This window comes from Serratia sp. CY38905, assembly GCF_052168875.1.
GTDB lineage: Bacteria > Pseudomonadota > Gammaproteobacteria > Enterobacterales > Enterobacteriaceae > Serratia > Serratia sarumanii.
This window is the reverse complement of the sequence record NZ_JBJNLV010000001.1, coordinates 1-53622: the sequence shown is the minus strand read 5'-3', so window position 1 is coordinate 53622 and position 53622 is coordinate 1. Positions and strand designations below refer to the sequence as shown.

The following is a 53622-nucleotide window of genomic DNA, read 5'->3' as shown; positions in this document are numbered from 1 at the left end:
GACCTACGACGAGCTGGAACCGTTCTTCGACAAGGCGGAGAAAGTGTTCGGCACCTCCGGCACCGCCTGGACCATCAAAGGGCAGAAAGTGGCGCAGAAGGGCGGCAACCGCTTTGCGCCGGATCGCTCCGACGATTTCCCGCTGCCGGCGCAGAAAAATACCTACTCCGCCCAACTGTTCGAGAAGGCGGCGCTGGAGGTGGGTTACCACCCTTACAACCTGCCGTCCGCCAACACCTCGGATTCTTACACCAACCCGTACGGCGCGCAGATGGGCCCGTGCAACTTCTGCGGTTTCTGCAGCGGCTACGCCTGCTACATGTATTCCAAGGCCTCGCCGAACGTCAACATCTTGCCGGCGCTGCGCATGGAGAAACGCTTCGAGCTGCGCACCAACGCCAACGTGCTGAAGGTCAACCTGACCGACGACAAGTCCCGCGCCACCGGCGTGAACTACGTCGATGCGCAGGGGCGCGAGATTGAACAGCCGGCCGATCTGGTGATCCTGGGCGCGTTCCAGTTCCACAACGTGCACCTGATGCTGCTGTCCGGCATCGGCAAGCCTTACGATCCGGTGACCGGCGAGGGTGTGGTCGGGCGTAACTTCGCCTACCAGAACATGACCACCATCAAGGCGTTCTTCGATAAAGACGTGTTCACCAACCCGTTTATCGGCGCAGGCGGCAACGGCGTGGGCGTGGACGACTTCAACGCCGACAACTTCGACCACGCCAAAGAAGGCTTCGTCGGCGGTTCGCCGTTCTGGGTCAACCAGGCGGGCACCAAGCCGATCTCCGGTCTGCCGACGCCTCCGGGCACCCCGGCCTGGGGCAGCAAATGGAAAGCGGCGGTGGCGGATGCTTACACTCACCACGTTTCGATGGACGCCCACGGCGCGCACCAGTCGTACCACAACAACTATCTGGATCTCGATCCCAACTACAAGAACGTCTTTGGCCAGCCGCTGCTGCGCATGACGTTCGACTGGCAGGAGAACGACATCAAGATGGCGCAGTTCATGTACGACAAGATGGCGCCGATCGCCAAGGCGATGAACCCGAAACTGATTGCCGGCAGCCCGAAAAACGCCAACAGCCACTTCGACACCACCAGCTACCAGACTACCCACATGAACGGCGGCGCGGTGATGGGGGAAGATCCGAAGACCAGCGCGGTCAACCGCTATCTGCAGAGCTGGGACGTGCACAACGTGTTCTCGATCGGCGCATCGGCCTTCCCGCAGGGGCTGGGCTACAACCCGACCGGCACCGTGGCGGCGCTGGCTTACTGGTCTGCCCGCGCCATTCGCGAGCAGTATCTGAAAAACCCAGGCCCATTGGTGCAGGCATAAGGACGGCGAACGATGAAAGCATTTGTACCGGCACTGGTTCTCAGTGCAGTGAGTTTTTCCGTTTGGGCGCAGGACGCCACCGTCAGCAGCGAGCTGATCAAGCGCGGTGAATACCTGGCGCGCGCCGGCGACTGCGTGGCCTGCCACACCGACGGCAAGAGCGGCAAAACCTTCGCCGGCGGCCTGGCGATGGAGACGCCGATCGGCACCATCTACTCCACCAACATCACGCCGGACAAGAAAACCGGCATCGGCGATTACAGCTTCGAGGATTTCGACAACGCGGTGCGTAAGGGCGTAGCCAAAAACGGCAGCACCCTGTATCCGGCGATGCCGTACCCGTCGTTCGCGCTGGTGAAAGAAGACGACATGCGCGCCATGTATGCCTATTTCATGCACGGCGTGCAGCCGGTGGAGCAGGCCAACAAGGATTCCGACATCCCGTGGCCGCTGTCGATGCGCTGGCCGCTGAGCATCTGGCGCGGCATGTTCGCGCCGTCGCCGGCGGACTTCGTCGCCGACGCCAAGGCCGACCCGATCATCGAGCGCGGCCGTTATCTGGTGGAGGGCCTGGGCCACTGCGGCGCCTGCCATACCCCGCGCAGCATCACCATGCAGGAAAAAGCGCTGAGCAACAGCGAAAGCGACGATTACCTGTCCGGCAGCAACGCGCCGATCGACGGCTGGGTGGCTTCCAGCCTGCGCGGTGATAACAAGGACGGCCTGGGCAGCTGGAGCGAAGCCGAGCTGACCGAGTTCCTGAAAACCGGCCGTAACGACAAGGCGATCGTATTCGGCGGCATGAGCGACGTGGTGGAGCACAGCCTGCAATACCTGAGCGATGACGATCTGACCGCTATCGCACGCTACCTGAAATCGCTGCCGCCGAAAGACGGCAAGCAGCAGGCGGCGCCGGTCGAAGACAGCGTGGCCAAGGATCTGTGGCGCGGCGACGACAGCAAGCCCGGCGCGGCGCTGTATGTCGATAACTGCGCGGCCTGCCACCGCACCGACGGGGTGGGCTACAAGCGCGCCTTCCCATCGCTGAAGGGCAATCCGGTGGTGCAGACCGAGGACGCGACCTCGCTGATCCACATCGTGCTGACCGGCAACACCACGCCGGCGGTGCAGGGGGCGGTGTCCAACATCACCATGCCGCCGTTCGGCTGGCGTCTGAACGATCAGCAGGTAGCGGACGTGGTGAACTTCATCCGCACCAGCTGGGGCAACAGCGCCAAACCGGTGAGCGCCTCCGACGTGGCCGACGTGCGTAAAGACCGCTCGATGATCCGCGACGAGAAGGAGATGGGCAGCGCCGAGGTGCCGGACCATCCGGACGCGAAGAAGTAAACCGTTTAAGGGCTCCGCAAGGGGCCCTTAGTTTTTACTGGGTGCGCCGGTTTTTTCAGCATTTTCTGTTCGCAAATCGTTCGTTCGGCCGATAAAACATAGACCCGCAACGGATTTTTCATTATCCTTTGCCGTCCTTTCATCAGGCGCAAGTATGAAATATCGCTTTAATTCACTGATTATTATTAAAAAATTCGCGGAGAAGGATATCCCGTTAGGCGCAATCGTTGGCGCCGCAGATTAAGGTAGACTGTCTCATGAGTACGATTTCTCCCGATTCAGGCACGCTGACGGCCGCTCAGCCCGCCAAATGGAACAAAACCGACACCGTCTGGATGTTCGGTCTCTATGCCACCGCGGTGGGCGCCGGCACGCTGTTCTTGCCGATCAACGCCGGCCTGAACGGCCCGCTGGTGCTGCTGTTGATGGCGCTGTTCGCTTTCCCGCTGACCTATTTGCCGCACCGCGCGCTCAGCCGCTTCGTGCTCTCCGGCTCCAGCCGCGACGGCAATATTCACGATGTGGTGGTCGAACACTTCGGCGTACTGGCCGGCAAAATCATCATGATGCTGTATCTGATGGCGTTTTTCCCGATCGTGCTGGTGTACAGCATTTCGATCACCAATGCGCTGGACAGCTTCCTGATCCACCAGTTCCACGTGGCGCCGCTGCCGCGCATCTGGCTAAGCCTGGCGGTGGTGGTGGTGCTCAATCTGGTGCTGCTGCGCGGCAAAGACAGCATCGTGGCGGCGATGGGCATGCTGGTGTTCCCGCTGTTGGTGTTCCTGATGGGCATTTCGCTGTACCTGATGCCGAGCTGGAATACCGCCAATTTCGTTCACGGCCTGGCCGCCACCCGCTTCGACACGCCGGGGCTGTGGCATTCGCTGTGGCTGGCGGTGCCGGTGATGGTGTTTTCCTTCAGCCATGCGCCGATCATCTCTTCCTTCGCCTCGACCCAGAAGAGCCTGTATGGCGATAAGGCGGAACGCCGCTGCGCGCGCATCATGCGCTACAGCTATGTGCTGATCTGCGTCACCGTGCTGTTCTTCGTGTTCAGCTGCGTGCTGAGTTTGTCCCATGAAGACATGCAGCAGGCGAAAGATCAGAACATCACTGTGCTGACCACCCTGGCCAACAAGTTTTCCAACCCGCTGATCGCCTATCTCGGCCCGGTGATGGCGATGCTGGCAATGGCGAAATCCTATCTCGGCACCTCGCTGGGGGTCACGGAGGGGGCGACCAGCCTGATCGACGGCGTCACGCGCGCGGTCGGCAAACCGCTCAGCTCGCGCATGACGCACCGCATCTCGGCGGTTTCGCTGTTCCTGCTCACCTGGGCGGCGACGGTGTGGAACCCCAGCGCGCTGCACATCATCGAAACCATCAGCGGCCCGCTGATTGCGGCTATCCTGTTTATCCTGCCGATGTACGCGGTGCGCGCGGTGCCGGCGATGCGCAAATACCGCGCGGCGAGCAACGTCTTCGTGCTGGTGATGGGCCTGATCGCGCTGTCGGCGCTGATTTACGGCCTGGTGTGATCCCCTGGGCGCGCCACCTTCGGCGCGCCTCTCAATCCTGCGTTACACATCCCTTTGCAATTAATCGTCGGGTTGCCGGGCGTTATCTTTGATAATGCAAGCCATTCTCATTAGTATTTCCTGATTGCGTTCATGACTAAGGAGTCTTTCGTGCACCGTCGAATCACTTTGCCGGCGCTGATTTGCGCCGCCTTACTCGCCTCTCCGGCGATGGCCACCACCTATCCGCTGACCCTGACCGACACCTCCGGCCAGACGCTCACCCTCCAGCAAGAACCGAAACGTATCGTGGTGCAGGACGGGCGCGACATTCTCACGCTGGCGCTGCTCGATCGCGCCAACCCGTTCGGCCGGCTGGTGGCCTGGAATAACCTGCTGAAGAAAAGCGACGCGGCGACCTGGGATATCTTGCAGAGCAAATGGCCGGCGGCGAAAAACATCATCGATATGGGATTCAGCGACAAAGGTGAAGTGAATCTGGAGAGCGTGATCGCCAAGCGGCCCGATCTGATGATCGCCCAGCTGCGTTCCAAACCTTCGCTGAGCCAAACCGGCGTGCTGGATAAGCTCAAGGCGCTGAACGTGCCGGTGCTGTTTATCGACACCATGCTCAAGCCGGTGGAAAACACGCCGAAAAGCGTGACGCTGCTGGGGGAAACCCTCAACCGGGAAAGTGAAGCCAAGCAATATACCGATTATTATCAGCAGCATTATCAGGCCATTCTGGCCAAGACGCAGGCGGTGGAACCCAAGCCGCTGGTGTTCTTTGAAGCCAAGGCCGGCCTGAACGGGCTGGAGTCCTGCTGCTTCACCCATGCGCACGTCGGCTGGGGCGCGTTGGTGGAAGCGGTCGGCGCGCGCAACATCGGCTCTGCGCTGTTGCCGGGCGCGACCGGCGACGTGGCGCTGGAAAAGGTGATCGCCATGAAACCGGATGCCTACATCGTTTCCGGCTCGCAGTGGGCCAGCAAGACCAACGCCGCGGTGCCGTTCGGCTATGGCGTCACGCAGCAGCAGGTGGATGAGGCTTTCAATCGCATGAAACAGCGCCCGGGCTTCGCGCAGGTGTCGGCGGTGAAAGAAGGGCGGTTCTACGGCATCTACCATAACTTCTACAACCATCCGTACAACATTGTCGGGTTGGAGTATCTGGCGAAGTTTATCTATCCGGCGCAGTTCCCGGATCTGGATCCGGCCAAGACCTACAGCGAGATCCTCAGCCGCTTTACCGAAGTGCCGGAAGGCAAGGGCATTTTGGGCGCGCAGGCGCCGACGGGGAAATAACGGCAACGGGCGCGACGACGCGCCCGTTTTTGATCTTTAAGCGGCGGCCGGCGTATAGGTGGAGATGATCTCCAGCACGCCGTTGATGATGAACTGCACGCCCATGCACACCAGCAGGAAGCCCATCAGGCGCGAGATCGCCTCGATGCCGCTTTTCCCCACCAAGCGCATGATGGCGCCGGAACTGAGCAGGCAGCCCCACAGGATCACCGCGACCGTCAGGAAGATGGCGACCGGCGCCACCGTCAGCACCCAGGGTTCAAAACCCAGCGTGTTATCTTTGACGCTCGAGGCTGAGCTGATGATCATCGCGATGGTGCCCGGCCCGGCGGTGCTCGGCATGGCGAGCGGCACGAAGGCGATGTTGGCCGAGGTCTTATGGCGCAGCTCGTGCGACTTGCTCTCCACCTCCGGCGCCTCATCGGCGCTTTGTTGCGGGAACAACATGCGGAAACCGATGAAGGCGACGATCAGGCCGCCGGCGATGCGCAGGCCGGGGATCGAAATACCGAAGGTGTTCATCACCACCTGCCCGGCGTAAAACGCCACCGTCATGATGCAGAACACATAAACCGAGGCCATCAGCGACTGCTGATTACGCTCTTCGCGCGTCATATTGCCGGACAACCCGAGCAGCAACGCCACCGTGGTCAGCGGGTTGGCCAGCGGCAACAGCAGCACCAAACCCAGTCCGATGGCCTGGAATAACTGCAAAATACCCGTCATAAAAGAGACTCCCTGTGCAACGTTCAAGCCGCCACGCGGCGGCCCATGAGCTGAACAGCCTAGCCTGCCGTGCGCCTGGCGGCAATGGGGACAGCTCGTAACGTTCATTAACCGACGGCCGGCGTTTCATCACTGCCGTTGCACTCGCCGGCGAGCTTCGGTCCATCCTCGCACCCCAGTGGCGCTTCATTGACCGCAATCGCCCGCGGCACCGAACGCGAGCCAAAATGCACCCGCCCATACAGCGTCGTTAATACTGGGCACATATTATTAATTATTTTTAACTGTTTTTACCGTTTAACCGCTTAAGAGATTAAACACTTCTATACTGGTAAGGCTTTGTGGCATTTCTTCATAATCGAAAAGCTTAAAAGGAGTTTTACTATGGAAGTGGCAAAAGAATGGGTAGCGGCGAAAAAAATCTCCTGGGGCAGCGTCATCGGTGGTGTGATCACCGTATTGGCTGTTTCACTGTTGCTGTCGACGTTGGGCACCAGTTTGGGGTTTTCCATCGTGGATCCGACATCAGACGATCCGATCAACGGAGCCGGTACCACCGTAGTGATTTGGTCCGCTGTTTCAATCATCATTAGCTTGGCTGCCGGCGCTTTTATTGCCGGACGTTTGGCTGCTAATGACGGCCTTATTCATGGCTTCCTGGTATGGGCTACGTCACTGATTGTGGCGGCGGTGCTGGGTGGAATGCTGGTCGGGTCTGCAGTGAAGGCCACCGGTAATGCGCTGGGTGCTATCGCTTCGACCTCTGGCAGTTTGCTTTCCGGCGCCGGTTCCGCGATTGGCAATGGGGCAACCGGGTTGGCAGACGTGGGCGGTAAGGTGTTTGACAAGTTGGGTATCGACACCACGTTGGAACCTGAACAGCTGCATGGTGATGTGGTTACGGCGCTCAAAAAAAGTGGTATTCCGTCATTGCAGCCTGAATTCATGCAGCAACAGTTGAATGCGGCCAAGACTGATTTGGCAGACGCAGTAAAAGCCCTGGCACTTCAGCCTGACAATAGCGATGCGATTATTAAGCAACTGGTCGACAAGCTTAAAAAACATGGTGAGGCCATCTCGCAAGATGTGGATCAAGACACACTGAAAAAAGCTCTGGTTGAAAATACCAATATGACGCCGCAGGAAGTGGACCAGACGGTGAAGAATTTGGTCGACGCCAAAAATAAAACTGCGCAGCTGGTTAATCAGCGTTTGGATGAAGCCGAAGCAAAAATCAATCAGGCAAAACAGGAGTATGCTGAGCTGAAACAGAAGGCGCGCGAACAGGCTGCCGCGGCTGCGGACGAATTGTCTCGGGCTGCCCTGTGGTCATTCTTTGCGTTGTTGATTGGCGCAGTGGTCAGTGCATTAGCAGGCTTGTGGGGCGTTAACACCAATGCCCGACGTGTAACCGTATCATCTCCGCAGGCGTAATCTCCAGGCTCGTTTGCGCGTCTCGATGATATAGGGATGAGAGCCTGAAATACCGACGACGATGAAATGACAGCCAGGAAAGACTGGCGCTTACCCCGGCCATGTGCCGGGGTTTTTATTGTTTGCGGCGTGATTAATGACCACCTTAATCGCTGTGTAGGGTATTAGGCATCAATTGCCACGATCCCTGGGGACAGGTGGATAACATAGATGCGCTGTAAATAATAATGAGTGTGATTATGAAACAAGAACTGCATATTTTGCTGGGGAAAGCCGTTGCCTTTCTGCTCTACTGCGCTTTTTTGGCGGTCTTGGTCGGCCTGGTATTTATCGACGTACACTGGCTGCATAATTTCGTGCATGAAACCTCGCTGACCGAAGCGGCGCAGGAGCTGTTGCTGCTCGCCATCTCCGGCGGTTTCTTCGCCGTGGCCCGGCGGCAGGCTGAACGCCGCTCCGCCTGGATGCTGGTCGGCGGTTTCTTTCTCTGCATGCTGATCCGCGAGATGGATTTCGCCTTCGATGCGCTGTGGCACGGCGCCTGGGTGTGGTTCGCGCTGGCGGTAGCCTTGGCCTGCCTGGTGCATGCAGCGCGGCACATCGCGGCGGCGGTGCGCGGCCTGGCCTATTTCGTGACGCATCCCGCCTACGGCATGATGTGCGCCGGCCTGCTGTGCATTTTGGTGTTTTCACGCCTGTTCGGCATGAGCGCGCTGTGGCAAACGCTGATGCTGGACGGCTACAACCGGGTGGTGAAAAACATGGTGGAAGAGGGTTGCGAACTGCTGGGCTACGGCCTGTGCCTGCTGGCCACCCTCAGCTACATGAAAACCGTTTTTGCGCCGGCTGACGCGAAAGCGTGAGGGCGGCGCTTTATTTATCCGGAACAATTTTAGTGATACTATTCGCTTAGCCGAATGTGGCTGAGAAGGTATGCGTTCCATTCTGTATACCCAGTGAGGTTTCAATCTGGCAATTGTGGGCGAGATCTGAAACCTGGCTGACCAAACCCAAAATCCAATTTTCGTACTGCATGTGATCTGTCGTGTAAGCAATGCTCGGCAGTTCACGTGATTCCATTCTGTTTCAAATCCCCCCATCAACTCACTGTGGTGCTTGAAAAAGCCCTTGGCTAGTGATTCAATCCGTTTCATGTGATTTCAATCCAAGCCACTAAAATTGTGTACATACCTGTGTACATAATTGGAGATGTACACAGTGCTCACCGATGCCAAACTCCGCAAGCTTAATGGAAAACCCATCCCAAAACTGATCGAGATGCCTGACGGCGGCGGTCTGTCTATCCGTATAACCCCACTTGGGCTGATTGTCTTCCAGTACCGATACCGGTACGCAGGTAAGGCACGCCGCATGACGCTTGGAAGTTACGACGAAATTTCGCTCAAAGAAGCGCGCGATATGGTTCAAGAGGCCAAGCGCGTCTTGGCCGAAGGGAAAGACCCCATCACAGTTAAATCCATGACGCTGGAGGAGATCGCCGGCGCAGCTTCTGTGAAAGACTGTCTATCTCATTGGACGGCCAGCGCTCAGGCTCAGCGCCTTGTGAAATTGAAGTATTGGGAGAGGGCTTTTGAGCGGCATGTAATCCCATATGTAGGCGATATGATTGTCGATGAAATGCAGATATCCCACTGGCAGCCAATTTTCAAAAGGATGAGAACGAATGGGGCGGAAACCTTTGCTGGGATCATGCTTTCAAAGCTAAAGCAGGTGTTTTCGTATTGCCTGAGAACGGAGAAGATTCGCGTTAATCCGATCGCCGCATTGAGAATTAGCGACGTTGGAAAACCTGTTGGCGTGGTTAAACGGTATTTCAGTGATGATGAAATAGGAGTTTTTTGGTTGGCTCTTGAAGGTTCCCGGATTGTTCACCAGAACAAGATATTCATCAAATTGTTGCTGCTTACAGGGTGTCGGGGAGTTGAACTAAGGAAGGCAAAGAAGGGTGAGTTTGATGTGAAAAACAGAACGTGGCGCGTTCCTGCGGAAAATTCAAAAACACGCCAGCCGTTTGTGAGAGGACTATCAGGGGATGCCGCAAAGCTAATTGAGGAGGCTATGTCGCTATACCCGAACATATCGCAATTGTTCCCGCCGGCGATTGTGCAGGGCGATCGCCCTATGTCAGCAGGTGTTCTATTGAACATGGCGGAACAGCTTAGGAATGAGATGGGAGTTCATGACTGGGCAATGCATGATCTACGCCGCACCGCAAAAACTAAAATGAGCGAATTAGGGATTGAGCCCCACGTATCCGAAAAGGTGCTGGGGCATAAACTCGGTGGAGTTCTGGCGGTATATGACCAGCATTCATATCTCAAAGAGCAGCAAAATGCGCTGGATATTTGGGCCGCTCATGTAGCGTCCTGCGTTTCATCAATGAGGCCTTGAGCGCGGAAAAATCGTATCACGTCGCAATATCTATACTGCTCGCCGCCATGGATTGGATTCGTGCCAGGCGCTGGTTTAGGGAACGGTGTACCAGCCTTTTCCCACTGCTTTTTCCTGCGCCAAAAGGTGGTTCGTGATATACCGCCCAACTGCTGCTGTATACCTTCGCGGGTGATCAATACAGGCTGAATTGGCAGGTTGTTTTTAGTCATGGATTATCTCTCTGTAAAACGCCCATTCAGCATGCCGATCGTGTAGTTGAATCGCGGCAAGGAAATGCCGAGCAGTTCGACCTGTGCGAAATGCTTCATGATGATAGGGCGGGATAGGGTGTCGAAAGGGGTTTTCGGGTGTTGCTTAATCGCGGCGTGGAGTTCGTCGTTACAGCGTTTCGCTACTGATCTTAGAGCGTTTTGCTGAACGCTGCCGGCAGCAATTGCAGGCTGTTTACTGGGCATTGATTCCCCCAATGATCCCAGCCTGGCGCATCGCCACGGCTGAATAGTTCGATTCGTGACACGTCGCCGTATAGCAGCTCAAGGCGCCGGCGGACTTCCCAGGGTTTCGCGCTGTGCTCGCCGAGACAGCTGAACACAACCTGTTTTACTGAGGCGCTGGCGCGCTCGATGCCCTGGCCGCGTACGGCGATCAACACGTCTTCGGAGTTGGCGCGGGTGTAATTGCCGCCATTCATTCGGGTTTCGGCATTGAGCATGTCGAGCAGATCGGAGAAGTCGAAGATGGTTTGCTGCAGCAGCGCCTTGTTGAAGCGCAGTTCGGCTTGCTGGTTCAGCTTCACCCAGGTGAACGCTTTCATCGTTCTGACGCTGAATCCCCAGGATTCGGCCAGTTCGATCGCCTCCTGGCTGTGGTTGCCGGTGTACCACATTGCGAGCACGCTATCAGGAGCAGCAATAGCCCATACCGGCAGACGCTTCAGGTCTGCCATGCTCATCGTGCTGTAGTGATTGCCGGCGGCGCCATTGCTGATCGTGTTGCCGTAACTCCACGGCGGATCTGCATAGATGAGTTGATAGGTCATTGAGCGTTACCCCAGCAGCGCGCGGCCGCGTTGACGCAAAACTCTATGCGGACATTAACCCACACGACATCCACAGCCCGCGCCTCATCGAACGCCTGGCGCCACTTCTCTGCAGCATCTGCGAAATGGGCGCGTCGTTCTGCCTCGGCCGCCTGATGGGCCAATGATTTGTATTTGAATGACATGGCTATCCCCGGGAACAGTAGGCGCGCTGGTGGGTTACGGGGGCAAGCAACTGGTTAAACAGCTGCATGAGTTGGATTCTGCGAACAACCTCCGGAGGCTCACTGAGTAAATAGCTGTCGGTAAGTTTTGCGATGGCCCCTCTTGGTTTTTTCCTTGCATAACGCTGGTACAGCGGATCAACAGACAAGACCTTCAGAGCGCGGACGTTCGCTTTCACATAGGTGATTTCGCATTGAACATATGGGGAGCTTGTGAGAGAAAACCGCAGATTTGAAATCCTTTCCGGGGTAATTCCCTCATCAGGAAATTTCTTCTGCAGCATAGAGATATGCTCATCACGGATATAGAAACCGCCGTCTGCGATGAGGAACAGAATCAGATCGTAATTAGTCATAGTTAAATCCTGATTTGGTTGTTGTAGCGCTCATGGCTCATGACTTCCCATGAGTTGCCGTTGTCTTTTGACAGCAATCGCCAGCAGCGGGCCACTGGCAGCGTTAAATGCTTATGTTGGTATGTCCGGTTGGGTTTCTTTTTGCCCTCCCTGTAGGCGCATAGAACCCCCTCAGCTTTGATGCTGATTCGTTGCGGAATTCGTGGTTTCATATTTTCGGTGGGTTATTTGGTGATTGGCGCCCAGCATGCGGATCGGATGCCAGGGCGGCGGACTTTCTCAACGGCGTTTTCTTTTTCCAGCTTGATCAAGCGCTGGCGGATAGCTTTACCGGTCATGCCATTGTAGCCGGCACAGCGGAGGAGGCTTGCGACAGAATCCGGCGTGGAGCCGGCAATGCTGAGCCGCGAGATGATTTCGTTATCGTCGGGTATCAATACCATGAGTTTTCATCTATTAGTTTATGTAAGTCCCTATGTAGGGGCTTATCAACATCCATACTTTGAGGAAGGTAACCATGCGTGGAACAGTCATTGCAGCAAAAGAAATTGATTTTCAAGGAGAACGATGCTGCTATCTGGTTAAGTTTGGAGAGCATGAGTATGCAGTTTTAACTTCACCTAATGATTTAGTTCTGCAGGCTGGTGATGAACTACATAACGAAAAAGGTTATTGGTATTCAGAAGCTTTCGCAGGCTTACAGGTTGGAAATTTCAACTTGAAAGATAAGAAGAATGCAGAGGCTGAATACGATGAACTAATTTAGCTATTATCTTGTGCTTTGAGTTAGCAACCCGGCCTTTTTCAGTGTTTTCTTCAGTTGTTCGCGCAATTGCTGATTTCCTTGATACTTCACAGCGGTATCGCGGAGGCTATTTACCAGCTCTCGGAAAACGTGCGGTGGCAACGTGTAGCGCTGGCTTACAGGTTGAGCCAGCATTGAAGCGCGGGTGTGCGGATGGTCAGGTTGAACGTGAATGCTTAATGCATAGCTGAGTTGCCTCGTTGTTGCTAAGTACCGCCATAGGCAAATGCCGCCTCTTGCAACATATCCAGCAGATCGCGATAAACATGCGTTGGCAGGCTCGGCTTATCCACCACTGCTGGCGCTGGCGTGGCGGTGTAGAACTGCTCGCCAAGCTCGCCGGTGCGCGGATAAAAAAGCACGGCGCCGATAGTCAAGATAGTGGCGCTTGGCTTCTTACCCAACGTTTCAAGGTCAAGCATTAGGTGGTTCCTATTCTCCAGATAATAAAAACCCGCATATAGCGGGTGATATTAAAAATAAAATCTATAAAAATAATTAGAAGTTGCTTTCACATGATGGACAAATGGCACACCCACAGTACTCTTCAAAAACTGATTTAATAGTATCAGTCATTTCTATACGGTCTTCAAAAGGAACGTCATTTGGGCTTTTAGTAAAAATTGAGTTTGCATATTTATAGGCTGCATCGATATCTTTGCCACCTTCGAACACTGCATCTTTATGTATTTTACAGTTTGTAAAAACACCTGTTCGCATTAAGATACCCATCGCCCATAACTCTTGCTCATCATGCAGGTTATTTATTGACATATTATCACCACCACAGTTAACCATAACAGGTCTTGAAGTATAACAACCGTGGGGATTATACAATATTACTTTAAACTTAACGTGTGATCTGTGATGGCTATGTTGCTCTCGGGCTTAGCCATGCTGAATACCTCTCACTTGCCCCATATAGCGGATCATCTCCGCACCAACCCACATGCCAACCTGAACGCTCACGCCATTACCGATCTGCTTGTAAGCGGCAGTGTCGGATACGGGGAAATCGAACCAATCAGGAACGCCCTGCAGGCGTGCATACTCTCGTTTCGAATATGGCCGCACACCCAATGGGAAGCGCTTATCGACTACGAGACGCGTGCTCTTGTCTTTGGCGTAGTGGGCGACGCATGTTGGCGCCAGATCACCCGCTGCCGGGTCACTGATAATTGGCAGATCGCGATAGGCGCCGTTCATGCGTTTAGCGATAGCCGAAGGCAGCGTGACTTGCGGGTCATCTTCCAGAATCGCTGACAGCGGGATACGCGATGAATTCTCCGGTGGGCGCACGGCGAAGATGCGACGGGTGCCGATGATGATCAGGCGGCTTCGCTTCTGTGGTAACCACGTCTCCGACTTGATCGGGCAGAACACCTGAATGAAGTAGTCCGGCATGCGCGTCATCGCTTCCATCACGACAGGAAATGCGCGCATCCCTGGCACGTTCTCGATCACGTAAAATTCGGGCTTTGCCAGCGCGAAGTGACGGAGAGCATGCAGGAACAAATCATCACCGGTGCGCACGCCATGGATATCTCCGATCGTCGAGTATTTCGTGCATGGGTACGTGAAAACCATGCCGTCGCAGGTATCCTGCTCGAAAACAAGCTCTTGGCTTATGTCGCATTGCTTCACATGGTCGCCAAGGTTGTGCCGGTAGGTTTTGCAGGCGTCGGTATCCAGTTCAAACGCCTGGTTAACCTTGATACCGGCATCCATTAGGCCGATATCCATCAGGCCGGCGCCGCAGAAGTATGAATTGACGGTCACGTTCATTGCCCCACCTCCCTAGCGCTGCCAATAGGCCATGTAGCGAACTCGCCCTGCGGCAACTCTTCAGTCACATCCCTCTCAGCCCATGCCAGAAACTTCTCACGGCTTACTGACGGGTAATGTCTGCCGAACGAAACTGATGGGCTGTCGTATTGCACGGTGGTAGCGCCGATATGCAGGATCGTTCTGTCGTTAACCAACCCCATAGCGTTGCGTGGTCGCTTGCCACGATAGGTTCTACCGCTCTGAAGTTTCAGTTCATTTGCTGGCATCACGCACCTCCACGCGACGAAACTCAATAACCCACACCCAGGGGTTGGCGCCCCAGCTTTCTTCGCCGTAGATGGATTGCCAGAGAGTGCGAAAACCCATGTAGTGTTTCTCGCCAATAATGCATAACTCTGTTGGCGCGCCTTCAGCTTTGGCGTCCTCTTCGCTGATATCGTTCAGCCGCTCAACGCGCACGGCGGTGATTTCCAGCGTGATTCTGCTGGCCCAGCGCGGCATGTGGATTGATGGGCGCCAGCCATAACGAGTATTCTCATCAGAATCGACATACTCAGGCTTCGCGCCGCCATCAGCCGCATATTCACAGTACGCAGGAGATTGGAACTTATCTGGATTAGCACCGAGATACTCACTCAACTCATCCTCGGGAATTAGTGGGCCTTGAAACGTCTCGCGCACCCACAGCCGATCGCCTACCTGGCCGAATGGGCATAGGAATGGCTTTGATCTGGACTTGTTGATGCCGCAGGCGTCAGATTGCGACCAGAAGTATTTCCCGGTATCACGGTTGTTAAGTGATTCTGTGATAAAACGCAGGCCAAACCCTGATGATTCAGGCTGAACCTTCATAACCCGCCGCGTCTGGGTCTTGCGGCCGTCGAGAATGGCGCGAACCATCTCGCCGTTGAAAATCACTGGGCGCTCTTTCATTTGGCCTCCCGCAGCTCGGTGGCGAATGATTCCAAGCATCGGATCTGGTTTCGAATGAGCGCAGATGTCATACCAAAGGCGTGAGTATCAGGATGCATGTCGGCGATCTCTCTTTTCTTTCTACCGATAAGCAGCTCAATAGCCTCAACCTTTGCCCGCATTTCGATAGCTGCAAGTGCTGCGTCAGTGGCTGGGGTTTGCGGGTCATGTTCAGCAATAAATGAATCAAGCAAACCAATAGGCCATGACGCCTGTTGCTCGTTTATCAATTTTCTGTTCGAATCCTTCAGCGCCTGATTCTCCACAGCCAGCGCATCAGCGGTTTGATTGGCTGCAATAGCAGCGCCTACCTCTTCAACAATGTCTTCAAGGTATGCGTGCCAGTTGCTCCACTCTGGAAGCTCTCCGGTCACGGTCTTGTATATTGAGGCCAGCGCATTTCGTGCAGCATCGCGCTCCACAGCCAGCGCATCGTGCTCAGCCTTCAAAACTTCATAGTCGGAGAATTTAACGAACTCACCGTGCTCGTTTTCGCGGGCAAACGGCTCAAAGCGAGCCGCATGCATGACGTAATCAGGGTTATATCTCTGAACCATCGGGATTCTCCTTGCCGCTGGTGGAGCGGTATTCATCGAGAATGGCGAGCACATCAAGCTGAGTTCCAGCTGGAAGGATGTAGGCGGTCTGGCCGTCGATTTCACGGACTTCAGCCTGTGCTAAGAGCGTGACGAGCTTGCGGGATTTTGGAGCACTGAATTTCGGCGCGATGAAGGATTTAGTGACCTTATTCTTGCCTGCGGCTTTGGCCTTCTCAACGTCGCCAGCCAGCACTTTTCCGGCTTGATCGCCATGCTCTTTAACGCGCTCAACAGCAGCATCTACGGCAACGGCGCCATCTTTGACCAGCGTCTGAACATCGTGATTTGCTTGGGTGAGGGCAAGCAACTTATCGACCGTAGCGCGGCTTTTGCCGACCAGCGCGGCGATCTCATCCGGTGACAGATTGAAGCCTGCGAGCTCTTTTACCACTTGTGATTGCTCGTATGGGGTAAGAGCCAGCTGACTATTGCTGTTCATGATGCGCGCTATGCGCTCCACGTCGCTACCAGTGAAAGGCAGGATGGCTATCCACTCAACGGGCTTTCCCGCGTCACGGCAACGTAAATATGCGCGGTGCCGGCGGTGGCCCTCAACAACCCACACGCCGCCTTCATCGCGTGGACGAACCTCAAGCGGAGGAACCGGTTTCCCTGATGACAGATGATTGAACAGGTCATCATCAGCGGCCTGTGTGCGCTCATCGTCTACGCGCTTGTTGAAGCCCTCTTGGACATGAATATCAGCCAGCTTGATGAACATCCCGGAGTCAGTCCGCTTAAGCGTTCCGTTGTTCTTCATCTGCTTGAATGAGTTCGCCATGCATTAACTCCAGACCGCGCCGGCAGTCAGCAGGCACAGGGTAAAAATGAGTAGGTAGAAAAGGTGTTTGCCGTGGTGGCGCTTAGGGGCGAAATCGCCCCCGGTCAGATCGTATTTGTGCTGTATGCGGGCGTTGAGGCTTACCATGTTGGCCTCCGCTGCTGAGTGTGCAGGCGGCGCTGCAGTGTTCTGATGTTCTGGCGGACGACGTACACCGGCGCGCAGGTATCGGCGCAGACGAGGATTCGGACGGCCTTATATCTGCCGTCTTCGTAGCGCTGAATGCTCACTGCTTTTTTCTCTACGTCGCGCGTCTGGCCGCAGTGTTCACAGCGTTGAGTAGTGGTTTGCATAACATGTCCTCTCAATGAAATTCACATGGGTAAAGGCGCTGCCTGAGTTGATGCACGCGCTCGGTTTCCCTACGGTTCCAGCACACTGGAGCAGCGGGCAGCGCCTTTACTGATGTGAAAAAAAGAGCCCCGGCTAGCGGGGCAAAGGATGTGACAAGGGAAGTGGTACTGAGCAGGCTTGTGATTTCTCACGCACCTGGTGGCGCACCGCTCCGGGGATTTATACTGTGTAGATATAAATTAGGAACCGAAACGATACGCCACCAGATAGGTGAGACGCCGGCGTTAACCGGCGAGATAAAAACCGAAACCAGACCAGCAGGCGGCGCATAAGACAAACACGCCAAGCCAGACGATTTGATTGAATGTCATGATTGCCTCGGTGGCGCCCCGTAGGGCGCGATACGTGTTAGAACGTTAAGTTGCGAATCAGAGGCGCTGCAGTTGAACCGCCGCTCATCTGCACGCGAACACGGCTTACTGACGGCTTGGCGCGTTCTTCGCCGGTGTAGCTATTGAATGTGCATGGCCCCAGCACCAGGCGGGGAACTCCGCGAAGAATTACGGTTTCACCGGTTTTTGGGTGCTTGCGATATGCCTTGCGGCGTTGTGCTGCGTTCATCGTGTAACCCTCTGCTGTTAGTCGGCCATCTGACGAGCAAACCAGCGTTGCGCGCCTGCTGCTGTTTTAAAATCCCGGCTCTTGGTGAACGTCATCGCGGTAAACGTGCCGTCCCCGTTTGGGAAAACGCCGGTCTTTACTGTTTCGTTGTTGCCCATATCGTGAGTAGTGTTCATCGCAAATCCTCAGTGGTTTTATGCCTGTCCGCCGGATGCTCTCGACGGCAGGGTAAATCCACTTCTTCCCTAAAGAACGTTACCGGTCGATCCCTCTCGGGGCCGGGGAGTGATTGCATCGCTCACCCCTGGGCGTCTTACCTGTGTGGCTTCCTGCCGGTGACGTTGATGCTGTCGATGAGCTGATTATTAGCTATCGGTTAATTTTGGTCAATAACCAATGGTTAATTTAGTTGTGATAAAACGATAACCAAATGAACCAAAAGAAAATTTAGTTGTGATTTATTTCTCGTGAGGGGGCGTTTTTGAAAGGTTTGGTGGTGAAAGGCACAAAAAAACCCGGCGCGTGGCCGGGTTTGATAGTTACTTGCGGGCTATTACCAGATGGTTGATGTCCAGAAGAGGCGGCCTATGACTTCAATTTTGTCCAGATCTACCTCTTCGGCAGGGTGCTCCGCATCGTTAAAGCTTCTGATGCTTATGCGGTTAGGGCCGACACGGTAAAGTATTTTCAACCGCTTCCAGCCGTCCTGGTTTATTGCGTAGATCTTACCATCCACTATTTGCTTATCGTCAGTGTTTACCGCGACGGTGGAACCGTCTGGAATGTTTGGCTCCATGCTGTTACCGCGCGCAGGGAAGCAGAGCACTCCGGTACCATCTGTTCTTGCGCCTATCCGGCGCAGCGTGGCTTTGGAGAATCTCAATTTAAACCCGTTATAGTCTTCTTCGTTATAACTTCCGTCCCCAGCGGCGAGTTCAATATCTCGCAAAAACGGCACTTCCACCTCATCCGTAGGGAGAGGGGTACTACTATCCCAGGCGTCAACGCTTTCCCATTCTTCCTCGGGTGGAATGTTTGCTTCAGGGTCGGCTTTGCCTTGGGCAGTCTCTTTCATCTCCCCGCGTCCATATTCAAGCCACTCCGGGCGAACATGAAGCCAACGGCTCAAGGCAAGAATGTTTACGGAGTCAGGAATTGCGGCAGCATTCATCCACTTCCAGATCCCCGGCTCAGTTATGGAAATCCCCTGTTTAGCTAGGGCGTCTTTCATTCGTTTTGGAAGCCCACGTCCACCTACGCCAGCTTCAAGACAAGCAGCGCGCAAGCGTTCTGTGAATTTCTCTTTCAGTTCATCTTTTTTAACCATGCGTTAAGTATCCAAAGAATTGACATAACTGTCAGTTAAGATATATTCTTAACTCGTAGTTAATTTGGTTAATAAAGGACTCCTATGAACCCAGTACAAATTGCAGTAGATGCGGTTGGTGGGCAAACGGCGGCAGCGAAAATCTGCGGTTTATCGGTGGTTGCCGTCCACAAGTGGTACGCCAAAGGCCGATTGCCGCGAACCGAATACACAAAAAAAACGGATTACGCCCAGCGACTTGCTGCGGCATCCAAAGGCAAATTCAGCGCCGAATGGTTGCTTCACGAAGCCAACCCAGACAGCTGAAACACCATTGCTCACGGGCAATTCAACAAACATCTGTAAGACATGGAAATTGTAAATGGAATCAACCGCAACAACACGCAACGAAGCGCAGGCGATTCAGAGCGACATCATGAGCCGCATTGCAGCAATCGGAGTGACAAGCCTGGCGGGCGCGATCGGCGTTGATAAATCGCAGGTGAGCCGCTGGCAGAGCAAAGGGGGGCTGGTGGAGAAAGCGAGCCTGTTGCTGGCCGCTACCGGCTTTAAGCGTTCGGAAACAATGCTGACGTTCAGGGGCGAAGAAGTCGCTGATCTGGCGCGCGGACTAATGGCGATGCTGGAGCACATCCGGGAACCAAAGACGGAATAGGGGGCTTTATGGCCTGGGGCAAGAAGAAAGCCGAGCAGTTGCAGCTGGTCGGCAATCACTTTTCTAACTGGGAGTTCTGCAATGAACAGCCTGATTGTTATCGATATGTCGGTATCTCGTCAAGGGTTGAAAAATGTCCAGCTCGCAAAGTACTGAGCTCGATCGGTATTACACGGACTGGCGGGGCGTACAGGTTCACGTCATCCGTTGGGATCGGATTGAGCGCCAGGTCATTTTCACGCGAGAGGGTTATCCGCATGAGTGCATGCAGCCCCTTGAGAGGTTCAAAGAGAAATTTAAGCGGGTGGATGTATGAGCATGATCCTGATGGCAACGGCCATGAAAATTAAGGTGGGTAACCCACTGCGCAAGCTGGTGCTCATCAAAATGGCTGACAACGCCAACGATGACGGCGAATGCTGGCCGTCGTACCAACACATTGCCGATCATTGCGAGTGCAGCAAGAGCGCGGTAAAGGCGCATATCACGGCATTGATAACTATGGGGTTGCTATCCAAAGAGAACCGCCTTGGTAGCAACAATGGGAAGGGCAACACGTCAAATATTTACCAGTTGACCTTGGGTAACCCTGTGTCGTCAGAAAACACAGCCCCTATGGCAGGAAAAAGCACAGCCCCTGTGCCGTCAAAAAACACAGGTGGGTCAGGAGAAAGCACAGGTGTGGTGTCAGAAAGCACAGCCCCTGTGTCACCTGCTGGCACCCCCTGTGGCAGCACGTGGCACCAGAACCTATCACTAGAACCTAAAGACAATAAATCTTCTTGTCAGGTCGCTACGCAACCCGACGAATCAGACGAGGAGAAGTTTTTATCTCGGCATCCTGAAGCTGCTGTGTTCAGTGCCAAGAAAAAAATCTGGGGTAGTGCTGAAGACCTGAAGTGCGCGGAGTGGATCCGCTCTCGCATCGTGAAGCTGTATGAGCAAGCTGCCGAAAGCGATGGGGAAGTCGCCAGACCGAAGGAACCTAACTGGACAGACTGGGCAAACGAAATTCGTCTGATGCGTTCTCAGGACGGTCGCACGCACAAGCAAATCTGCGAGCTGTTCGCGAAGGCAAACCGGGATCCGTTCTGGTGCAAGAACATCCTGAGCCCGTCAAAGCTGCGCGAGAAGTGGGATGACCTGACGCTGAAGCTTAGCGCCAACCCTGCCGGCGCGTCTGGTGGACACTGGAACACTGCCGAAGCCTGGGGTAACACGCTATGAATAAATTCATGAGTGCCATTCAAAATCGCGATGGTGGAGCCTTGGCGCGGATGATGCCGGCGGAGCCACAGGCGCGGGTAGTCAATGGGAATGCGGAAAAATTGGTTGATCTGCTGTTCACCAACCTCATGCAAGTCTTTCCTGCGGCAAAACAGACAGCGTTGAGCACGCCAGCAGAAGTCGCTGCAGCAAAGCGTCAGTGGATCCTGGCATTCGCAGAGAACGGGATCACCTCGGTGGAACAACTGCAAGCTGGCATGCGTATGGCCCGACAGCAGGAAAGCGATTTCTGGCCTAGCTGTGGGAAATTCATTGGCTGGTGCAAGACGGGCGCAGCTTTGAATGCCGGCCTGCCATCGGTTGATGAGGTTGAGGCGGAGTTCAAACGCTACAGCGCTAATCGCGGTCACGTTCGCCCAGAGGATTTCAACTGGTCGGCTCCGGTTATGTACTGGATTGTGATCGACGTTCGTCATCAGATGCTCCAGTACAACCACACCGAAAGTGAGATCCGCAAGTCAATTCAGCATCACCTCAATCGCTGGGCTAAACGATTGGCTAAGGGCGAGCGCGTGCCAACCCCAGCGCCACAAATCGCCTACAAGCAGCATATCCCAGCCCCATCAGAACTGATGGACAAAGACGGAAAATTTCAGCGCAAAGGTGAAGAGCTGCTGGCTCGAATTCGCGCCAAAAAACAGGGACAACCGACATGAGAGCGATAGTCAAAGCAGCGGTACAGCGTGATCTGGGCATTGTGCTGATCCCGGTAACTGAGGAGATGGCGTTTCACATGAACGGGCGCCTGATGATTTCTACAATCCCTCGTAAATTTGTAGATACGCCTGAAGGTGTTCTGCCGCCGGTGGAACATGAGATCGCCAGCGATCTGCTGCTGCAGGTTTTCTTCCAGCACGAGCGTGTCATAAACGCCTGCGGCGGCGTTAATGCGATTGAGGCATGGGCGACGCAGTTCACGAAATGCCAATACAGCAAACATGACCGTCCATCGACGATTCTGGACACTGAGCGAGTAGGGCATTCCGCCGTTCGCATTTGCCCTCAGTGTTACAAACAAAGCTGCGGCTCATCGCCAAAGCTGGAAAAAATAGCAGCACGTAATACTGCGCGCTGGATAGCAGAGACTGCAAAGCACCGCTTGAAGTCGGAAGGCCCGTTAAGCATTCCTGAGCTGCTGCTGTGGTCGATGCTTGCCGGGGTATTCGATCTAATCCCCGAAGAGGTGGCGCGTACGGTGACCGACAGGCCTGAGCCAAAGGTTATCAGCGGTACACGCAAAGAATCCGACATGGACTGTCAGCCGTCGGTTAAAGAACTCATCGCTAAGCAGGCGGCTAAGTGCTTCACCGTAGACCCAGCGCCACAAAAGGCCTTCATGTTGCGGCCAAAGCTCACCCGCGTAGAGGACAGCAAATATACGCGCTGGGTTAAGACTCGTCCTTGCTGCGGTTGTGGCGCCCGAGCTGATGACCCTCATCACATCATCGGCCACGGCCTGGGCGGAATGGGAACCAAGCCCAGCGACTACCTGACAATCCCGTTGTGTCGCACCTGCCACCGCAATTTGCATGACGACCCCGCAGCGTGGGAAGCCGAACATGGGAGCCAAACGGATTTACTGGCGCAGTTCCTGGATTACTCCTTTGGCATCGGGGCGATCGCATGAAGACGTATCAGGTCACGCCAATCCCTAAACCACGCATGACACAAAAAGACCGGTGGGCCAAGCGCCCGCCAGTTCTCCGCTACCGGACATTCTGTGATGAGGTGAAATTGAATCGAATCTCGCTGCCTGAGAGCGGCTATCACGTGACGTTTGTTTTACCCATGCCTGATAGCTGGAGCAAGAAGAAACGCGCTGAGATGGCCGGTAAACCGCATCAGCAGAAGCCTGATGCAGACAACTTACTAAAATCCCTTATGGACGCAATCTACTCTGAAGATTGTGCCGTTTGGGATGTCCGCGTAACCAAACGCTGGGGAAATGCCGGCGAGATAATCATCAAGGAAATTTTATGAGAGATATCCAGTTGGTATTAGAGCGTTGGGGCCAGTGGGCGAAAGACAACAGCGGTGTAGACTACTCTCCGATCGCTGCTGGGTTTAAGGGGCTCCTGCCGAACACGAGCAAGAGTAAGCCTTCATGCTGCGATAATGACGGTCTGATTGTTGACGGTGCCGTGGGTAGATTGAAGAAGGTACGCGACGAAAGAGAGCTTGGGGTAATCATGCTGCACTACCGATACGGGGTATCAAAATCGGAGATAGCCCGTAGATGGAAGGTTTCAGAAGGGAACATAAGGCAAAAGCTGATGATGGCAGAAAGCTTTATAGAGGGCTGTTTGGCTATGACCGGGGCGACGCTTGAGATGGACGCCTGGACGAGCAGATCAGAAATTTCGGCTGTCGCGTAAATTTCCGCTTTTCGTTACGAATTTTACTGGCTATTGTGATAAGAGTGGTTACGCAGTGACGTAGCTTATCAACTTACAAAACCTCGCCTTGGCGGGGTTTTCTCGTTTTGTAGGTGTCAATGTCTGATTTTGTTTGCTGGTTAGATACACACCTTGTGAACAGGCATAGATTGGTCTAATCTTCGACTCAGTTTACGAAGGATTAGATATGCCTCAGCCATTACCTAAGTATGTAGAAATCAATGATGAACTCACAGACAGACTAAGTGCTGATAGTGTGTTGTCAGAAATGGAATTCTATCGTTACATTAAATCGATAGAGTCTATTAAAGACAAAGCTATGCAGAACTATCTGTTTGCGATGACATACGCGGCCTATGGTGAAAAAGAAAAAGCAATCCCATTTTTTGAGCAAGCTATCAGTGATGGTGTAAAAATTGCGCCTAACAACTACTTGGCTTACATCAACAATGTAGGCACGTTCACAGAGGTTAGGGATCTTTCTTTGCGCTTAGCGCAACTGCATGTAAATAAACAAATTTTGCATACTGCCTACCAAAGCTGCCTTTTCAGTGGTGATATAGAGCAGGCTACTATATACGCTGCAAGATATATAAATATTGCTGAAGGTAAGGAGAGCCAGGAAATGGCTAAGACTCTTGCAGAAGCAAAAAAAGAAGTAAGTAAATTCAAGGAGATAGCAGGGCTGTCTGATGACGATTTTAAGAAAATCGCTGGCAACGCTATACATGTCCTTGAGCATCATGGCGCGAAAATATCTGGGTTAGCATATCAGAGCATACAAGAGGAACATTCTTCATCATATGTGGTAATGGTGAAGGGAAACGATCCTGAAAAAATTGCTGAAATGAACATTGACCTTGCATTTGCCCTTGCTGACTGCGAACAACTTACAGATAAACGGTTCAGTGCCTGGTTCAGAGGGCAGGAGGGTGAAGGCAATGTCCGTAACTCCTGAGGATTTTATCACCTTTGCGAATGATTGTGTTGGTAGGGCTGATGAAATCGGCTTTCGCAATGCCATAGCTCGTGCTTACTACGGTGCCTATCATTTGGTTAACCCACTAATGAAGCATGGCCCGAAAGAAAATCATCAAGGCTTAATTGATTACATAAAAGGTGATGCTGCACGGGGAAGTGAAAGCTATGAGAAAAGATACTTAATCGCGATTTCATATGTGCTTCAATCCCTTAAAGATCAGAGGATTATATCTGATTATGATTTGGAAGCAAATATCGGGGAAGTGCAAGCTAAAGCGGCCATTATAACCGCAAATAAGCTTGTAACAAAATGCACGGAAATGACTGCGGGAAGTGTTGCTGCATCATCATAAACTAAGTTGTAAACATGAACCCTGATAGGGTTAACCATAAAACAAGGCTGCCTTCGGGTGGCCTTTTTGCATTTCAGCCCCAGCCAACGGACGACACACACGGCACACCCTCCTACCGGCAGCGTTTACGGCTGGCGGCTGATCCTTTCCTACAAACAGCACAGCCCGATAAACGGGAGGTGGAGTCATGAAGATGCCAAACAATCCTCATAACTGGGCAGAGCTCAGCGACATTCTTGCGGCCTGGTGGCGCGGTGACGTGCCTATTGGTGGCGTCGTCATGGCTGTCGTGATGGCCGTTCTTCGGATGGCGTATGCCGGCAGCAGCTGGAAAGAGACCATATTCGAAGGCTTGATGTGTGGCGCCTTGGCGCTGACCACTTACTCAGCCCTGGATTATTTCGACGTGCCGAAAGCCTTAACGGTAGGCATCGGCGGATTCATCGGCTTTGTCGGCGTGAAGAAACTCAGCTCGTTCTTGTCCGGTTACGTGGGTAATCGCTTCGGCGGGGGCAATCAAGATGCAAACAAGTAAGACTGGTCGTCAGTTTATCAAGGGCTTTGAGCAGCTTCGCCTGAAGGCATACCCAGACCCCGGCACCGGCGGCAAGCCTTGGACGATTGGCTGGGGCCACACCAAGGGCGTTATGCAGGGCGACCGAATAACCCAGGAACAGGCGGAGCAATTTTTCTCTGATGACTTGGCCGTGTTTGAGCTGACGGTCAACAGCGCGATTAAGCGCCCGATGACTCAGAACCAGTTTGACGCGATGGTCTCGCTGGCGTTCAACATCGGCGGCCCGAACTTCGCGCAATCCACGCTGGTAAAGAAATTCAACGCTGGCGATGTTCAAGGCGCTGCGAATGAGTTCCCCAAATGGCGCAATTCGGCAGGAAAAGTTATGCCTGGGCTGGTGAAGCGTCGCGCGGGAGAACGCGAGATGTTTTTGTCATGAATACCTCATTCAGCTTCCGCACTATGGCGATCGTCCTGTTGCTGGTAGCGCTGATTGTCGCGGCCAGGCTGGCGTTTTACTTCCACAGCAATGCAGTAAAGGCCGGTGAGCAGGTTAAGCAACAGGAAAAGACGCTGGCGCAGCAGTCAGGACTGATCTCAACCCTGCAAGCACAAGACCGGAAGAACAGAGCCTTGGCAGCAGAGCAACAACAAAGAGATCAGCTACTACGCCAGCGCGAGGAAACCTACCAGAGGAAATTGCGAGATGCACTTAAAGGCAGTAAATGTGGGAATAGTCCTATGCCTGCCGCTGTTGTTGAGCTCCTGCAGCAGAACGCTACCGACACCCCAGCAAGTCGTCCTGTTACCCCCTGAGTCAGTTTTCACCCCATGCGAGCAGCCAAGCCTACAAGGTGACACCTGGGGCGACGCGGTGAGTTACACACTGAAACTACAAACAGCATTCAGCATCTGCGCTGGACAAGTGGAAACACTTCAGAAGTGGAGGTCAGTTATCCACAATGGCGAACGCTTGAAGTAAAACGTATTTTAGATATTATCTAACTGTTAGCCCACGGAATGTTCTTAGGAGGTCATTTTGACCAAACTTTTGAACGTCCCCTTAAGCAGCCGCTGATCGCGACATCAGGGTTCCTGAGCCAGGGGTAACAGAACCGAGAGGATAGTGAGCAGGGAGATCGGCCAAGGTGGGTAACCATCTTGAGAGCATTACCACCCGCGTCTGGGACGCTGGAGTCTTCCGCCTTGTTGGTCGCGCGATAGGGTTAATACATGAAAAGCCAAGGGGCTCAGGTGACGCTGCCATTCTCGAACCCCATGCTGGCCACGGTGTCAGTAGGGATAATTTGGAATGACGGTAATCCGCAATTAGCTTGGCCTGCCTTTCACCTACACCAACCGCCTACGGGCGGTTTTTTATTGCCTATCACAGAGTAGCTTTCCGAGGCTGCTGCGTGATGAAGAATTCCCCCGACAAGGAATAAGACTGTGTTACCTAGCAGGAGGTGATCACGTCTTGGCAGCCGGAAAGACGGAAGTGGGAGGCAACTCCGCGAGGTGTGGCTGATGCTGCGGTTATTTATGAAGTGGGAATCTCCGGCGGATGATGTGGAGCGCTATCTTCGCCAAAACAGTGAGAAATGGCAGTGCTGATATTAAAATATCATGGTCAAAAAACATAAGTTGATACCTCCAGTGCGTGATTTTTAGGTTGTGTTGCTATGAGAGGCCCTAATTAGGGTTTCGTGATGGGGCGAAATGCTTGATTCAATTGTGTCGGCTATTAGAAATCCAGCGTATCGATGGCCCTATAGTCGGGGTTTACCCTCTGTGAGGCCCTCTCTCTATAGTGAGTCGTAATTGCTTACATGCAGTTGGATGCTGGCGTATCATCCTCTGAACCAGGAGGATTTCATGTCATACAATCTCGGCAACTTGCCAAAAGAAGAAATGGACAAGGTGAACGTAGACCTTGCGGCGTCAGGTGTGGCGTATAAGAGCGCATGAACATGCCGATCGTGCCGGCTCAGGTTGAGGCGGAGCAGCCAGAACACTTACGCGAACTTTTCCGCGAACGTCTGCAGCACTACCGTAGTCAGAGCCACAAATTTCCAGGGCCGAACGACCCGGGATACCAGCAGATGGCTGAGGCCAACGGCAAGAAATGACTGAACCCGCTCCGGCGGGTTTTTTATTGGGAGATAATCATGGCTAAAACAGCACAGGATGAGAACCATGATAGGCGGCCATACCCACCGCTACGGTTTATCGAAGACCATCAGCTAACGCCTTATATCGGCCTGGTTCCTGCGAACGAGGTGCAGGAGTGGATGCAGCGTCAAATCATCGGAGATACCGGCAGCCTGTTTAACCCAGACCACGGACACCTTGCAGACGCCGATCTGCGCTTTATGTGGGCATCGTCCGCGTTTGAGAAGAAAGGGCGCCATGTGCTCGGCCAAGCTGAAGAGGTAGCGATGCGCGCTGGCGGCTGGCAGAAAGCCAGGATGGAACAGCAGATGCATGAGTGGTTCGGCGAGGTGCCGAAATTCATCATCACGCTCGCTGCCGACTACTGCTCGCAGTGCTCCGATGCCGAATTCTGCGCCCTGGTCGAGCATGAGCTTTACCACATCGCGCAGGCGACTGACGATTTCGGCGCACCAAAATTCAACAAGGAAGGCCAGCCAGTGCTGAAGTTGCGCGGCCACGACGTTGAAGAGTTTGTTGGTGTGGTTCGTCGGTATGGCGCCAGCGTGGAAGTTCAGGAACTGGTTGATGCGGCCAACAGGCCTGCGGAGGTGGCACAACTAAACATTGCCAGGGCGTGCGGTAACTGCATGTTGAGGCTGGCGTAAATATTGGACTGTATTGGACGGATGGTGATTTATGGCTGCATTAAAACCAGATGTAAAAGCCTTCATCATTCAGTCGCTTGCGTGCTTTGACACCCCTACGTTGGTGGTGGAGTCCGTCCAAAAAGAGTTTGGGCTAAAAATCACGCGTCAGCAGGTTGAATCTCACGATCCGACAAAGGTTAGCGGCAAGTCGCTGGCCAAGAAGTGGGTAGACCTATTCTACACGACGCGGGATCGATTCAAGACAGAAATTTCAGATATTCCGATCGCCAACAAGGCCTACCGGCTGCGCGTTCTTGACCGCATGGCGACGCGAACCGAAACCATGAAGAACTACGCATTGGCCGCTCAGATCGTCGAGCAGGCCGCGAAAGAGTGCGGTGACGCGTATACCAACAAGCAAAAGATTGAAACCCAGCACACCATCGCTGATGAGATGGCTGAGCTACTGAAGGAGATATCTTCTGAGGCGTGATTTATGGCTGATCTCAACAAGCAATTCAGCGAGCTGAAGAAGAACCTTAAAAATCGATTCTGGCGCCTAAACAACCTTTACTTCATTACCGACAAATCGGGGAAGAAGGTTAAGTTCAGGATGACCCCTGAGCAGCTCGAATACTTCGAAGGCGTACACACCAGGAACATAATCCTAAAGGCCAGGCAGCTCGGCTTTACGACGCTGGTTTGTATTGTCCAACTCGATGCCGCGTTGTTCGAATCAGCAAAGTGCGCGCTGATCGCCCACACCTTAAACGACGCAAAGCGCCTGTTTAGGGAAAAGGTCAAATATGCCTACGACAACCTGCCAGCGCTGATCAGAAAGGCGAACCCGGCAAAGAACGACGCAGTTGGTGAGCTGGTTTTCAATAATGGCGGCTCTCTCTACGTTAGCACGTCATTTCGTGGCGGCACGCTGCGTTACCTGCACGTTTCTGAGTTCGGCAAGATCTGCGCTAAGTACCCGGATAAGGCCCGTGAAATCGTCACTGGCGCCTTTGAGGCCGTATCGACAGATTGTTTTACAACTATCGAGAGTACAGCCGAGGGGCGCGCTGGGTATTTCTTCGACTATTGCCAGACGGCTGAGAAAGCGCAGCTTCAGGGCAAAACGTTATCAAACCTCGACTGGAAGTTTTTCTTCTTCACGTGGTGGAAGAATCCTCAGTATGCAATCGACCCGGTAGAAAGCCTTCCAGAGCGTCTGGTTGACTACTTCAACGAGCTGGAAGCCAAACATGGCGTCACGCTCAATGAACGCCAGAAGGCCTGGTATCTCGCTAAAGAGAAGACTCTTGGCGACGACATGAAGCGTGAGTATCCGAGTATACCCGCTGAAGCCTTCCAACAGTCGGTAGAGGGAGCGTATTACGCCAAGCAATTCCGCTGGCTGTATACCAACAAGCGGATCGGTTCACTTCCCGACAACTCTCACCTCCCGGTTCACACGTTCTGGGATATCGGCGTAGGTGACTCAACAGCAATCTGGTTCGTTCGTGAGGTTGGTGAAGAGTTTCATGTCATCGACTACTACGAGAACTCTGGCGAGGGCTTGAGGCACTACATGAAGGTGTTAAAAGACCGTGGCTATGAGTACGGCGAGCACTGGGGGCCACACGATATTGAAAACCGAGAGTTTGGCTCTGATGCTAAATCACGGAAGGAGCTGGCGCGCGAGGGTTACGAAATCGACGGCCAGGTGTATTCGATGACTTTCAAGGTTGTCCCCAAAGTGGGGGTTGATACCGGTATCGAGTCTGTCCGTGAAATCCTCCCTAAATGCGTCTTTGACGATGAGAAGTGTGCTGAGGGGATATCTCACCTTGAGGGATACCGAAAAGAGTGGGATGACAAGCGCGGATGCTGGAAAGACAAACCTCTTCACGATCACACGTCGCACGGTTCAGATGGTTTCCGCTACTTTGCCGTAGCGAAGAACAACCACAAACAAGTTGGCGCCGTATTCTTCTAAGGAGCTCTCAGTGAGTGAACAAAATAGCGAGGTTGAATTCCTCGTCAATGCCCTCGCTGACGCAGTGGCGATAGGGCGCCAGCGTTCCTTGTACGCGGGGCAGATGAATGGCAACACGAAGAGAACAAAGCTGTGGGACGAGTTTGGCTACCCGGACACCATAAGCTTCGATCTGCTTTATCGCGCCTATCGCCGAAACTCAGCAGCTTATTCTGGCGTGCATAAAACGTTGGATAACTGCTGGAGCGACTACCCGACAATTATTGATGGCCCACTGGCTGATAAGTCTACTGCCTCTACAGAATGGGAAAAAACGGTAACCAGGCTGCTGAAAAAACATTGGTCAAAAATCAAGGATGCCGATCGGCGCAACCTGGTGGGCCGCTACTCTGCAATCATTCTGCAGCTCAAAGATAGTAGGGAATGGTCAGAGCCAGTGGATACAGCGCTGGTGGCCAAACTTGGCGAAAATGCTTTAGTAAAGATGATCCCTGTTTGGGAATCGCAGATTAAGCCTGGTAACCATGACGTTGACACGCTGTCACCAACTTATGGCCAGCCTGTGAACTACATCTTCAATGAGCAACCTGTAGGTGATGACGGCACCTATGGCAATGTGAGAAGCGTTACGGTTCACCCCAGCAGGGTGATCATCCTCGCCGAAGGTTCAGAAGATGACAACATGTTGTCTGGCATCCCTCTTAACGAAGCTGGTTACAACGATTTGCTGGACATCGAAAAGACCAAGGGAGGAAGTGCCGAGGGGTTCCTGAAGAACGCGAGCCGCCAGCTTGGTATTCATTTCGACGATAAAACCGACATGAAAACCATCGCGCAGCAGGCGAAGGATGCTGGCTATAAAGACCTTGGCGAGGCAATGAATGAAAAGATCAGGAAACTCAACCAGGGTACGGATTCTGCGCTGGTAACTCAGTCAGGGACATCATCTGTACTTTCGGTTGCCGCAGCTGATCCTACGCCGTCATGGACAGTCTCGGCCAATAGCTATGCCTCAACCATCGGCTGCCCGTTCAATATCCTATTTGGCAAGCAAACCGGAAATCTCGCATCTACCGAAGATCGGAAGGAATGGGCCAAAAAAGGGAATGGGCGCCGTGGCGGGTGGCTATCCTGGCTGCTAACTGAAGTCATTCAAAGATGGTGTGACGTCGGCGTAGTATCGCAACCAACGAAAGGCGAGATTACCGTCGATTGGTCTGATTTGCTGGCTCCAGGTGATAGCGAGAAGCTCGAGAACATGAGCAAGATGGCAGACGTTGCCTACAAAACTCAGCAAGCGTTCGGCGCGTCTGCCGTTGAACCAAACGAGGTACGCGCCGCCGGCGAACTTGAGCCAATCGAGGAACCTAGACAGCCAGACCCGACAAAAAAGCAGGTCGGTAAGGATCCACTGAATGACGAGAGCGCCGAGACCTAAAGTCGGGACACCGATATTACCGCGCAATAAAGCAGACCCCACCCAATCCTATCGGCAAGTAAACAAAATGTTCCGTGATATCGAGAGCCGATATCTGGGTATCAAAACAACGCTTAGGCAACTGTTCGACCAGCGATTAATTGGCCGGGTGCTGGTGGGTAACTCTCAGCGATCGCATGTTCTTTCAGGCGACACCCTATATCAGGTTAACGCCGGTACGTTTGTCTATGACATGGACGCTCAGCAGTTGGCTGCGCTTCTTGAAGTAATACAAACGATCCTTGATGACTACTTGTTAGAGGGTAACGGTCAGGATATTTGGGCGCTGCAGTATATTTCAGATGAGTATCGGCGCGGGACGCTCAATGCCTATACGAATCTGTCTGCTCAGTCCGAGGTCTACGCGTCGCAGACCACGCTAAGCGCGCTTTTGTCCACACCTGCTTATCAGAACCAGGTGGCCGCTGCTTTCGTGTCGACGTACAGCGATTGGAAGGGGATCAGCGATGCAGCGCGCGCTGACCTTGCCAATATCATCGCCGATGCTGTAGGCCGAGGGGTGAACCCGCGTGAAACCATGAGGGTGATAAGCAAACGCCTTGATGTCTCAATGTCCAAGGCAAAGACGATTGCTCAGACCGAGCAGGTTGGCGCGCTGAGAGAGGCTCAGTGGAACGAAACCACATGGGTTCAGGATAGGTTAGGTTTGCGCACCAAGTTGCTGCATTTATCCGCCCTGAAGCCGACTACGCGCGCCTGGCACGCATCGCGCCACGGTAAGCTTTACACGGTCGAAGAAGTGCGTGAGTGGTACTCGAAAGACGGTAACAGGTTCAACTGTTACTGCAGCCAGATCCCTGCGGTCGTTGACGAGAAAGACAACGTAGTAAACATCGGGCTTGCGAAGCGTTTGGAAGAAGAGAGGAAATCGTGGCAAGAGGAATTCCTAAATGTTGCGTAAAGGGTGCAGATAAGCACCCGCAACTTTATTTCTCTTCAGTGACCATGATTATTCCAATTAGTGGGCTAACCTCGTGATTCCCAGTTCCATGGATGTTGATGGAGTCTTCAATTGCAGCTGACATCACTTCATCATCATTCACGGTTAATACTCTATCGCTGGACATCGTAAAATCCCAGTATGTTCCCTTACATTCATACGTAACTTTATAAACAGCCATATTAACCCCTTCTTGTAATCACTATTTAAGCGAATGGGGACGTTACTTCCCGCTTATTACTTAGTCAACAAACCATAACGAGGACACAGCATGAAGCGCAACCGCGTTAACGTGCTGACCGTCGTCAACTCCGCTTCAAATATCACTACCGAAACCATCGACGGGAAACCACATATCGTGGTTCGCGGCATTACGCCCGTTGTTGACGATATCGTGATGAACCGGAAGTTGTACCCGGCAGCAGAAATTGCCAAGGCCTATAACACCCTTGAGCGCAAACCGATGCCGCTTGGGCATCCAAAAATAGACGGAAAGCACGTATCGGCGGGTGATGTCCGCGCGGTGAACAACTATCACGTTGGCGCCTGGCTTCAAGACGTCAAGCACGTAGATGGAAAGGTCAATGGTGATATGTATGTCGACCGCCGTTATGCCGAAGGCAGTGAAAAAGGTAAGCGGCTGGTAAATCGACTGGATGAAATGATCGCTGGGACAAACGTAGAGCCCATTCACATCTCCACCGGACTTCTTTACTCAGGCATTGCGGCCAACGGCGAATCAAAGGGCAAGAAGTACAACGAAATCGCCACAAACATGGTGTTTGACCATGTTGCCGTTTTACTGGATGAACCTGGCGCCGGAACGCCAAGCGAAGGTGTTGGCATCTTCGTTAACGCCGACGGCGATGATCAAGAGGTCGAAATTGCAAACCTTTCGGATGGTGTTGATTGCACCCGAGAGGGGCTACTGAACAAGACCAAGTTTTTCTTCACCAACGCTTCCAACTTCTCGTTTGACGATATCCGAGAAGCGATCAGCAACAAGCTACGTGAAGGTCGATCAGACGATTACTGGCCTTGGCCGGAATCTATCTGGCCCGACACCTTCATTTACCGCGATAAAACCAAGTTTTTCCGACAGAAATACCTCATCGATGAGGACGGTAAGGCCGTGTTCGTCGGCGAACCTGTAGAAGTCGTGCGCAAACCCACTGAGTACGAAATTAAAACCAACGGAGAGAGTAATCCGATGAAAGAAATGATTGTTAACGCACTGAAGGCAAAAGGTAAGCCGACCGAAGGCAAGACCGAAGCGGAATTGCTTGATGCCTACAACCAGATGAACGCAGAAGAAGTCGCAGCCAATGGCGAAACGCCAGAACAAAAGGCTGCGCGGCTGCAGAAAGAAAAGGACGGCAAGCAGAACGCCAACAATGGTGAAGAAATGCCGGCCTGGGCTAAAAACTTGAGTGACCAGTTTACCGCACTTAATAACCAATTCACAGCCAACGCAGACAAAGAGAAAGGCGAGATGCGCGCAGCAGTTAAAGCCAAATTCGGCATGAGCGACGTTGCCGTAAACGCGCTGGATGGTGATCCGTTGAAGGAACTGTTTGCCCAGTGCTCAACCTCTATCGGCCTGAACGGCATGCTGCGTCAGGTTAACTCCTCTCAAACTTTCAGCGAAATGCCGGAGTAAAAAATGGCTAAAAACGGGAAACATGTAATTCACGCAGGCGGTATCTTCGCCAATCCACAACTGCATCGTGAAGGTGCTGCTGCCGCCGATACCCCCCCTGGCACGATCGGTTTCTTCGATAACACCACGAAGAAATTTACTGCATCGGTAGACGGCAATGAAGCCGCGATCCTTTACGTAGCCAACTATGACTACCTGCGCTGCAAAACCGTAGATGACGTCATTAAGGCTGGTGATTGGGTTGTTGCATTCCATCCAACCCCTGGCGTTTTCTTCAACGTTCCTGCTGCTGCTGGCACCTACACCAAAGGCCAGCCGCTTTCTATCGTCAATGGCCGGGTTAAGGCCGCAGCAGAAGGTGAGTCAGTCCGCGCATTTGTAGAAGAAGATCGCGCATACACCACGGCAGCAGGCGAACTCCTGCGCGTTGTTATCAAGTAAGGAGCACCGTATGTTTTATTTCTCTACCAAAAAGGCCACTGAAACTCGCAATCTTGAGGCAAACATGTCTCAGTTCAACGAGTTGATGCTTGCCCGTAACTCCAGTGCTCAGGCCGTGGCTGATTTCATTGCGCGTACTCGCGTGCGTGGTGATGCTGCAGATGCTCCAGCGTTGGATGCGGTTAACGCCGTCGATGACATCAAGCGCCTCTATCGCGCATACGATCAGACGGTGCTGGCAGAGTTTGAGCCGAATACCGAATTTACTCTGCTGAACGATCTGATGCCGCTTTCTCGCTCTGTTCGTCTGGAAGAATCAGTTTACGAATATGCCCGCAAGGGTGGCCGTGGCTGGGCGCACACTTCCATGTCTGGGCAGATCGGTGCGGCGCTGGATGCGAAGTCTTACACCTTTGATGGCACCATGGTGCCTATCCACGACAGCGGCTTTAAATTCAACTGGCGTGACCCGGTCTTCAACAAAGGCTCTGCACTTTCCTCCCTGGCTGATGCTCAGTCTGGCTCTGTCGATGACGTTCGCCGGCAGTATGTGGACTACATCTGGGAAGGTTTCCGCGACAAGGAAGGCAACTTCATCAAGTTCGATGACAAGACCTGGAAGGGGTTGCGTCATGATGAGCGTGTGGCGCAGGTTACGCTGACAGTTAACTTTGCGACCAGCACCGACCCTAAGGCGATGCGTGCTGCTGCTATCGCTCTGCGTGACGTGCTGAAGTTGCAAAACTATCAATACGGCCAACAGACCTGGTACGTATCCAGCGAAATCATGTCGAACTGGGAGCAGTATTTTGACGTTAATGCTCTGCGCACAGTTCTTGAAGAGTTGAAAAAGTTGGCCGGCATCTCCGACATCAAAGAGGACGCCGAGCTTTCTGGTAACGAAATCGTGATTATCCCTCTCGCTGCTGGCGTCATTGCCCCGATCGTAGGTCAGGCGTTCGGCACAGTTGCCGATCCTCGTCAGTTCTACAACAGCGATTACGTATGGCGTACCTGGGGTGCCGCCGGCCTGATGGTCAAGCAAGACATCAACGGCCACTTCTCTGTCATTCACGCATCCAGCTAAGGAAAAATCATGGCACTCGTAAAAGTTTTGGTAGCAAACCTCTTTGCCGGTGCCAACTTCCAAAAACTGGAAGTTGGCAAAGTCTACGAAGTAGATGACGCGGTTGCAGGGAAGTGGATTGCCGATGGTAAGGCGGAGCAATCAGCAGAAAAGAAAGGCGAGAAACTGGCATTAGAAGCGGCCACATCGACCGCTACAGCCAATGCCGACACATCCGCACTTCAGACAAAGTTGGACGACGCGCTGGAGCAACTGAAGCAGGCCCAGGCTGCAGCAGCGGCGAAGGATAAGGAACATGCCGACGCGCTGGAGCAACTGAAGCAGGCCCAGGCTGCAGAACTGGCAGCAGAGAAACAGCGTGCTGATACAGCAGAAGCTGCGTTGGCGGCAGCAACCAAGAAGGATAAGTAATCATGGCAGCGCAGATAACGGCGGCGCAGGTTAAACAGCAGTTGTCTGCGCTGGGTTACTCCATTCCTGACTTCATGATCGATGCCTACCTGTGCAAGCTGGACGGTATCCGTCAGTGCCTGGAGGCGTCTGGCTACGACGATTGCGATCTGATGCTGATACAGGTATACGCCGTCACCCTTATGGCGATAACGGCCTTTAGCCAGCGTATCAAGTCACAGTCAGCGCCTTCAGGGGCGTCGAGGTCGTTCGATTATAGCGGCGACATCAAAACCATGAGGAACACGCTGGCAGCGTTGGATACCGCCGGATGCACTGCAGGCTTGCCGATCGACGTTGGCACTAGCGTGGGGTTCTTTGACGTTGTGGGAGGCTGCTGATGCAGGAAGAGAGAAAAAGCGATGAGGAGAAACCTGATTGCGAAAAATGCCCCAACTGCCCTGGCTGTCCTGACCAGTATGAGGATTATCTCTCATGAGTGCAGCGGCTAACTGGAGCTATACGGCGGTCGCTACGGTCTGGAAAAAACTTGGCATGGACGATTACGGTAAATCTTCCTTCGCTGAGCCTATCCAGATCATGTGCGATTACGGTGGTGATGCGACTGCACGGCTTGGCGATATCGGGCTTGAGTTTGTCGTAAAAAACACGCACTGGACTGAGTATGCGGATGCCCGCCAGGGTGACTATATCCTGATCGGTGCTTCATCTGAACCAGACCCGAAAAAGGTTGATGGTGCTGATGAGGTTCGCCACATCATCCGGTACGCCGATACATTCGACCGCATCGCCGATGACTACGCGATTATCACAGGGGTTTGATATGGGCGTGAAGGTTAAAGGTATCCGGGAGGCTCAGGCCACTCTTGATAGGTTAATCGGCGATATCAAGGGGAGGAGAGTTGTCAGGGCTATGCAGTCAGCGCTGCTGATTGGTGGGACACAGGCTGCTTTATACACCCCTATCGATACGTCGACGCTACTCAATAGCCAGTATCGAGATATTTCCGTGAATGGCTCCCGGATTACGGGGCGCGTTGGCTATTCGGCCAATTACGCTGTTTACGTTCATGACCCGAATATACCCCAGAAATTCCGGCGCGCCACCGCCCAAAAAGAGTTTCTTACCAAAGGGTTTGAGGATACCAAGGCGCAGATTGACAGAGCGATCAAGAAGGAGATGCAGCTATGACGCCAGCTATGCATCGCCGTGTTCGTGATTACTTTGTCGAGTCAGAACTGACCGCCGGCTTCACTACGCAGATGTTGCGCTGGAGGGACACCGGAAAGGGCGAAGATAAATTCATTGTCTTTCGTCCAAACGGTGGTAGCCCAGTTCGCAACGATCTGGTCAGCGAATATCTGGTGCTGGTCGACGTCATCGGCGCCATTGGAGAGGATGAAGAGGTAGATAACGCTGTTCAGGCGATTATCAGCCACATCCAGAACAATCCCATGCCAAATGACTGCATCGGCCATATTGAGAACGTCGGCGGCATCCCATCCCCAGTTTCCACAACTGAAGGGCGATTAGTCTATCGCCTGCAATTCGCTTGCCTGTACGGCGAGTAATCAATAATTAAAGAGGTAAGCAATATGCAAGGTTGCTCAACTGACAACAGCAAGTTGTTCGGTCGTGGCATTGTGCTTGAGGTGGCTTTGGGCTGCCCTGATACAGTGCCAGCAGAAAGCGAATGGCAGTCGCTGATCGCCGGTACTTCCAAAGGCTTCGACTTCAGTCCAAATACCGTAACTTCGGATGCGGATGACACCAAGGGCTATGTTGAAAACCTGGTCACTAACTCAGACTTTACTCTGAGCTTTGAAGGCGAAGTGCGTAAGCGCGATAAGCTGGATCAGTTCGGCGTAGCGAAGTTCGTTAAGTATTACAACGACGAAATTCAGGCTGGTCGCCAGCCCACCTTGTGGGTGCGTGAAGAGTATGGCCCGATCACCTTCATCGGTTACATGGTTATCACCGCGCTGAGTTCTGACGGCGGCACTAATGACATCGTTACGCTGTCTACAGAGTTCAAAGTGGCCGATTCCGATACCATCCAGGTGATCGACACCCCGGTTGATATTCCAGTCACAGGGATCACTCTGACCCCAACCAGTGGCACGGTAGCCGCCGGCGAGACAACCACATTTAACGTTGTCTTTGCTCCAGCCAATGCGACCGATCAATCGTTTACTTTGGTTTCGTCTGTACCAGCGCGGGCAACTGCAACGGCTAACGGTTTGGTTGTCACCGTATCAGCACCATCTGGCGCCACAGCAGGCGCAGCAAACATCACTGTAAAAACCAACGACGGGGCTTTTACGACTGTATTCGCAGCAACTGTCACCGCGTGACTATCACAAAGGGCGTTTGCGCGCCCTTGATGATAATTATTCGAGGCAACCATGACTCCATTAACTGAAATTGGCGAGATGCTCATATCAGACGCCAGCCGCGACTACTTCTTCAGGCCATCATTCGGAAACATGTCGCGTATAGGCTCTCCAGCGGAGATTGTAGAGCGCTTTGCTGAACTCCATACCAGTGAGGCGCCGAGATTGCTTTCTGCAGCTGTGGCAGCGTATGCCGATATCCCAGGGTGGTTGCTTGCCTATATCAACTCACCATCGTTTAGCAGTTCAGCTATCTTTGCCGGCATGATCGTAATGCAGGCCTGCTGCGATGACGATATCAGCGCGCTGGTGGGGGAGCTGCGGCCAAGTAAGCGAGGTAGAAGGGCGTTCGTGCTCCGTCGTGGCAGCTTGCCGGCGAGCGACATTATCATCCTCGGGCAGTCGCTGATCACTCATGGCATCATCGGAAAAGCCAAGGTGCGTCGTCTTCAGCGGCATGAGACAAACAGCTTTGTCAGTGAGTTCAGCGCATTCGAGTACATCAGTGCTGCTCGTAATCACTTCTGCATGCCGCGCGCTGAGGCTGAGCAACTGACCATGACGGAATTTCAGCTGCTGATTAACGCTAAATACCCAGATCAGAAAGGGTTCACCGCTGAAGAGTACGATGCTGTCGCGGACGAGTACATGAAGAAGAAGGCGCGACGACTGGCTAAGGCTGCGTAGAAGAACTGTCAGGTAAGGTGGCAAAGGTTATTATATAGACGCCTTGTCTCTAGATTGTTGGTAAGTTAATAATTAAACGGTTACCTGAGATGGTTCTTGCAAAGACTCTAGTTATAGATGAGAATAAAGTAATATATGTTACGGATTGACATTTTTCCGTTCTCGATGATTTCATGGTGGTTTATATGACTTTTTCTGTTATCGCTAACGATTTGGAGCTTGTAGAATCCGGAGTTCTTCATCTGAAATTAAATGATTCATGTGGTAATATTAACATGAGTTATCAAGGCCTGGATGTGGCTATTATAATAAAAGCTATTGATAGCGAAGAGTACAAGGATATTAAGAGAACAATTGTTGTTTCTGTAAGTGATAATAGTATTGAGTTTACACATTGTGTTGAGAAAAAACAGGGTGGGAATGAATCAGGCTTGCTTGCACCAACTAAAATTGGTGATAAATCAGATGGTAGGAAAATTTTCATTGCTTGGGTTTCTAGGTTTATGCGGACAAATAATGGCTCAGATATTGTTATAGTGACATTCTCACTCTATGAGGGGGCGTGATGACTGAGCGTGTTAAGCCAAGTAAGCCGAATATTGATGATGAAACTCCAGATGCTAAGCCATCAGTAAATAAATCTGATTTATTTGGCGCGAGCAAGGTTGGCGTTATTGCCGAACAAATAGGTACTGGTGAACATGCACGAGACTCATTCATATGGATGACGTTGAAGTATTGTTTCTATCTTGGCGCAACTTTCAGTATTTGCATAATGTTGGCATATTTTCATTTTGTTTTTGATAAAAATGATCCAGATAAAATAGATATTGTCTCTGCGTTAAAAGATGTTTGGTCGATCTTTACACCTATACTCACTCTGGCTCTAGGGTATGCATTTGGCAAGCGCGAGCAGAGATAAATTTCAGCTGTCAACGATAACTGAATGACTATGATTTATAGGAGTGAAGTTCATCCCTAAGGTGCGTTTTGCTTTCAATCGTTTACTTTACCATGCAAGTGAGATTCGTTATCATTTGATGAGTTGTTTTTCCTATAAGGATGTAGAGATGCGAAAGTTACTGCTGGTTGCCCTGGGTGTGATAGTTCTATCGGGATGCGCAGGCCAGAACGATGATTATCAATTGAATAGCAAACAATCGTCTGCTCAGAAAGACAGCAAAGAGTGGAAAGAGTTTGTCGCTCCTCTGTCTACCAAAACTCAATCGCCACAAGACAGACTGATGAAGCGTGCCGAGAGAAACTACTAACTGATAAAAGCCCACCTGAGTGGGCTTTTTGCTTTCTGAATCCTCGTTTTCGTTGCCTACTTCATGCTCTCTGCTAAGATCGGGTCATCTTTGATTGATGGGGATAGGGATGTGACTGAGGAAGAATGGCTGGATGGCCTGCGGCATCTTTCGTATGACCAGATAATTCAGGTTCACTTCGGATTGCAGGAACAGATCAAGGCTCACTATAAGCTTCGCGCTGAAAACAAACATCTTAAGAAAGCTATAGCGCTGTGTGAGCAGCAGATCGCCCTTGCCCCACTGGCGATGAAAGCGCTGAAGGCAAAGCATGAGGCGAATTTGGAAGAGTACCGATCAGTTCTGGGAGACGTTGACCGCGAACTCTATTATCCGGCCCATCATGGCTATCGCCAGTACGCAGTTATACTGCGCCGCCAAAAAGACTTTGATAAGCTTGCGAAGATAGAAGCGAAGAGAAAGTTGGAAGGTTGGGCTGGTTGATATGGGGTATCTATGAAAAAGACTTTATTTTTACTTGCATTGTTTGTTTCTCCATTTGTCATGTCGGCAGAGTATAAAATTTCAATACCTACCGATTCCAAAGCTGTGTATACAGTGTTAGGTAAGGGGGAGCGTGATGGTCTGAAAACCATTATTACTAAGCGAGAGGGTAGTTCCGGGGTGTCATACTCTGAACGTGCTTACGACTGCGTTAATCGCACAGTAAAGTACCTGGGGGATGGCGAGACCCTAGAGCAAATGAAGTTATCCCGCGCTGACCTGAACATGAGCGATATAGTTCCCCAATCAATCGCTGATTATGTAGGTAATGAAGCCTGCAAGTAAAATATTAACCATTAGAAAATAAACCCCGTTCAACCGGGGTTTTTTTATGCCCGGAGATCAGTAAATGGCGGAGCAGGACGGTGGGAGCTTGGTTTACCAAGTTGATATTGAAACTGCAAAGATGGTCACAGGTAGCCGTCAAGCAGCTGTCGTGTTAGGGGAGATGGAAAAACAAGCCAATCGTTCATCTAAAGCCGTTGATGGACTGACATCCTCTGCCGATAGTGCTGGTAGGTCTATGTCTGGGTTTAAATCAGTGTTGAGCGGTGTTGCAAGCGCAATATCAGTTGCTTTGATTATCGATTACGGCAAGGCTTTTTTGACAGTCGCCGATAACATTACGCAACTTCAGTCACGGATCCTCAGGCTATCAACTGATGCCGCAACAGCAATGTCTACGTTTGAAACGTTGACGGCCATAGCATCGACTACTGGCGCTAGCCTCAGGGATACGGCCAAGCTGTGGGAGGCGATGACCTCCGCGCTAAAAGGGACTGGAGCAACCAACGCCCAAATACTTGCATTAACCAATACGCTTCAGAAAATAGGGCGAGTTGGCGGCTCTTCTACAGAAGAGATGGCAAATGCATTAAGACAATTCGGCCAGTCTATTTCCTCCGGCACAGTAAGAGCCGAAGAATTTAACTCCATCCTTGAACAAATGCCTGAACTTGCTAGGCAGATTGGCGCAGGGATGGGACTATCAATGGGACAGTTGCGACAAGCAATGCTCGAGGGGAAGTTGAGTGCTCAGGATGCACTTAATGCAATCATGAAGCAGTCATCGGCAGTTAACGATGAATTCTCGAAGCTCCCAAGGACGATGGATCAGGCGAGCAACTCCCTTACGATTTCCCTTCAAAATCTAATTGGGAAAATGAACGAAGCTATGGGCGCTAGCGCAACCATGGTGAAGGTTATTGACTCTATCAGCGCAGCAATAGATAGGCTAAGTGGCAAAACAGAGACAGCGTCACAGAAGATTGCAGATCTTACGTCAACTGGCGAAATGTATGCACGTAGAGCAAGAACGTGGTCATGGCTTGGCCTTGATGGCTGGTCAGAACAAAATCAGGCGTTAGCTGCACTCAGCAACAAAGCGGCCACACTGATCGGCGACATGAATTCGGTAGCAAAAGCTTCTGAAAGCGCTGCCAATGGCACGATCAACTTTAACAACTCGGGCACCGTAAACCCTAAGCAAGATGCGTTGGTAAAACGTTCTCAGCGACGCATAGAGCTATCGAAACTTGAGGGGGAAGCAAGGGCCAGGCTACAGGCAGTATATGACGCTGAAGATGCTGGCATATCTAAGAATGATCCGCGAGTGAAGAAACTCCAAGATCAGTATGCCGAGATAGAGCGGAATACCAAAGCCCAGAAAGAAAGCAATGCGGAGGGCAAGAAGTCAGCCAACCAGGCTGAAAGCGTTGCTCAGAAGCTGGCAAACCTGAAGCAGCAGTCAGAGCTTGCGGCGGACTCAACAAGCGAGCTTAGCCGAGAGCAGGCGATTCTTACCGCACAGCAATCACTGGGGAAAGGAGCTACACAGGCCCAGATCGCTGAGGCTGGTGCTTACGCTGCCAAAAAGTGGGACACAGCCAACGCTATCAAAGCGCAGGCAGCAGCAGAGAAGCTCCTGCCAGAAGCCAAAGAGAACGCCAGCTACACGCAGGACGTTAAGGATTTAAACACGGCGTTGGCGGCTAAGAAAATCAGCCAGGAGCAGTACAACACCACGGCTGAGCAACTGGAGCAACAGCATCAGGTAAATCTGGCAAAAATCCGGGCTGAAGCTGTGGTAAGTCCTCAACAGCAAGCCGCCGGCATGGTTGACCCAGTTCAGCAGCTTGCCAACGAGAACGCGCAGAAGCTGGCATTGATTCAACAGTTCGAGACTGAGAAAGGGGTAATCACTCAGCGTGGACTTGAGTTGATGAGGGCAGCAAATACTCAGTACGAACAACAGCGGATCGCGGCACAGTGGGAGATATTCCGCAATCAGAACGCAGGGAATGAGGCACTAGCTGCGTCACTGGATGCACTCGGCGGCAACGCATCCAATGCCTTCTCTGGCATTATCACCGGCAGCATGAGTGCGGAAGAGGCAGCGCGTTCGCTTGGCTCAACAGTCCTTAATAGCCTGGTGAATGCCTTTGTTCAGATGGGGGTTGACTGGGTCAAGTCGGCGGTAATGGGCTCTGCGGCGCAGACGTCGGCTATTGCTGCAACGACTGCAGCATCAGTAGCTGGAACTGCAACAACGACAGCCGCTAGCACCGCTGCTGCTGCCACGACAACAGCAGCATGGACACCTGCGGCGATCGTTGCTTCTATCGGGTCATTCGGTGGGGCTGCAGCCATTGGTGTGGGTGCCGTTCTTGGCGCCTTGGCGATGGGTGTTGCTGGTAAACGTAAAAATGGTGGCCCGGTAACTGCTGGTAGCATGTACCAGGTAGGCGAGGGCGGCAAGCCAGAGATTTACCAGGCGAGCACTGGTAAGCAGTACATGATCCCCGGTGACAACGGCAAGGTGATCAGCAATAGGGACATGCATGGTGGAGGCAGTGTTAATGTCCAAGTAAACGTGAACAACCAGTCATCAGGCGCTGCTGTTCAGAACACTGATGCTTATATGCAGGATGGCAATGTCGTAGTTGATCTGCTGTTAACTGACTTAGAGCGAGGTGGCCCTGTATCATCCCAGATGCAGCAAACTTTCGGGCTAAATCGCAGGGCATCAGGCAGCCTTTAAACTTCACCCGCTTCGGCGGGTTTTTTGTGCCCGGAGGAAACGTGGCAACAGTTTCATACCCGGAATTACTGCCGCTTCCGCAGCGAGCAGACCAGAACATGACGCAGGATACGGGATGGCTGACGACACAACCTGCTGTTGGCCCTGCGATCTTCACCCCAATCACCACAGATATCAAAGCAACATGGGCGCTTCAGTGGATATTCACGCTGCAGCAGGCAGAGCGGTTTAAGTCGTGGCTCCGATCCCCGACGTACTGCGACCGCGGGCGAAACTGGTTCCAGATGCCAATCGACCTGGGTGACACGCAGGGCGTTCAACTGCAGACGCTGCACTTCGTTAACATGCCGGTGCAGACCAGCAAAAACGGTAATGTTGTGACATGGACTGCGACTGTTATCAGCAATGGGATTGATGACATCACTGAGGACTATGACGACTGGATCGTCGGAGCTCAGTCCAATCACGGCTATTGGCTGGATCTGCTGGTTACTGAAATTATCCCGGAGAAAACCTAATGCCGACACTGAGAGAGTGGAAAGAACGGCGTCCGGCGAGCGATATCAAACAGACGGTAGAGTTTTATCACCCATCGTTTGGCTATTACCGTGTCGTAAACAATCTGTTCGGGGCTGCGACGTTTGGGGGTAATGAGTTCGAGCCAGCGCGCTTTAGTGTGACTGAGCCAGCTCAGGACGGTACAGCAGTCATATCAATGACCATCACTTTTATTGCTGCCTCGGAGCACGTCAGGCAGACATTGAAGTCCTGGCGCGGAGTTGGCCGGATGACCCCCATTAACTGTTTGTATCAGCAGTGGAATGCGATAGGCGATACCGTCTCTATGAAAAACTGGACGTTATTTGTCACGGATGTATCGGCAGATGGCGGAAATGTGACCGTCAACTCAGGGAAGACGAACCCACTAACACTGGCAAACCCCATCATCTACACCACGAAAGACTATCCAGGGTTAATTACTGTATGACGCAAAGTGAATTTATCCGGCTTGTTAACGGCAAGCCGTGGGCTAATCGTGCCTGCAGTTTTGACGCCATGGACTGCTGGGGGCTGGTGGTTCTCTATTATCGGCATGTGTTGGGACTGGAGTTGCACCATGTTGCAGGTTATGAGTCCGGCGCTGATTTCATCACATGCTATGAGCAGGAGGCTGAACACTGGCGCACGGTGCCAGTGGGCGTAGCAGGGTGTATTGCGGTTTTTTACCGTGGTGACTCTCCTTCGCATATCGGCATTATGACCAGTCCTGTTAAGTGCCTGCATTCTCGTGGCGAGTTCGGTTTTGTGCGCAGTGATAGTCCTGTGGCACTTCTCAAAATTTATAGCCGAGTGGAGTACATGGTACATGCCTCGATATGAGTTACAACGCCTCCCTGGTGCGCCAAAGCAGCGTGGTGACGTCGAAACTGGCTCGATGCTGGTTAGCCTTCTCGATGGGTTAAATCTGCACAACGACGTTGTTATTAAGCTTAACGGGCGCCAGATTGAAGATGATTTCGATATCAGTTACAAGCTGCAACGAGATGATGTTGTGGCCGTGTTCGATCAGCCGGAGGGGGGAGTAGGTAAGCTGGTAACAACAATACTTCGGCCGGTAACAAAAATCCTGTCCGGTGCGTTGAAGGTTTTTGGTCTATCAAACAAACCGAGCGCGTCAGTATCAGTAGCAACTGGGGAATCACCCAACAACGATCTAACAGGACAGACGAACCGTGCGAGACTTTACAAGGGTCGGCCAAATGTTTACGGCCAGCGTCGCGTTTTCCCCGATCTCATTCAAGAAGCACTTTTCGAGTTCGTTGACAACAATAAGTATCTTACAGAGTGGTTTGAAGTTGGGTTCGGTAAGTACACCATCTCGTCTGTAAGATATTCTGAATCGAACCTCGGTAGCCTGGCTGGTGCCAGCTATCAGGTTTTTGACCCTGGCGTTAGCATCGGGAGAATTGATGTCGGATATCAGTTTGATGATGTCGACAATGAAACAGTACCCGGGCTGAACGAATCACAAGATTTCCCAGCACAGACGGCGACGACAAATTCGCCGACTGAGGTCGCAATCGAGAGCAATCAACTTAAAGCGACTGTGCTCTCTAACGATGATAACTTCTCGTATTTTGCGGCGTTGGCCGTCCCGCACCCCGTGAATTTTGTTATCAATGCGACATGGAGCGAGGGCGGGAACATGGTAACGCGCAGCGTTACCGGCAGCGGAAACATCATCTCGTCTGAGAGCTTTATCGGCGAGGATCTTCAGTCATACACGACGTTTTACATCGCAGAAATGACAGGGGAGATCACATCACTGCCGGGAAGCGCAATAACAAACAACACATTGTTCACCCTCAACGACCAAACACCGCTTGTTATCGGCCCGTCAGTGTCGCCCATTGCCTCATCTCAGGTTTGGGTGCATGTGCTCGTTCAACTGGGCGCCACGGCTGGCACAACGCGCTATCGCGTCAGGTTCTGGAAAGTGGATGACAATAACAACCAGATCCCCGGCACAGCTGAACAGTACGATTATTTCTTCGACAACGATTTCCAGGTGACGACGAGATATTTTCGTACCACGCATAAGTTCACGCCGGCGGCCGGCAGCGGTCGCTATGCGGTAACTATCCAGCGCCTGGATAATAGCAATGACGCTAACGTTGTAACGCTGATGGCGATTCACGCGGTGAATATCCGTGAAAATGTGGTCTACCCAAACGACACAATCGCACGAGTGACGATTAAGGGGAGCAACGACAGCAACAGTAACCGAGAGCAGAAATACAACATGCTCGCTCATCGACACACAATCAGTTATGACCGATCTGCGGGGCTGGTTGACTACACGCTTCGCCCGAGTCGTTCATTCGCCGATGCCGTGCTGCACGAGTGGGTAGTCGTAGGACAGCAGCCGGTATCTGGCATCGATGTTGCTGCGCTTTATGCTATCGCTGACTCGCTTCCAGATCCGCAGCTTGGTTACTTCGATTACACCTTTTCGGATGAAAAGATGTCGCTCGGCGAACGTATTCAGACCATCTGTAATGTAGCCCGCGTGGACGGGAATAATATCGGCGACGTGCTGACGTTCTGGCGAGACGAAAAGGTTGATAACCCTGATGCCGTTTTTGCGCGCTCTAACATGTTCTGGGACGAGTATAAAATCGCCTGGCAAATGTCACTCCCTGGTGGATATGACGGAGTTACGCTGGACTATGTCGACCCGCTGACGAACAAGAAAGCCTACATCTACCTCAACATCGACGGCAACGGTATTACTGAGGTCGAAGATGCTACGGTAAATGCGTTGCAGGTCAGCCTGGATGGCTGCAGCAACAGCGTTCAGGCATACGACAGGGCATGGCTTGAGGCGCGAAAAATCTTGTTATCTCGCGTCACAATGACAGTGAAAGTGCTGGAGTCCACCCAGGTGGTTCGCGGAACAGTCGTTCAGTGCCCAGACATGTACGACAACGCCCAACAGAACGGATATATCACTGGCCGAAATGGCGACGTGTTTACGACCTCAGAGCGTATCGATTTTAGCTTGGGTGATATGTGGGTGGTGATGACAGACAGCCTCGGTGATTATCGTGGCCGTTGGCGCGCTTATCCAGTGATTGGCAATCCAAAAGCGTTTCAGGCCGCAGCTGGCTCATTTGACTTAAACATTTATGATCGGGTCAGCGTACAAAATGCCAGTCGTTATTTCATCGCAACAAACTCGGAACTGAACTCTACGATCTGGCGAGTTGACAGCGCCAAGCCAAATGGAGATGAGACGCAAACGCTAAGCCTTACCGAATATTCCGAACAGATATACCAATAACCGTTAAAAACAAATTTATCAGATTAATTTCTGAGGCATATATACGCCTGTAATCATGAGGTAGCATAATGGCTAATACCTATTTAGGCATTCCAGTTCCTACGCCTTCGCAAGACCCCGTACCAAGTACAAAAATTCAAGACCATGTATTTGCAGGCGCAAAACTTGATGAGTGGGCAACGTCAGAACAAGAAACGTATATTGATCGACTGGGGAATACCCATCTTACTAATGCAGGGTTGATCGCTAACTTATCTCCCCTTGGGAAAACGTACACTCAAGAGCAGGCTACCTCTGCCATTGCATCAGGAGAAATACCGGACGGCGCATTCTTCTTTATCTGGTCTGATGATGAAGGCGCTGTAGCTGAAAAATATCAAAACGTTGGCGGTGTAATTACACCAACGGGTGTGAAAATATCAAGTGAGCAATTCGTGCAAATGGTTTACCAACAGGCGTTGGCAAACCTGGCCGATATTTCGCAGCTTAAAAACATCACATCGATGCTTAAAAACTACACCTCTAAAGGGTGGCAGTTTTCGTTGGAATCGAAAAACGGCCCATCGGAAACGCTACTTGGTGTAGACGATAATGGTGAATTGTGGCTCGCCGGTCTTGTTCGTGGGATACAGGAATATGTTGAGCAGTTGATCCCGACATCATTAGCGAACAGATATAAAGGGCTTCAATGGGCGCTGGTGGATAAATCAGGAAAGCTCGGGCTTATCACAATTGACGATGATGGTGCTATGAACATTGTCGGGATGGACGATGCACTTCAGGATCGTGTTTCCTCGCTTTGTTCATCAACATTTTCACGTCGTATTGTTGGATTTCAATATGTGGTTTTGGCAGAGGATTTAAAGTCGGCACTGCTCGCTATTGATGATGATGGCGGTTTCTATATTCCAGGTATTGAAGGCCCGCTTCAAGATAATCTGGGTGAGTCCCTTGCAACGATAAAAACCGAGAACGGAGTGCCGGCGGCGGCATGGCGAGGAAATGTTGTGTGGTCTGAGAGGCCAGTACTCACCGCCCAAAAACTGACATCGACCGGATTTATTTTCAGTTATGTGCCTGGAGGTGAAGCAACTGCAGGGAGTGGGGTTAAGTACGAGCCATCAATTCGAGAAATGCCTATCGATGCAAACGAGGTGCATGGCGGTGGTTCGGGTGGCCAGTCACTGAACACGCCAAAAGATGGCGCCGGCATTAATATTGTCAATCGCGATCCTACTTTTCGTGGTCGAGTACTCGCGGGTGCAAATGGAAGGCCGGAAGGCGGCGGCATGGATCCTGTAAGCGAGTCAGACCTGTCTACGCTTAACGATGCACAGTATCCGGCGGCAGGATGGCGCCAGGGTAACGTGTTGCCGATGTATTATGCGATTCTCCATCAGAATCCTGGCAACCAGGTCTTTATTCATGCCCCATTTGCGGCAGGCGGCCGCTCTTTTGCTGAGATAAGCAAAGGGACAATCCCTTATCAAAACTCGCTGGACTTCGTGCAGCTTGGGAAAAATGCAGCCGACGGAGTAGGGAAGCGCTACACGTTCAAATTCATGACGTTTGAGCATGGAGAGACGGATAACGACAACGGCAGCTCCCAAAATCCTGGTGACTATCTCGCGAAAATGATGCCTTATTTCTCGGGCATGCAAGTTGACTTCAAAGCGATTACCGGCCAGGCCGATAATTTTGCAGAAATCGTGGGTCAGGTCGGCAGTCGCATCAACACCAAAAATCAGCAGGTAGACGATCAAGGAAACCCAATCGGCGAGCCTGTGATTGTACAGCCGTACTCTGTCACCGCCACTGACCAGTTAACTTATGTGCGTCAGAACGCGGCAAAGGCCATCATGTATGGCCCCAAATACCCGCTCAACTGGCTCTATAACGATTCAACGCTGAGCCATCTGAATGCCGCCGGTAAAGTGCTGCAAGGAGAATATGCCGCACAGGCGATTTATTGGCACCTGTACGACCCAGCAAAAAAAGGCACCTGGACGGGGCTCAAAGCTCGCTCATTATCAGTGAATGGTAGCACTATCGACATCGTGTTCGATGTCCCATACCCGCCGCTGGTAGTTGATACAACAACAATTGCTGATTGCCCAGGGCAAGGCTTCTCGTTGCAAGATGCCTCTGCTGAGGTTCAGTCGGTAGTAGTTATCGCACCAAATACTATCCGGCTTAATCTCAATCAATCCCCAGCAGTTACAGATCACTTATTGATTGGATTCACTAACACTGTTCCAGCAACCCAAGACTTTGTCTATCCACTGGTTTGCCTGCGTGATAGCTCAACTCAAACATCACGCTGGATCACTAAGAATAACCAACCCTTTCCGCTATATAACTGGGCATGCCTCGACCGCCTACCACTGAATGGAGCATTTTAAATGACAGCAGCTATCAATACTGGCAAAGCCTATGCGGGTTTTCGTGCCGCTCTCAACTTGTCGGCATCAATCCTTGACCCGCAGGCGCTCTTTAATGCCTATAAAGCGCGGGTAGTGGCAGACGGAGGCACTATCCCGGACGAGTCTGGTTGCCTGGCGCGGTTTTCATTTTTACTGAACAATGGCATGTATGACCGAGCGACGGTATGTGCTGCGCCGGCATTCGGGCTAAAGGCGGATGGTTCAGGAAACGTCCAGACCATTTACAACCTGCTTGGTGTTGACGGTGATTTGATTGCAGGTTCCCAGGGCACTCCGCCGTTGCCAATGACGTATGATGCTACCGCGCGCGCGGTTATTATTCAGATTACCTCCGGCGGTGGCTGGTTCTTAAAGAGCCGCGCAAACCAGGTTATTCAAAAGGGGGCCGCGTACCTTATCGCTGGCCGCATGAGCGATCTGTACCGTGCTGACAACAACGGTATTCAGCTTGGGTACAATATCAATAATCTGCCGCTGGCATATCTGCGGACAATGATCACGAACGGTAACACCATAACTGAATCCTGGCGATATGGTACGCGTGATAGTGCATGGCCAGCTGGTACTGGCGGCGCGGTAGGTGCTGCGACATCTATCTATGCTGACTATGTGCCATCGGCAGGACTTTTCAAAGTCGCGTCTGGTGTCATTGAAGGTTACGAGAAAGGGAAACTGTCGGTAACCTCCTCCGTAGCGGCTACCGGTAAGCTTGCAGATCTAAGCAGTTTCACTGCCCCATTATTGGTTGGCGGGACGCAGGGAGCGGGCAGTGTAGGCGCATGCTATGGCGCTTTCAAAGATGTGTTGTTCTTGCACACTGCCGATGAGTCTGATGCGGTATTGGCTTCTCGTCTCGGGATGTGATGCGCTGCCGGGAGGGAACCCGGCTATTCATAGAAACTATCTTTCTTTACCGATCAATATCCTACCTATCTAACAAAAATCCGAACTTTCCCCCGTCAAAATCTTGCGCATATACTGTATAAAAACACAGTAACAAGGCAACATTATGACTTTCTTTTATCCAACACCAAACCCAACCAAGCTCAAAATCCCGCTGTTCGCCGACAAGGTACCGGCGGGGTTTCCCAGCCCCGCAGCAGATTACGTCAGCTCGCGCATCGATCTGAACGAGTACTGTATCAGCCATCCCAATGCGACCTATTTTCTCTATGCGACAGGTGATTCCATGCTTGAGGCCGGCATCACTGAGGGCTCTATGCTTGTGGTTGATCGTAGCATCAGCCCCGCTCATGGCGATATTGTGATTGCCAGCATAGCCGGCGAGTTCACCGTGAAGCGCCTTTGTTTGCATCCTCGCGCGCAATTGGAACCCATGAACCCGAAGTATGAGCCGATCCTGCTTCATGACGGCGGCGACGATCTGGAGGTGATGGGCGTTGTCGTATCTTCGATAACGAGGCTCAAGTGATGTACGCGCTTGCTGATGTGAACAGCTTCTACGCGAGCTGCGAAACATTGTGGCGACCAGATCTGCGAGGGCGCCCTGTTGTCGTTCTGTCGAATAACGACGGATGTGTCGTAGCCAGGAGCAAGGAAGCGAAGGCGTTAGGGCTAAAGATGGGAGAACCCTATTTCAAAATTAAGCGGGAATTTGAGCGCGCAGGGGGCATCGCGTTCAGCAGCAACTATGAGTTATACGCAGACATGTCTCAGCGTGTGATGGCTGTTTTAGAAGAGATGGCGCCACGCGTAGAAGTGTATTCAATTGACGAAAGTTTCCTTGATCTGACTGGCGTTCGTAACTGCATTGATTTGGATACTTTCGGTCGTCAGGTGAGGGCCAAGGTATTGCGCAATACAGGGCTAACTGTGGGTGTTGGCATTGCCCAAACTAAGACTTTAGCCAAGCTGGCAAACTTCGCGGCGAAGAAGTGGGACAAGACCGGTGGAGTAGTGGATCTATCCAATGAAGGGCGCCAGCGCAAATTGATGAGCCTCGTGCCTGTCGATGAGGTCTGGGGTATCGGACGCCGGATATCGAAAAAGCTCAACATGATGGGGATTGAAACGGCACTACAACTGGCCGACGCGAGCACGACGATGATACGCAAACATTTCAGCGTTGTCATTGAGCGAACGGTGCGAGAGTTGCGCGGCCAGCCGTGCCTCGAGCTGGAGGAGTTTGCACCGACAAAACAACAGATCATCTGCAGCCGCAGTTTCGGTGATCGGATCACCGAGTATGACCAGATGCACCAGGCTATTTGTATGTACGCGACGCGTGCCGCTGAGAAGTTGAGGGAGGAGCGCCAGTATTGCCGGCATGTCAGCGCGTGGCTCAAAACCAGCCCATTCGCAATCAATGAGGAATACTACGGCAACACTGCATGCATAAAACTGAGCGTACCCACACAGGATACTCGCGACATTATCGCCGCGGCTATGCGTTGCCTTGATGCGATTTGGCAACCCGGTCATCGGTATCAGAAAGGCGGGGTGATGCTGCAGGATTTTTACAGTCAAGGCGTGGCTCAGTTAGGGCTGTTCGATGAGTATAAACCACGGCATAACAGTGAACAGCTCATGGGCGTGCTTGATCGGATAAACAATTCGGGTAGGGCGAAACTGTGGTTTGCTGGTCAAGGAGCGCATCAGGTGTGGTCAATGAAACGTGAGCTACTGTCGCCAGCATACACTACACGGCTGAGTGATCTTCCTACTGCTAAAGTGTATTGAGAAAATAAATTATAGCTGTATTATAAGTATTGACCTTATAACATTTAAGAATGGACATCGTTGATGCGATTTATTAATGATATAAAACTGTATTTTAGACGCCTGATTTCAAAATTCCCATTAAGATTTCATGACTTAATGATATGGCAGGTAGTCATCATTTTTTCAGTGATCTTGCTAATTATTAACACTTTGAATTTGTCTTTTTTTAAAGTGGATGTCATATCAGTGTTTTTATTACTTATAATTTTGTCATCTCCATATATAAAGGAAATAAAAAGAATAAAGTATGGGGACTTCGAACTTGAAAGAATAGACAGCAAAGAAATTGATAAGTTAGTGTTTAAAGTAGAGGAGTCATTACCTCAAGAAAGAATGCAGAATGAAAGAGTATATAAGCTAGAGAAGGATGTTGAGATAATAAATGATTTAAAAGGACGTGATCCGATGCTAGCTTTAGCGAAGCTTAGAATGGAGATTGAAAGAAGAATATCGATTTATTTCAAGTACTTGGATGAGTCAGGGGGCTCTAGAATTCCTCCATTAAGACAATCAATTAATTCTTTAATTAGTAAGGGGGTTATAGCCGAGAGTTTGGGGGAGTCATGCAACAGCTCAATCTGTCGCTGCAGGAGATTCAGGTCGACTGTGCGATCGTCGAATGGGAAGGGGAACCTTGCCTGTTCGTGCAGCGCAGCGACGAGAGCGCCACCATGTG

70 protein-coding genes and 2 pseudogenes (1 of these 72 only partly in view) are annotated in these 53622 nt (G+C 52.2%); 53 read left to right on the top strand and 19 right to left on the bottom strand.

Annotated features, from left to right (window positions below; genetic code table 11):
• The 4 genes from ACJ8MK_RS00360 to ACJ8MK_RS00345 form a co-directional block, all read left to right on the top strand.
• Positions 1 to 1351 carry the 3' portion of a GMC family oxidoreductase gene (locus tag ACJ8MK_RS00360; RefSeq protein ID WP_442517424.1) on the top strand. Its footprint begins 431 nt before the window's first position, so only the last 1351 of its 1782 coding nucleotides appear in the window; its start codon lies off the left edge, out of view; it ends in the stop codon at positions 1349 to 1351.
• A 12-nt stretch (positions 1352 to 1363) separates the two neighbouring features.
• The gene (locus tag ACJ8MK_RS00355; RefSeq protein ID WP_033638319.1) at positions 1364 to 2701 is read left to right on the top strand and encodes a c-type cytochrome; all 1338 of its coding nucleotides are present in this window, start codon (positions 1364 to 1366) and stop codon (positions 2699 to 2701) included.
• A gap of 257 nt (positions 2702 to 2958) precedes the next feature.
• Entirely contained in the window at positions 2959 to 4242 is a 1284-nt protein-coding gene (locus ACJ8MK_RS00350) for a serine/threonine protein kinase (RefSeq protein WP_033638320.1), read from the top strand.
• A gap of 150 nt (positions 4243 to 4392) precedes the next feature.
• A complete protein-coding gene (locus ACJ8MK_RS00345; RefSeq protein WP_033646319.1) occupies positions 4393 to 5526 on the top strand; it encodes an ABC transporter substrate-binding protein in 1134 nt (377 codons plus the stop codon).
• 36 nt (positions 5527 to 5562) lie between these two features.
• Here ACJ8MK_RS00345 and ACJ8MK_RS00340 read toward each other — a convergent pair whose 3' ends face one another.
• Positions 5563 to 6252: a MarC family NAAT transporter gene (locus ACJ8MK_RS00340; RefSeq protein ID WP_033646318.1), complete on the bottom strand. Its 690-nt coding sequence runs from the start codon at positions 6250 to 6252 to the stop codon at positions 5563 to 5565.
• Between the two features lie 384 nt (positions 6253 to 6636).
• On the opposite strand from ACJ8MK_RS00340, the gene ACJ8MK_RS00335 reads away from it, so the two are divergent.
• The 3 genes from ACJ8MK_RS00335 to ACJ8MK_RS00325 all read left to right on the top strand — a co-directional run bounded on the left by ACJ8MK_RS00335 (position 6637) and on the right by ACJ8MK_RS00325 (position 10098).
• A complete protein-coding gene (locus tag ACJ8MK_RS00335; protein WP_103798608.1) occupies positions 6637 to 7686 on the top strand; it encodes a CAP-Gly protein in 1050 nt (349 codons plus the stop codon).
• A 239-nt stretch (positions 7687 to 7925) separates the two neighbouring features.
• The gene (locus ACJ8MK_RS00330) at positions 7926 to 8549 is read left to right on the top strand and encodes a hypothetical protein (RefSeq protein ID WP_442517423.1); all 624 of its coding nucleotides are present in this window, start codon (positions 7926 to 7928) and stop codon (positions 8547 to 8549) included.
• A 346-nt stretch (positions 8550 to 8895) separates the two neighbouring features.
• A complete protein-coding gene (locus tag ACJ8MK_RS00325; protein ID WP_043147321.1) occupies positions 8896 to 10098 on the top strand; it encodes a tyrosine-type recombinase/integrase in 1203 nt (400 codons plus the stop codon).
• On the opposite strand, the gene ACJ8MK_RS00320 is transcribed toward ACJ8MK_RS00325, so the two are convergent.
• The 6 genes from ACJ8MK_RS00320 to ACJ8MK_RS00295 all read right to left on the bottom strand — a co-directional run bounded on the left by ACJ8MK_RS00320 (position 10062) and on the right by ACJ8MK_RS00295 (position 12163).
• Complete coding sequence (locus ACJ8MK_RS00320; protein ID WP_072010253.1) at positions 10062 to 10310, bottom strand: hypothetical protein; 249 nt, start codon at positions 10308 to 10310, stop codon at positions 10062 to 10064. The two genes, ACJ8MK_RS00325 and ACJ8MK_RS00320, sit on opposite strands and share 37 nt — an antisense overlap.
• Before the next feature lie 191 nt (positions 10311 to 10501).
• Positions 10502 to 11140, bottom strand: coding sequence for an MT-A70 family methyltransferase (locus ACJ8MK_RS00315; protein ID WP_442517422.1), 639 nt, complete (start codon positions 11138 to 11140; stop codon positions 10502 to 10504).
• A complete protein-coding gene (locus ACJ8MK_RS00310) occupies positions 11137 to 11325 on the bottom strand; it encodes an ANR family transcriptional regulator (protein WP_442517421.1) in 189 nt (62 codons plus the stop codon). The genes ACJ8MK_RS00315 and ACJ8MK_RS00310 overlap by 4 nt, the downstream gene beginning before the upstream one ends.
• Before the next feature lie 2 nt (positions 11326 to 11327).
• On the bottom strand, positions 11328 to 11720 hold the full coding sequence (locus tag ACJ8MK_RS00305; RefSeq protein WP_442517420.1) for a hypothetical protein: 393 nt from the start codon (positions 11718 to 11720) through the stop codon (positions 11328 to 11330).
• Between the two features lie 2 nt (positions 11721 to 11722).
• The gene (locus tag ACJ8MK_RS00300) at positions 11723 to 11932 is read right to left on the bottom strand and encodes a ParE family toxin-like protein (protein ID WP_072265302.1); all 210 of its coding nucleotides are present in this window, start codon (positions 11930 to 11932) and stop codon (positions 11723 to 11725) included.
• A 12-nt stretch (positions 11933 to 11944) separates the two neighbouring features.
• The gene (locus ACJ8MK_RS00295) at positions 11945 to 12163 is read right to left on the bottom strand and encodes a hypothetical protein (RefSeq protein WP_442517419.1); all 219 of its coding nucleotides are present in this window, start codon (positions 12161 to 12163) and stop codon (positions 11945 to 11947) included.
• 74 nt (positions 12164 to 12237) lie between these two features.
• Here ACJ8MK_RS00295 and ACJ8MK_RS00290 point away from each other — a divergent pair, with 74 nt between their 5' ends.
• Positions 12238 to 12486, top strand: coding sequence for a hypothetical protein (locus ACJ8MK_RS00290; protein WP_308351960.1), 249 nt, complete (start codon positions 12238 to 12240; stop codon positions 12484 to 12486).
• Between the two features lie 245 nt (positions 12487 to 12731).
• On the opposite strand, the gene ACJ8MK_RS00285 is transcribed toward ACJ8MK_RS00290, so the two are convergent.
• The 11 genes from ACJ8MK_RS00285 to ACJ8MK_RS00235 form a co-directional block, all read right to left on the bottom strand.
• Positions 12732 to 12947 carry a 3'-5' exoribonuclease domain-containing protein gene (locus ACJ8MK_RS00285; protein ID WP_442517418.1) on the bottom strand — a complete coding sequence of 72 codons (216 nt, stop codon included), beginning with the start codon at positions 12945 to 12947 and terminating at the stop codon, positions 12732 to 12734.
• 76 nt (positions 12948 to 13023) lie between these two features.
• Positions 13024 to 13299 (bottom strand): hypothetical protein, encoded by a 276-nt coding sequence (locus ACJ8MK_RS00280; RefSeq protein WP_308351957.1) that lies wholly within the window; start codon positions 13297 to 13299, stop codon positions 13024 to 13026.
• A gap of 114 nt (positions 13300 to 13413) precedes the next feature.
• Complete coding sequence (locus ACJ8MK_RS00275) at positions 13414 to 14310, bottom strand: DNA cytosine methyltransferase (protein ID WP_442517417.1); 897 nt, start codon at positions 14308 to 14310, stop codon at positions 13414 to 13416.
• Between the two features lie 255 nt (positions 14311 to 14565).
• A complete protein-coding gene (locus tag ACJ8MK_RS00270) occupies positions 14566 to 15246 on the bottom strand; it encodes a morphogenetic protein (RefSeq protein WP_442517416.1) in 681 nt (226 codons plus the stop codon).
• A complete protein-coding gene (locus ACJ8MK_RS00265) occupies positions 15243 to 15842 on the bottom strand; it encodes a hypothetical protein (RefSeq protein WP_442517415.1) in 600 nt (199 codons plus the stop codon). The genes ACJ8MK_RS00270 and ACJ8MK_RS00265 overlap by 4 nt, the downstream gene beginning before the upstream one ends.
• Positions 15826 to 16665: a ParB/RepB/Spo0J family partition protein gene (locus tag ACJ8MK_RS00260; protein ID WP_442517414.1), complete on the bottom strand. Its 840-nt coding sequence runs from the start codon at positions 16663 to 16665 to the stop codon at positions 15826 to 15828. The genes ACJ8MK_RS00265 and ACJ8MK_RS00260 overlap by 17 nt, the downstream gene beginning before the upstream one ends.
• Positions 16666 to 16668: 3 nt before the next feature.
• Positions 16669 to 16812 carry a hypothetical protein gene (locus tag ACJ8MK_RS00255; protein ID WP_154582428.1) on the bottom strand — a complete coding sequence of 48 codons (144 nt, stop codon included), beginning with the start codon at positions 16810 to 16812 and terminating at the stop codon, positions 16669 to 16671.
• Positions 16806 to 17018: a hypothetical protein gene (locus ACJ8MK_RS00250; RefSeq protein WP_060417760.1), complete on the bottom strand. Its 213-nt coding sequence runs from the start codon at positions 17016 to 17018 to the stop codon at positions 16806 to 16808. Before ACJ8MK_RS00250 ends, ACJ8MK_RS00255 begins: the two co-directional genes overlap by 7 nt.
• A 409-nt stretch (positions 17019 to 17427) precedes the next feature.
• The gene (locus ACJ8MK_RS00245; protein ID WP_442517413.1) at positions 17428 to 17640 is read right to left on the bottom strand and encodes a hypothetical protein; all 213 of its coding nucleotides are present in this window, start codon (positions 17638 to 17640) and stop codon (positions 17428 to 17430) included.
• A 17-nt stretch (positions 17641 to 17657) separates the two neighbouring features.
• Entirely contained in the window at positions 17658 to 17816 is a 159-nt protein-coding gene (locus tag ACJ8MK_RS00240) for a DUF1391 family protein (RefSeq protein WP_064505240.1), read from the bottom strand.
• 377 nt (positions 17817 to 18193) lie between these two features.
• Positions 18194 to 18967, bottom strand: a complete 774-nt coding sequence (locus ACJ8MK_RS00235) for a S24 family peptidase (RefSeq protein ID WP_197797536.1) — start codon at positions 18965 to 18967, stop codon at positions 18194 to 18196.
• Positions 18968 to 19051: 84 nt separating this feature from the next.
• On the opposite strand from ACJ8MK_RS00235, the gene ACJ8MK_RS00230 reads away from it, so the two are divergent.
• The 20 genes and pseudogenes from ACJ8MK_RS00230 (at position 19052) to ACJ8MK_RS00135 (ending at position 32343) form a co-directional block, all read left to right on the top strand.
• Positions 19052 to 19273, top strand: a complete 222-nt coding sequence (locus ACJ8MK_RS00230) for a hypothetical protein (RefSeq protein WP_071845069.1) — start codon at positions 19052 to 19054, stop codon at positions 19271 to 19273.
• 55 nt (positions 19274 to 19328) lie between these two features.
• The gene (locus tag ACJ8MK_RS00225; protein ID WP_319845882.1) at positions 19329 to 19622 is read left to right on the top strand and encodes a CII family transcriptional regulator; all 294 of its coding nucleotides are present in this window, start codon (positions 19329 to 19331) and stop codon (positions 19620 to 19622) included.
• 133 nt (positions 19623 to 19755) lie between these two features.
• Positions 19756 to 19938 (top strand): DUF4222 domain-containing protein, encoded by a 183-nt coding sequence (locus ACJ8MK_RS00220; protein WP_147882762.1) that lies wholly within the window; start codon positions 19756 to 19758, stop codon positions 19936 to 19938.
• Positions 19935 to 20849, top strand: coding sequence for a helix-turn-helix domain-containing protein (locus ACJ8MK_RS00215; protein WP_319868951.1), 915 nt, complete (start codon positions 19935 to 19937; stop codon positions 20847 to 20849). The genes ACJ8MK_RS00220 and ACJ8MK_RS00215 overlap by 4 nt, the downstream gene beginning before the upstream one ends.
• Positions 20846 to 21565: a replication protein P gene (locus ACJ8MK_RS00210; protein WP_147882760.1), complete on the top strand. Its 720-nt coding sequence runs from the start codon at positions 20846 to 20848 to the stop codon at positions 21563 to 21565. The genes ACJ8MK_RS00215 and ACJ8MK_RS00210 overlap by 4 nt, the downstream gene beginning before the upstream one ends.
• Positions 21562 to 22536: a DUF968 domain-containing protein gene (locus tag ACJ8MK_RS00205; RefSeq protein WP_442517412.1), complete on the top strand. Its 975-nt coding sequence runs from the start codon at positions 21562 to 21564 to the stop codon at positions 22534 to 22536. The genes ACJ8MK_RS00210 and ACJ8MK_RS00205 overlap by 4 nt, the downstream gene beginning before the upstream one ends.
• Positions 22533 to 22889 carry a RusA family crossover junction endodeoxyribonuclease gene (locus ACJ8MK_RS00200; RefSeq protein WP_442517411.1) on the top strand — a complete coding sequence of 119 codons (357 nt, stop codon included), beginning with the start codon at positions 22533 to 22535 and terminating at the stop codon, positions 22887 to 22889. Before ACJ8MK_RS00205 ends, ACJ8MK_RS00200 begins: the two co-directional genes overlap by 4 nt.
• Positions 22886 to 23284 carry an antiterminator Q family protein gene (locus tag ACJ8MK_RS00195; RefSeq protein WP_060706489.1) on the top strand — a complete coding sequence of 133 codons (399 nt, stop codon included), beginning with the start codon at positions 22886 to 22888 and terminating at the stop codon, positions 23282 to 23284. The genes ACJ8MK_RS00200 and ACJ8MK_RS00195 overlap by 4 nt, the downstream gene beginning before the upstream one ends.
• Before the next feature lie 208 nt (positions 23285 to 23492).
• Entirely contained in the window at positions 23493 to 24263 is a 771-nt protein-coding gene (locus ACJ8MK_RS00190; RefSeq protein WP_442517410.1) for a hypothetical protein, read from the top strand.
• Positions 24247 to 24639, top strand: a complete 393-nt coding sequence (locus ACJ8MK_RS00185; RefSeq protein WP_097102221.1) for a hypothetical protein — start codon at positions 24247 to 24249, stop codon at positions 24637 to 24639. The genes ACJ8MK_RS00190 and ACJ8MK_RS00185 overlap by 17 nt, the downstream gene beginning before the upstream one ends.
• Positions 24640 to 24826: 187 nt before the next feature.
• On the top strand, positions 24827 to 25174 hold the full coding sequence (locus ACJ8MK_RS00180) for a phage holin, lambda family (RefSeq protein WP_079451460.1): 348 nt from the start codon (positions 24827 to 24829) through the stop codon (positions 25172 to 25174).
• The gene (locus ACJ8MK_RS00175) at positions 25161 to 25595 is read left to right on the top strand and encodes a lysozyme (RefSeq protein ID WP_442517409.1); all 435 of its coding nucleotides are present in this window, start codon (positions 25161 to 25163) and stop codon (positions 25593 to 25595) included. Before ACJ8MK_RS00180 ends, ACJ8MK_RS00175 begins: the two co-directional genes overlap by 14 nt.
• The gene (locus ACJ8MK_RS00170) at positions 25592 to 25972 is read left to right on the top strand and encodes a hypothetical protein (RefSeq protein WP_442517408.1); all 381 of its coding nucleotides are present in this window, start codon (positions 25592 to 25594) and stop codon (positions 25970 to 25972) included. The genes ACJ8MK_RS00175 and ACJ8MK_RS00170 overlap by 4 nt, the downstream gene beginning before the upstream one ends.
• Complete coding sequence (lysC, locus tag ACJ8MK_RS00165; protein ID WP_246838185.1) at positions 25863 to 26138, top strand: Rz1-like lysis system protein LysC; 276 nt, start codon at positions 25863 to 25865, stop codon at positions 26136 to 26138. The genes ACJ8MK_RS00170 and lysC overlap by 110 nt, the downstream gene beginning before the upstream one ends.
• 893 nt (positions 26139 to 27031) lie before the next feature.
• Positions 27032 to 27285 (top strand): annotated as a pseudogene (locus tag ACJ8MK_RS00160) (DNA polymerase III subunit theta).
• Positions 27286 to 27324: 39 nt separating this feature from the next.
• On the top strand, positions 27325 to 27975 hold the full coding sequence (locus tag ACJ8MK_RS00155) for a putative metallopeptidase (RefSeq protein ID WP_442517407.1): 651 nt from the start codon (positions 27325 to 27327) through the stop codon (positions 27973 to 27975).
• A gap of 31 nt (positions 27976 to 28006) precedes the next feature.
• Positions 28007 to 28450, top strand: a complete 444-nt coding sequence (locus tag ACJ8MK_RS00150) for a DUF2280 domain-containing protein (protein WP_442517406.1) — start codon at positions 28007 to 28009, stop codon at positions 28448 to 28450.
• A 3-nt stretch (positions 28451 to 28453) separates the two neighbouring features.
• Positions 28454 to 29944: a hypothetical protein gene (locus tag ACJ8MK_RS00145; protein WP_060425681.1), complete on the top strand. Its 1491-nt coding sequence runs from the start codon at positions 28454 to 28456 to the stop codon at positions 29942 to 29944.
• 10 nt (positions 29945 to 29954) lie between these two features.
• Positions 29955 to 31382: an anti-CBASS protein Acb1 family protein gene (locus ACJ8MK_RS00140; RefSeq protein WP_442517405.1), complete on the top strand. Its 1428-nt coding sequence runs from the start codon at positions 29955 to 29957 to the stop codon at positions 31380 to 31382.
• On the top strand, positions 31360 to 32343 hold the full coding sequence (locus ACJ8MK_RS00135) for a phage minor head protein (RefSeq protein WP_442517404.1): 984 nt from the start codon (positions 31360 to 31362) through the stop codon (positions 32341 to 32343). The genes ACJ8MK_RS00140 and ACJ8MK_RS00135 overlap by 23 nt, the downstream gene beginning before the upstream one ends.
• A gap of 25 nt (positions 32344 to 32368) precedes the next feature.
• On the opposite strand, the gene ACJ8MK_RS00130 is transcribed toward ACJ8MK_RS00135, so the two are convergent.
• Entirely contained in the window at positions 32369 to 32563 is a 195-nt protein-coding gene (locus ACJ8MK_RS00130) for a hypothetical protein (protein WP_442517403.1), read from the bottom strand.
• A gap of 90 nt (positions 32564 to 32653) precedes the next feature.
• On the opposite strand from ACJ8MK_RS00130, the gene ACJ8MK_RS00125 reads away from it, so the two are divergent.
• The 25 genes and pseudogenes from ACJ8MK_RS00125 to ACJ8MK_RS00005 all read left to right on the top strand — a co-directional run.
• Positions 32654 to 34042: a DUF2213 domain-containing protein gene (locus tag ACJ8MK_RS00125; protein WP_442517402.1), complete on the top strand. Its 1389-nt coding sequence runs from the start codon at positions 32654 to 32656 to the stop codon at positions 34040 to 34042.
• A 3-nt stretch (positions 34043 to 34045) separates the two neighbouring features.
• Positions 34046 to 34483 (top strand): hypothetical protein, encoded by a 438-nt coding sequence (locus ACJ8MK_RS00120; RefSeq protein ID WP_442517401.1) that lies wholly within the window; start codon positions 34046 to 34048, stop codon positions 34481 to 34483.
• A 10-nt stretch (positions 34484 to 34493) separates the two neighbouring features.
• On the top strand, positions 34494 to 35570 hold the full coding sequence (locus tag ACJ8MK_RS00115; protein WP_442517400.1) for a major capsid protein: 1077 nt from the start codon (positions 34494 to 34496) through the stop codon (positions 35568 to 35570).
• A gap of 9 nt (positions 35571 to 35579) precedes the next feature.
• The gene (locus ACJ8MK_RS00110; protein ID WP_442517399.1) at positions 35580 to 35981 is read left to right on the top strand and encodes a hypothetical protein; all 402 of its coding nucleotides are present in this window, start codon (positions 35580 to 35582) and stop codon (positions 35979 to 35981) included.
• A 2-nt stretch (positions 35982 to 35983) separates the two neighbouring features.
• Complete coding sequence (locus ACJ8MK_RS00105; RefSeq protein WP_049300002.1) at positions 35984 to 36361, top strand: DUF7370 family protein; 378 nt, start codon at positions 35984 to 35986, stop codon at positions 36359 to 36361.
• Between the two features lie 94 nt (positions 36362 to 36455).
• Complete coding sequence (locus ACJ8MK_RS00100) at positions 36456 to 36803, top strand: hypothetical protein (protein ID WP_043147357.1); 348 nt, start codon at positions 36456 to 36458, stop codon at positions 36801 to 36803.
• 1 nt (position 36804) lies between these two features.
• The gene (locus ACJ8MK_RS00095; RefSeq protein ID WP_043147358.1) at positions 36805 to 37173 is read left to right on the top strand and encodes a hypothetical protein; all 369 of its coding nucleotides are present in this window, start codon (positions 36805 to 36807) and stop codon (positions 37171 to 37173) included.
• The gene (locus ACJ8MK_RS00090; protein WP_442517398.1) at positions 37170 to 37553 is read left to right on the top strand and encodes a phage tail termination protein; all 384 of its coding nucleotides are present in this window, start codon (positions 37170 to 37172) and stop codon (positions 37551 to 37553) included. The genes ACJ8MK_RS00095 and ACJ8MK_RS00090 overlap by 4 nt, the downstream gene beginning before the upstream one ends.
• A gap of 24 nt (positions 37554 to 37577) precedes the next feature.
• Positions 37578 to 38336, top strand: coding sequence for an Ig-like domain-containing protein (locus ACJ8MK_RS00085; protein ID WP_442517397.1), 759 nt, complete (start codon positions 37578 to 37580; stop codon positions 38334 to 38336).
• Positions 38337 to 38387: 51 nt separating this feature from the next.
• Positions 38388 to 39062, top strand: a complete 675-nt coding sequence (locus tag ACJ8MK_RS00080) for a DUF6246 family protein (protein ID WP_442517396.1) — start codon at positions 38388 to 38390, stop codon at positions 39060 to 39062.
• Positions 39063 to 39247: 185 nt separating this feature from the next.
• Positions 39248 to 39628 (top strand): hypothetical protein, encoded by a 381-nt coding sequence (locus ACJ8MK_RS00075; RefSeq protein ID WP_442517395.1) that lies wholly within the window; start codon positions 39248 to 39250, stop codon positions 39626 to 39628.
• Positions 39628 to 39984: a hypothetical protein gene (locus ACJ8MK_RS00070; RefSeq protein WP_442517394.1), complete on the top strand. Its 357-nt coding sequence runs from the start codon at positions 39628 to 39630 to the stop codon at positions 39982 to 39984. Before ACJ8MK_RS00075 ends, ACJ8MK_RS00070 begins: the two co-directional genes overlap by 1 nt.
• 148 nt (positions 39985 to 40132) lie before the next feature.
• Entirely contained in the window at positions 40133 to 40333 is a 201-nt protein-coding gene (locus ACJ8MK_RS00065) for a lipoprotein (protein ID WP_240023955.1), read from the top strand.
• 111 nt (positions 40334 to 40444) lie between these two features.
• The gene (locus tag ACJ8MK_RS00060) at positions 40445 to 40816 is read left to right on the top strand and encodes a hypothetical protein (RefSeq protein WP_442517393.1); all 372 of its coding nucleotides are present in this window, start codon (positions 40445 to 40447) and stop codon (positions 40814 to 40816) included.
• A gap of 12 nt (positions 40817 to 40828) precedes the next feature.
• The gene (locus tag ACJ8MK_RS00055; RefSeq protein WP_442517392.1) at positions 40829 to 41161 is read left to right on the top strand and encodes a hypothetical protein; all 333 of its coding nucleotides are present in this window, start codon (positions 40829 to 40831) and stop codon (positions 41159 to 41161) included.
• A 64-nt stretch (positions 41162 to 41225) separates the two neighbouring features.
• The gene (locus ACJ8MK_RS00050) at positions 41226 to 43916 is read left to right on the top strand and encodes a tape measure protein (protein WP_442517391.1); all 2691 of its coding nucleotides are present in this window, start codon (positions 41226 to 41228) and stop codon (positions 43914 to 43916) included.
• Between the two features lie 41 nt (positions 43917 to 43957).
• Positions 43958 to 44434: a hypothetical protein gene (locus tag ACJ8MK_RS00045; RefSeq protein WP_174158773.1), complete on the top strand. Its 477-nt coding sequence runs from the start codon at positions 43958 to 43960 to the stop codon at positions 44432 to 44434.
• Positions 44434 to 44904: a hypothetical protein gene (locus ACJ8MK_RS00040; RefSeq protein ID WP_442517390.1), complete on the top strand. Its 471-nt coding sequence runs from the start codon at positions 44434 to 44436 to the stop codon at positions 44902 to 44904. The genes ACJ8MK_RS00045 and ACJ8MK_RS00040 overlap by 1 nt, the downstream gene beginning before the upstream one ends.
• A complete protein-coding gene (locus ACJ8MK_RS00035; RefSeq protein ID WP_174158775.1) occupies positions 44901 to 45296 on the top strand; it encodes an NlpC/P60 family protein in 396 nt (131 codons plus the stop codon). Before ACJ8MK_RS00040 ends, ACJ8MK_RS00035 begins: the two co-directional genes overlap by 4 nt.
• On the top strand, positions 45283 to 47760 hold the full coding sequence (locus ACJ8MK_RS00030) for a host specificity factor TipJ family phage tail protein (protein WP_442517389.1): 2478 nt from the start codon (positions 45283 to 45285) through the stop codon (positions 47758 to 47760). The genes ACJ8MK_RS00035 and ACJ8MK_RS00030 overlap by 14 nt, the downstream gene beginning before the upstream one ends.
• A gap of 68 nt (positions 47761 to 47828) precedes the next feature.
• The gene (locus tag ACJ8MK_RS00025) at positions 47829 to 50162 is read left to right on the top strand and encodes a hypothetical protein (RefSeq protein WP_442517388.1); all 2334 of its coding nucleotides are present in this window, start codon (positions 47829 to 47831) and stop codon (positions 50160 to 50162) included.
• Positions 50163 to 51068 (top strand): hypothetical protein, encoded by a 906-nt coding sequence (locus ACJ8MK_RS00020; RefSeq protein WP_442517387.1) that lies wholly within the window; start codon positions 50163 to 50165, stop codon positions 51066 to 51068.
• Positions 51069 to 51213: 145 nt separating this feature from the next.
• The gene (umuD, locus tag ACJ8MK_RS00015; RefSeq protein WP_033637997.1) at positions 51214 to 51636 is read left to right on the top strand and encodes a translesion error-prone DNA polymerase V autoproteolytic subunit; all 423 of its coding nucleotides are present in this window, start codon (positions 51214 to 51216) and stop codon (positions 51634 to 51636) included.
• Positions 51636 to 52904, top strand: a complete 1269-nt coding sequence (gene umuC / locus ACJ8MK_RS00010; RefSeq protein WP_442517386.1) for a translesion error-prone DNA polymerase V subunit UmuC — start codon at positions 51636 to 51638, stop codon at positions 52902 to 52904. Before umuD ends, umuC begins: the two co-directional genes overlap by 1 nt.
• A gap of 602 nt (positions 52905 to 53506) precedes the next feature.
• Positions 53507 to 53622: pseudogene (locus ACJ8MK_RS00005) on the top strand (hypothetical protein); the annotation flags it as partial.

Coding starts and splice junctions, on each gene's coding strand:
- ACJ8MK_RS00355 (WP_033638319.1), top strand. CDS start 1,364: ATGAAAGCATTTGTACCGGCACTGGTTCTCAGTGCAGTGAGTTTTTCC.
- ACJ8MK_RS00350 (WP_033638320.1), top strand. CDS start 2,959: ATGAGTACGATTTCTCCCGATTCAGGCACGCTGACGGCCGCTCAGCCC.
- ACJ8MK_RS00340 (WP_033646318.1), bottom strand. CDS start 6,252: ATGACGGGTATTTTGCAGTTATTCCAGGCCATCGGACTGGGTTTGGTG.
- ACJ8MK_RS00335 (WP_103798608.1), top strand. CDS start 6,637: ATGGAAGTGGCAAAAGAATGGGTAGCGGCGAAAAAAATCTCCTGGGGC.
- ACJ8MK_RS00330 (WP_442517423.1), top strand. CDS start 7,926: ATGAAACAAGAACTGCATATTTTGCTGGGGAAAGCCGTTGCCTTTCTG.
- ACJ8MK_RS00325 (WP_043147321.1), top strand. CDS start 8,896: ATGTACACAGTGCTCACCGATGCCAAACTCCGCAAGCTTAATGGAAAA.
- ACJ8MK_RS00320 (WP_072010253.1), bottom strand. CDS start 10,310: ATGACTAAAAACAACCTGCCAATTCAGCCTGTATTGATCACCCGCGAA.
- ACJ8MK_RS00315 (WP_442517422.1), bottom strand. CDS start 11,140: ATGACCTATCAACTCATCTATGCAGATCCGCCGTGGAGTTACGGCAAC.
- ACJ8MK_RS00310 (WP_442517421.1), bottom strand. CDS start 11,325: ATGTCATTCAAATACAAATCATTGGCCCATCAGGCGGCCGAGGCAGAA.
- ACJ8MK_RS00305 (WP_442517420.1), bottom strand. CDS start 11,720: ATGACTAATTACGATCTGATTCTGTTCCTCATCGCAGACGGCGGTTTC.
- ACJ8MK_RS00300 (WP_072265302.1), bottom strand. CDS start 11,932: ATGAAACCACGAATTCCGCAACGAATCAGCATCAAAGCTGAGGGGGTT.
- ACJ8MK_RS00295 (WP_442517419.1), bottom strand. CDS start 12,163: ATGGTATTGATACCCGACGATAACGAAATCATCTCGCGGCTCAGCATT.
- ACJ8MK_RS00290 (WP_308351960.1), top strand. CDS start 12,238: ATGCGTGGAACAGTCATTGCAGCAAAAGAAATTGATTTTCAAGGAGAA.
- ACJ8MK_RS00285 (WP_442517418.1), bottom strand. CDS start 12,947: ATGCTTGACCTTGAAACGTTGGGTAAGAAGCCAAGCGCCACTATCTTG.
- ACJ8MK_RS00280 (WP_308351957.1), bottom strand. CDS start 13,299: ATGTCAATAAATAACCTGCATGATGAGCAAGAGTTATGGGCGATGGGT.
- ACJ8MK_RS00275 (WP_442517417.1), bottom strand. CDS start 14,310: ATGAACGTGACCGTCAATTCATACTTCTGCGGCGCCGGCCTGATGGAT.
- ACJ8MK_RS00270 (WP_442517416.1), bottom strand. CDS start 15,246: ATGAAAGAGCGCCCAGTGATTTTCAACGGCGAGATGGTTCGCGCCATT.
- ACJ8MK_RS00265 (WP_442517415.1), bottom strand. CDS start 15,842: ATGGTTCAGAGATATAACCCTGATTACGTCATGCATGCGGCTCGCTTT.
- ACJ8MK_RS00260 (WP_442517414.1), bottom strand. CDS start 16,665: ATGGCGAACTCATTCAAGCAGATGAAGAACAACGGAACGCTTAAGCGG.
- ACJ8MK_RS00255 (WP_154582428.1), bottom strand. CDS start 16,812: ATGGTAAGCCTCAACGCCCGCATACAGCACAAATACGATCTGACCGGG.
- ACJ8MK_RS00250 (WP_060417760.1), bottom strand. CDS start 17,018: ATGCAAACCACTACTCAACGCTGTGAACACTGCGGCCAGACGCGCGAC.
- ACJ8MK_RS00245 (WP_442517413.1), bottom strand. CDS start 17,640: ATGAACGCAGCACAACGCCGCAAGGCATATCGCAAGCACCCAAAAACC.
- ACJ8MK_RS00240 (WP_064505240.1), bottom strand. CDS start 17,816: ATGAACACTACTCACGATATGGGCAACAACGAAACAGTAAAGACCGGC.
- ACJ8MK_RS00235 (WP_197797536.1), bottom strand. CDS start 18,967: ATGGTTAAAAAAGATGAACTGAAAGAGAAATTCACAGAACGCTTGCGC.
- ACJ8MK_RS00230 (WP_071845069.1), top strand. CDS start 19,052: ATGAACCCAGTACAAATTGCAGTAGATGCGGTTGGTGGGCAAACGGCG.
- ACJ8MK_RS00225 (WP_319845882.1), top strand. CDS start 19,329: ATGGAATCAACCGCAACAACACGCAACGAAGCGCAGGCGATTCAGAGC.
- ACJ8MK_RS00220 (WP_147882762.1), top strand. CDS start 19,756: ATGTCCAGCTCGCAAAGTACTGAGCTCGATCGGTATTACACGGACTGG.
- ACJ8MK_RS00215 (WP_319868951.1), top strand. CDS start 19,935: ATGAGCATGATCCTGATGGCAACGGCCATGAAAATTAAGGTGGGTAAC.
- ACJ8MK_RS00210 (WP_147882760.1), top strand. CDS start 20,846: ATGAATAAATTCATGAGTGCCATTCAAAATCGCGATGGTGGAGCCTTG.
- ACJ8MK_RS00205 (WP_442517412.1), top strand. CDS start 21,562: ATGAGAGCGATAGTCAAAGCAGCGGTACAGCGTGATCTGGGCATTGTG.
- ACJ8MK_RS00200 (WP_442517411.1), top strand. CDS start 22,533: ATGAAGACGTATCAGGTCACGCCAATCCCTAAACCACGCATGACACAA.
- ACJ8MK_RS00195 (WP_060706489.1), top strand. CDS start 22,886: ATGAGAGATATCCAGTTGGTATTAGAGCGTTGGGGCCAGTGGGCGAAA.
- ACJ8MK_RS00190 (WP_442517410.1), top strand. CDS start 23,493: ATGCCTCAGCCATTACCTAAGTATGTAGAAATCAATGATGAACTCACA.
- ACJ8MK_RS00185 (WP_097102221.1), top strand. CDS start 24,247: ATGTCCGTAACTCCTGAGGATTTTATCACCTTTGCGAATGATTGTGTT.
- ACJ8MK_RS00180 (WP_079451460.1), top strand. CDS start 24,827: ATGAAGATGCCAAACAATCCTCATAACTGGGCAGAGCTCAGCGACATT.
- ACJ8MK_RS00175 (WP_442517409.1), top strand. CDS start 25,161: ATGCAAACAAGTAAGACTGGTCGTCAGTTTATCAAGGGCTTTGAGCAG.
- ACJ8MK_RS00170 (WP_442517408.1), top strand. CDS start 25,592: ATGAATACCTCATTCAGCTTCCGCACTATGGCGATCGTCCTGTTGCTG.
- lysC (WP_246838185.1), top strand. CDS start 25,863: ATGCACTTAAAGGCAGTAAATGTGGGAATAGTCCTATGCCTGCCGCTG.
- ACJ8MK_RS00155 (WP_442517407.1), top strand. CDS start 27,325: ATGGCTAAAACAGCACAGGATGAGAACCATGATAGGCGGCCATACCCA.
- ACJ8MK_RS00150 (WP_442517406.1), top strand. CDS start 28,007: ATGGCTGCATTAAAACCAGATGTAAAAGCCTTCATCATTCAGTCGCTT.
- ACJ8MK_RS00145 (WP_060425681.1), top strand. CDS start 28,454: ATGGCTGATCTCAACAAGCAATTCAGCGAGCTGAAGAAGAACCTTAAA.
- ACJ8MK_RS00135 (WP_442517404.1), top strand. CDS start 31,360: ATGACGAGAGCGCCGAGACCTAAAGTCGGGACACCGATATTACCGCGC.
- ACJ8MK_RS00130 (WP_442517403.1), bottom strand. CDS start 32,563: ATGGCTGTTTATAAAGTTACGTATGAATGTAAGGGAACATACTGGGAT.
- ACJ8MK_RS00125 (WP_442517402.1), top strand. CDS start 32,654: ATGAAGCGCAACCGCGTTAACGTGCTGACCGTCGTCAACTCCGCTTCA.
- ACJ8MK_RS00120 (WP_442517401.1), top strand. CDS start 34,046: ATGGCTAAAAACGGGAAACATGTAATTCACGCAGGCGGTATCTTCGCC.
- ACJ8MK_RS00115 (WP_442517400.1), top strand. CDS start 34,494: ATGTTTTATTTCTCTACCAAAAAGGCCACTGAAACTCGCAATCTTGAG.
- ACJ8MK_RS00110 (WP_442517399.1), top strand. CDS start 35,580: ATGGCACTCGTAAAAGTTTTGGTAGCAAACCTCTTTGCCGGTGCCAAC.
- ACJ8MK_RS00105 (WP_049300002.1), top strand. CDS start 35,984: ATGGCAGCGCAGATAACGGCGGCGCAGGTTAAACAGCAGTTGTCTGCG.
- ACJ8MK_RS00100 (WP_043147357.1), top strand. CDS start 36,456: ATGAGTGCAGCGGCTAACTGGAGCTATACGGCGGTCGCTACGGTCTGG.
- ACJ8MK_RS00095 (WP_043147358.1), top strand. CDS start 36,805: ATGGGCGTGAAGGTTAAAGGTATCCGGGAGGCTCAGGCCACTCTTGAT.
- ACJ8MK_RS00090 (WP_442517398.1), top strand. CDS start 37,170: ATGACGCCAGCTATGCATCGCCGTGTTCGTGATTACTTTGTCGAGTCA.
- ACJ8MK_RS00085 (WP_442517397.1), top strand. CDS start 37,578: ATGCAAGGTTGCTCAACTGACAACAGCAAGTTGTTCGGTCGTGGCATT.
- ACJ8MK_RS00080 (WP_442517396.1), top strand. CDS start 38,388: ATGACTCCATTAACTGAAATTGGCGAGATGCTCATATCAGACGCCAGC.
- ACJ8MK_RS00075 (WP_442517395.1), top strand. CDS start 39,248: ATGACTTTTTCTGTTATCGCTAACGATTTGGAGCTTGTAGAATCCGGA.
- ACJ8MK_RS00070 (WP_442517394.1), top strand. CDS start 39,628: ATGACTGAGCGTGTTAAGCCAAGTAAGCCGAATATTGATGATGAAACT.
- ACJ8MK_RS00065 (WP_240023955.1), top strand. CDS start 40,133: ATGCGAAAGTTACTGCTGGTTGCCCTGGGTGTGATAGTTCTATCGGGA.
- ACJ8MK_RS00055 (WP_442517392.1), top strand. CDS start 40,829: ATGAAAAAGACTTTATTTTTACTTGCATTGTTTGTTTCTCCATTTGTC.
- ACJ8MK_RS00050 (WP_442517391.1), top strand. CDS start 41,226: ATGGCGGAGCAGGACGGTGGGAGCTTGGTTTACCAAGTTGATATTGAA.
- ACJ8MK_RS00040 (WP_442517390.1), top strand. CDS start 44,434: ATGCCGACACTGAGAGAGTGGAAAGAACGGCGTCCGGCGAGCGATATC.
- ACJ8MK_RS00035 (WP_174158775.1), top strand. CDS start 44,901: ATGACGCAAAGTGAATTTATCCGGCTTGTTAACGGCAAGCCGTGGGCT.
- ACJ8MK_RS00030 (WP_442517389.1), top strand. CDS start 45,283: ATGCCTCGATATGAGTTACAACGCCTCCCTGGTGCGCCAAAGCAGCGT.
- ACJ8MK_RS00025 (WP_442517388.1), top strand. CDS start 47,829: ATGGCTAATACCTATTTAGGCATTCCAGTTCCTACGCCTTCGCAAGAC.
- ACJ8MK_RS00020 (WP_442517387.1), top strand. CDS start 50,163: ATGACAGCAGCTATCAATACTGGCAAAGCCTATGCGGGTTTTCGTGCC.
- umuD (WP_033637997.1), top strand. CDS start 51,214: ATGACTTTCTTTTATCCAACACCAAACCCAACCAAGCTCAAAATCCCG.
- umuC (WP_442517386.1), top strand. CDS start 51,636: ATGTACGCGCTTGCTGATGTGAACAGCTTCTACGCGAGCTGCGAAACA.